Consider the following 55,169-nt stretch of genomic DNA (forward strand, 5'->3'; position numbering starts at 1 on the left):
GCGATGAGATCCAGGATTTCTCGCTCCCGGCCGGTGAGCTGCGGGAAGGCCAGTTCGGATACGCGCGATGAAGTAGCCGGGCGCATCGTGGCGAACCAGTCGATGAGGAGTTGGGCGATCGGCGGGCTGAAGATGGCCTCGCCCCGGTGGACGGCGGTGATCGCGCGTACGAGTTCATCGCGGTCAGCGTCCTTCAGCAGGTAGCCACGCATGCCGGCGCGCATGGCCGCGAACACCATGTCGTTGTCTTCGAACATGGTCAGGGCGAGAATTCGCAGGCCGGGCTGTTCAGCCAGAATCGTACGGGCCGCCTCGATCCCGTCGACACCGGGCATCTTCAGGTCCATGAGCACGACGTCGACGCGGAGGCGGCGTACGGCGTCGATCGCTTCGGAGCCGCTGGCGGCCTCACCGATAATCTCGATCTGGTCGCTCGAAGTGAGCACCAGCCGGATGCCTTCCCGATAGACGCGATGGTCGTCGACAATGAGCAGTCGGATCATGGCGCCTCGATCGGGATGGTGGCCAATACTTGGGTGCCTGCAGCTGAGCTGCTGATCTGACATGTGCCTCCGAGTTCGGCCGCGCGTTCTCGCATGGTCGCCAGGCCGACGCCATGAGGACGGCCGGCGGTCAGGCCGGTCCCATCGTCGGTCACCTGGATCTCCAGGACGGCGCCCCTGACGGAGAGGGTCACTTCACAGCATTCGGCCTTGGCGTGCCGCACCACGTTGGTCAGAGCCTCCAACGTGATCAAATAGGCGGCCACCTCCACTGCCGCCGGCAATCGCGAAGATTCTGTGAACGTGCTCAGGTGGATCACAGGGCCTCCGGCATGGCTCAACCGGGCTATCTGCTCAGCGAGGGCACGGGTCAAGCCGAGTTCGTCGAGGATCGGCGGGCGTAGCCCCCGGACCAGTCGCCGGATGTCGTCGGTCATCTGGCGGGTGTGTTCCTTGAGTTCCAGCAGCAGAGCGTCGGCTGCAGGCGGGTCAACGACGATCAGATGGCGGGCGGCATCCAGTCGATGGGTGAGGGTGGAGAGGTTTGGGCCGAACCCATCGTGAAGGTTCCTTCGGATCTGGCGGCGTTCTTCCTCCCGCGCGGTGACGAGCAGTGTCCGTGAGCGCTTCAAATCCAGAGTGAGGCGCTGTAGTCGGGCAGCGAGCAGCACGGCGTGGGCCGCGGCGCCCGCCTGTTGGGCGAGGAGTTGTAGAACCGCTTGGTCGGAGTGGGAGAACGTGTCCTGCCAGGAACGCGGGGCCACTCGCAGTTCGCCGACCCGCTCGTTGCCATGAATCAGCGCGAGTCGTACCAGCTCCACCCCTCCACTCTCACCGCGCTCGACGAGCCGAACGGGATCCTCGGGATCGCCGAGGACAACCGCCGCGTAAGGCAGCTTGAGAGAATCTCTGACCGTTTCCGTGAGAACGGGCAGGACCGTGTCCAGATCCAATTTCGTCTCCAGACGCTGGCCGAGCCGCCGGACAGCGACGTGCGGCTCATCGCGGTTGCCGTACAGCATGCGGTTGACGGCTTGCTGGACCTTCCGGCGCACGGGTTCGAAACAGACGGCGATGACGCCGGTGACTACGAGGGACAGCCTGATGTCGACGGTGCCCAGCAGAGCGACTCCGGCCAGACCTACGATCGTCACATAGATGCTCACCACGAGCAGAGTCAGCAACCCGTACACGAGCGTGCGGGCGATGATGGGGTCGATGTCCCAGATGCGGTACCGGAGCACGGCCGCGCCGATTGACAGAGGAACAAGCGCTAACGCCACGTGAGCCATCGACTTCAGCACAAAGGGCGGGTCTGCGGGGACGTCCTCCCCATAGATGATGAGTGCCGCGACGATCGTGAGGATCATCAAGGCGAGCATGACCACCAGGCCGAAGCTGACCCACTTGATCTGGTGACGTTCCCTGGCGGATGCGATGTGGCGGTAGCGATAGATCTGCGCATAGAGCACTGTCGCCAGGCTCGCCACGAAGATGGAGGCATCTAACCAGCCGTGGAAGGCCGGCAGTGTCCTATTGAGCACGAGGTCAACGCTTCCTACAAGAAACGCCCACTTCGTCCAGGAGGGCACGAACTTCCTGTCGGGGAACAGCAACAGGAATGCGCCGAACAGCACCCCGCCGAGGACGTCAACTGCTCGGGCGGGCACGGCCCACGGTGAACCTTGGCTTGCCAGCTCATCAGCATGAGAGAAGACCGTCCCCAAGCCGAAGGTCACCAGAGTGAGCGCAGTGAACCGGGCCATCCCGTCCTGCGGGCGACGCAAGAGAATCAGCGCGGCTGTTCCGGCCCAGAGCACGCCATGAGCGATCTCCAATCCGGTCAGGAGGGCCGAATGGCCCTTCGCGTACAGCGAGACGCTCGCGATGTAGATGACAACGTCGGCAAGGGCAACCGCGAGGAGCACCAGGAGACCGCCTGCTGATCGCGCCGCCTTCTCCATAGTCCTGCCTGTCTTCCAAGACCCGGAACTTCGTGGTCGACGTGCACTGTCGGCCCCCTATGCGCAGTATGAGCGCGGCACGCCTGCCGGACATGGGGCAGGTGTCCTGGCCCATCGGGAAGTTCCCGGGAACCGAGCCGCGGGACGTAGTCAGGACGCCAGCCTCACGCCCGCGGGATTCCGAACGGCGCACCCTGGCTGATGTCACGTTCATGTCCACGCGAAAGGGCAAGGTCATGCAGACCAACGACATCCAGCTCGTTCGGCTCTATACCAGCAAGGTGGCCGGCGGCGTGCAGGACGACACCCCCACCGAGTTGGGCGGCAGCCCGCAGTCGGAGTTCTACCTCAACATCCTCGCCGAAGCCGGCGACAACCTCGGCGACATCCATGCGGCCTACACTCTGTACCTGCGCGCGACCTCCCCTTCCGGCGGCAGCACGACCTTCACTCGCCAGGTGCTCGATGAAACCGTCATCGACGGTCAGTTCGGCTGGACCGATCTGAAGAACAACAACGGGTTCAGCAAGGACGCGCGGGTGCTGGTCAAAGCTTCCGACTTCACCAAGGGAGACGTCTACCAGTTCGTCGCCGTCATCAAAGCCGGCAACGGTCTCGTGTCCAAGACCACGAGCAACGAGTTCATCGCCTGACCTCGACCGGCTGGACCCCGCACTCAGCGGGGTCTGGCCGTGACTCGTCGCGGGGTAACGCCGCGTGCCACATCGAGTTCCGTGGTGTGAGCAGCTGCCGTCCTGCTGCTCACAGTGCTGTCCCCGATATTGGTGCCGATGGGGCAGTAAGGTGCGGTGAGCCCGAAGTCTCCCTGCAAGTGCGCGATGGGCGACCGTCGGCGGAGCTTGCGGCGCGTCTCCACGATCGAGAGCAGGGAAACGCGGATCGGCGGTTTCGCCCCCGCGGCGATGAGGGCGCCCCGCGCGGCGGCGAGGGAAACCTTATCCGGGCGGCCCGCAGGTCGATGATCTGTTCATCTCGCGCCAGCCTCGTTCGACTTCGAGGAACTGCTTGTAACCCACGGCGATGTCATCGGCTGGTTCGTTGTCTTTCCCCGGAATCGCGGTGAAACTCTTCATCATGCACCAGGCGAACCGTGATCATTCGCAGGTGGAACGTCGTCAGAAGGTGGTTGCCATGTCTCAACCGATGCCTGTCGCCAGATGGAGGCTGCGCCGCGGTGCGGACGGGCTGCGGATGTCCAGGCTTCGAGCCATGGGGACGGAGTCCTTCACCTGGGCGGATTTGATGCGTGCGCCCCTTGCCGCGGCGCAGGTACACGTCCTCTATTTCCCCTCCCGTTTCCAGTTACCCGTTGATGCTGTGGTTACCGAGACCTTGCGAATTTTCGGCGCGAACACCTCGACCAGAACGAGCGTGGATTTTTGGGATCCCACCGATGACAGTTTTGGTGAGGCCCTTGCTCTGTTCAACCTGCGGCACCCGCCCGCGCTCATCCTTACGACCGGGCTGCGCAACCTCGACGCCAGCGCCGGCGATCCCCAGGACTCTCTTTACTGCATCGGCTTCTCTGACAAGAACCTGCTCGGCGAACCGGCGAGCATCGCCGAGGCGGTGAACATCGCGCACGAGATCCTGATGAGGTGCGACCGCAAGGAGATCGCCGGTTACATCCGAGGCCGCCGCATGTCCGCCCTGCTGCGCGCGATTGGGCGCGGCGCCGACGTGGTCCTTGAAGAGTTCCTGCGGTTCCATCCCAAGCTGGGCCTGCCTGGCGGATTCTCCTTGGAGCTGGGATGAGTACGGAGCCGACGAAATTCGACCTGGCCACGCTGCTGTTCGACCACGGCGACGTGCCCGGCGCGCTGAGGCTGCTCGATGAGGTGCTGGCCGAGGCGGACGCGGACCAGGACCCGACCTCCCGATTCTTCGCCCTGGTACAGAAGTCCGGGTGGTCGCGGGAGATCGGCCGCATGACCGAGGCGGCCGAGTCGCTTGACGCTGCCGAGCGTGAGCTTTCGTCCTTGCCCCACGAGGGGCAGGAAATGCTGTTGGCCGCCCTGCTCCTTGAGCAGGGCATCGCGGCGCAGCGCACAGGCGACTTTGATCACGCGGATGCGCTGCTCGAGGAGTCCCGCCGACTGGTCAGCGGCACGGGTGCCGCCGATCTCCACGTGCCGGACGTGCTCGTCAATCAGGCGGCTGGTCACCTGGCGCTGGGTCGGCCGGAGCAGGCGAAGCGGTTGTTGCTGGCCGCCCTCGAAACAGACGAGCGGATCGGCAACGTCCGCGGCCGCGCTCATGAGCTCAACATGCTCGGTCTGGTCTCTCTCCAGCTCGGCGACCTCGACACCGCGCGGGCACACTTCGAGCAGTCCTGCAGCCTGGCGTCCGAGGCCGGCTACCTGCGGTTCGCTGCCGATGCCGCGAGCAATTTCGCGATAGTGCTGGATCTCCGCGGGGAGCATGACAAAGTCGTCAGAACGTTGCGCGAACTGGGCTCCTTCTGGGCGGACACGGGCGACGTGGCGAGCCACGCGTGCCTGATGGCCAACCGCGGGGCGCTGGCCGCCCGTCAAGGGGATGTCGTCACAGCCGAGGACCTCTTCATGAAGTCACGAGAGCTGCACCGGGAATCCGGTAACTGGGTCCACATGATTCAGGATCAGACGAACCTCAGCATGCTGGCCAACGTCCGGGGGGACCTCGAAGCCGCACTTGCCATCGCCGAGAACGCACTCGCGCAGGCCCGCGAGCATACGCTGGTCATCCACATGTGGCACCTGGAATATCTCATTGCCTCGCACAAGCTTGAGCTCCTCAAGCGGGATGGACATCCGGACGAATTACGCGCCCGCTGGAGCAGCGAGGCGACGGCCGGCCTGAACGCCGCCATCGACCTGATCGAGCTGCTGAGGGCCCACGCAGGACGCCCAGAGGAGCGGCAATGGCTGCTCGCCGACAAGGAGGTGGTCTACGAGACAGCCATAATGTTCGCCGCGGCCAGGGGACGTCCCGACGAGGCGTTCCTGCTCTGCGAACGGGCCAGATCGAGGTCGTTTCTGGAATCACTCGGGGTTCAGCGGCTGCGTCGCTATGATCCGGACAGTCCGAGCGGCGAAACCTACCAAAATCTGGTCGATCGCCTGCTGGACCCGGACACTCCCAGCGAACGCAAGCATGTCTTACTCGACAAGCTTCGCACCTTGCGCGCCCGCACCGTCGCGGAGCTACCCGACGTGGCCGTGATCACCGAGCCCGCCCTGCCGTCCATCGAGGAGATCTGCGCCGCCATCCCCGCCTACATTCGTGTCCTGGTTCATTTCGTGATCGGTCACAAGATCCTGGTGTTCCTCCTGGACCGCCAGGGACTTCACGACTGCACGATGGTCTCGGTCGGGGAACCTCTCGAGCAGATCGTCCGGCGCTTCAGACAGGAGATCGAGGACGACGACGCCGATCTGGAGGCGGGCAATCTCTTCTTCGGCGCGCTTTTCCGTCCCGCCATGCCGTTCCTGTCGGAAACCGCGAATCTCATCGTCGTTCCGCACAGTGAGCTGCACCACCTGCCTTACAGCGCGTTCTGGTTCCGTCCGGCGGGGCCGGACGCGCCGCCTCGCCAGTACCTGAAAAACCGGTTCCATCTCGCCGCCCTGCCATCCGCGAGCTGCCTGCCGACCGTGTTCAAGGACGCCGACGCAACGTACGGCCCAGCCATCGTCCTGGGAGACCCGTTGGGCGACCTGCCGGGAGCGGCGCGAGAGGCCGCGATCGTGGCGGACCTGCTGGGCGTGCCCGCGCTGCTCGGTGAGCACGCCAGACGCGAGGCGTTCCTGGGCGCCCAGCGCCCAGGCGTGCTGCACGTCGCCGCACACGGCACCTACAATCACGATGATCCGCTGTTGTCCGGTCTACGGCTGGCGGACGGCATGCTGACGGTCGAGAACCTTATCGAGCACGGCCCGGCGACGCTGCTGATGGTCCTCAGCGGCTGCGTGACGGGCCTGTCCGAACGTCGTCCGGGCGACGAACTGGTCGGGCTGGCCCAAGCAGCGCTACGCGGCGGCACCAGCGCCGTGGTGGCGACCCTCTGGGAAACCTCGGACGAGTCGGGCGTGCTCTTCTTCGAGCACTTCTACCAGGCCTTGGCCGTCGGCATCCCCGTGAGCGAGGCAATGGCCTGGGCGCGGCAGCAGGTTTCCGAGACGTTCGATGCCGCCGTCGACTGGGCCCCGTTCATGCTCATCGGCGATCCCACCACCCGCGTCATCAATGAGAGCGCGCTTTTGAAGCTGCGCGATCAGGCGCACGAGGCACACGAGCTGATGACTCGGGGCGAGTTCACGGAGGCAACGGCACGTTACGAGCAGATCCGAACCCGACAACTCTTCCTCGTCGGCGCCGACCACCCCGACACTCTCAACACCTCTGACCGTCTGGCGGGGGCCTACGCTGTCACGGGACGTCTGAATGAGGCTGTCGCCCTGTTCGAGGAGACCATGGCGGCCTGCGAGCGCGTGTTCGGCCCGAACGACGACACGACCGCTCACGTACGCGACAACCTGCGGCGAGCCCGCCGCGAGCGAGACCACTCGCAACTGGGAGGCGCCTCTCGCAACGCCGTCTGCCCGTGCGGTTCCGGCAAGAAATACAAACGCTGCCACGGCCGCCAATGACACGGCCAGGATGTACGTGTCCGTCGGCACGTATGAAGACGGGATGCACTCCAGTGCGCTCGCCTGGCCCCCGGCTCGCACGGGCCTGCTGACCCTGCAGCGCCAAGGCATGACACAGGTCCCCGCACGTCCTGACGTCTCAACGCCGGGATCGGGCGGATCCGAAACGGGCGGCGGCAGGCGAGTCAGTCGTCGAACTCGAAACCGTTCGCCTCGGCGGTCGCCACGAGACGCCGCGCGCGGTCGGCGTCCGTCGCGACGGTCGCCATCAGGGTGCCGAGTTCCTCCAGCGCGCCGCGGTCCTTTCCGTACGCGCAGAACATGCCGCCTTCGGGGTCGTACGAGAATCGGCCTTCCAGGGCGGGAGCCTCGGTGCCGACGAGCACCTGCGCGACGCCCTCCCAGAAGTATCCGTTCGGCTCATGGCCGAGATTTTCGATCACGTCGTCGACCCGCGTGGTTCCCGCCTCCAGCAACAGCGAGTACTTTCCCGGGGTCGGCTCGATCAGTCTCAATGGAAACACCGGTGCATGCTGCCACTGGTCGATCCCCAGCCGCAAGGGGCTCCAGGTCTCGCCGAAACCGCTGCCGTCGCGGCCGTGGAAGCCGACGGGCGAGGCTCCGTCCGGCTCGAAGAACACCGGGACGCCGAAGTCGTACAGCGAGGAGAATCGAGCTGACGTGCCTCAGCGAGCGGCTTCCTCAGCCATGGCGAGCAGCTCGTCCACCGCCTTCCGGTCGGGCAGTGAAGGGCTGGCGCCGGGCAGCGTGGTCGCCAGGGCTCCGGCGGCCATTCCCCGGCGGACGGCAGTGGCGGTGTCGAGGCCCGCCGCGAGGGCCGCGCCCAGGAAGCCGGTGAAGGCGTCGCCCGCGGCGGTGGTGTCCACGGGAGTGACGGGGTAGGCGGGGAAGTGCCGGGTGCGTTCCTGGGTAACCGACACGGCGCCCGCTGATCCGAGCGTGATGAGCGCGTGCCCTACGCCGCGCTCGAGGAACCAGGCGGCGGCCCGCTCGGCCGACTCGACGTCGACGACCTCCACGCCGGTCAGCGCACCGGCCTCGCTCTCGTTGGGGGTGACGATGGCGACGTGCGGCCAGACGCGGTCGGGCAGCGGCTGCGCGGGCGCGGGATCGAGCACCACGGTCAGGCCGGCCCGCGCACCCGTCTCGGCCGCGTGACAGGCGACCTCCACAGGGGTTTCGAGCTGGAGGAGAAGCACGCTTGCCTTGCCGCGTACGGCCCGGATGCTCTCGTCCACCATTTCGGCGGTGAGGTCCGCGTTGGCGAGAGGGGTCATGACGATGTCGTTCTCACCCGACGCGTCGACCCTGATGTGCGCGACGCCCGTACGGTTGCCGACGGAGCGTACCTCCGACAACGCCACGCCGTGGGAGCGCAGCGCCGACGAGACGATCCCGCCGAACGGGTCCGTGCCGACGCAGCCGACCAGCCAGGTGGGCGCTCCCGCACGGGCGGCGGCGACCGCCTGGTTCGCGCCCTTCCCGCCGAGGACCACGGCGACGTCGTCGCCGAGGACGGTCTCTCCCCGGCGCGGGAGGCGGCGAGTGAAGGCGGTGACATCCGCGGAGATGCTCCCGACGACGATGACACCGTGCGGTTCCATGACGTTTCTCCTGTTTCGAGCTGTCAATGCTGAGTCGCGGCGGTCGGACGCCGCGGGCGCGCGGGGGCGGCGGCGAGTGGTGAGCGGCCGGCACGTGCCGCCGGTCCCGTCCGGCCGACCGCCCCTGCCGCATGGCCGGCACTCAGGAGGCCCGGCCGAGCTCCTCGATCGCGCCGATCATGAGATCCCAGAACCGGTCGCGGTCCAGCCCGATCCCGACGTTCGCGTTGGGCTCCCAGTCCATCCGCCGGTGGAGGTCGGCCACGGTCGCTCCCCGGGTGTGCGGGCCGTCCAGCTCGATCCGCAGGCCCACCCGCTCGTACGTCAGGACCGTGGGGTCGATCAGGTACGCCACCGTGATCGGGTCGTGCAGCGGCGGCGCCGGGAATCCCCACGTCTCGTGGTAGGTGGACCCGAAGAACGTGAGCAGTTCGACGCAGACGCGGGCGAGCGGGGTGCCGAGCGCCTCGATCCTGGCGAGCACGTCGGCGGTCACCAGCGCCTGGTGGCTGACGTTGAGCCCGACCCAGGTCGTCGGCACGCCGCTGCCGAGCACCTCCGCCGCCGCCTCCGGATCGGCGTACACGTTGAACTCCGCGTACGGCGTGTGGTTGCCGCGATCCGTGGAGCCACCCATGATCACGATTTCCCTGATCCGCTCGCGGTCCTCGGGGTGACGGCGGAGTAGCGTGGCGATGTTCGTCAGCGGGCCGATGGCCACCACGGTCACCGGCTCCGCGGAGGCCGCCAGCGTGTCGTGGATGAGGTCCACGCCGTGGCGGGGGTCGAGCGGGACGCTCGGCTCCCCGAACGCCGGGCCGTCCAGGCCGCTCTCCCCGTGCACGTAGTCGCCGATCTCCAGCGGCGCCGCGAGGGGCCGGTCGCAGCCGGCGGCGACCGGAACGCCGGTGACGCCGGCCAGGCTCAGCATCCGCCGGGCGTTGAGCGCGGTCTTCTCCACCGTCTGGTTCCCCGCGACCGTCGCGACCGCGCGCAGGTCGATCGCCGGGTGGGCCACAGCGAGCAGGATGGCCATGGCGTCGTCGTGCCCGGGGTCGCAGTCGAGGATCACCGGGATCGGCATGTCAGATCTCCTTCGCCAGCCAGCGGACCGCCCGCGTGAACAGGGTGCGGTAGCCGTCCCAGGAGACGAACTCCTCCGGGCACCAGTGCGGCGCGATGTCGGAGGCCCAGGCGAGCGTGCGCCCGGCCCCGGCCTCCCGTACGGCGAGCAGGGGGTCGCCGCCGACGGTCGCCAGCAGCGTCGCGTCCTCCGGCAGCGCGAACCGGTTGTAACCGAGCAGGCCGGGCCACTCAGCGGGAAGTCCGGCCACGATGGGGTGGGCGTCGTCGGCGAGCAGGCCGGGCACGCCCTGCGGGGTCTCGACGCGGTCGTCGTAGCGGGAGATCCGGGCGGGGAGCACCCGTTCGACCGCCGTGCCGGCGAAGGCCGCCTTGGCCTCGAAGCCCTGGAAGCTCAGGTAGCCGCCGGCCATGGCGAGGCCGCCGCCCTGCTCCACCCAGTCGGCCAGCAGGTCGATCCGGTTGACGGTCTTCTCGCTGGACAGCCAGGTGGACGGGTGCAGCAGGATGCTGTTGGCCCCGATGTCGGAGAGCACGACCACGTCGTAGGCGGCCAGCGCCTCGGGCGTGCCGGGGAACAACGCGGGCACGTCGTGCGCGGGCAGGTGGTCGACCTCGATGCCGTCGGCGACCAGGACGTCCCGCAGCGGATCGATTCCGGTGTGGTAGGTGGTCGAGGTGAACGCGTCGAAGCCCTTGTAGTGGGTCGACACGCTCACCCAAGACTCACCGGCGACCAGCACGCGGGTCATGAAAATCGTCTCCTTCTCTCTCTGTGTGTGTGATCAGTGGCCGCGCGCGGCGGCGAGGAAGAGCTCGCGCGGGTTGCCCGCGAGCATCTGGGTGGTGTCGTCGGCGGTCAGCCCGTGCCGGTGCAGGCGCGGGACGAAGTGGGTGAGGATGTGGGCGTAGCCGGTGCCGCCGTAGCGGACGAGCATGGTCTTCAGGAACACGTCCTGGGAGAGCAGGACCCGGTGCCCGAGCCCGGCGCGGACCAGCCAGGCCACCGCGGCGGCGTTCTCCTCGTCGCACGGGGACTGGCCCTCGCCCGGATAGAGGTAGTCCATGCCGCACATGTCGTAGCCGAGGTAGGCGCCGCGCAGGGCGAGGGACACCTGGTAGTCGCGGTCCGCCCCGCTGGGGTTGAGGTGCGAGAGCACGGTGCCGGCGAGCAGGCCGCCCTCCTCGGCTATGACGTCGAGCACGCGGTGGCCGTGCCGCACCCAGCCGGGGAGGTGGACCGAGAGCGGCACGCCGGTTCGGGCCTGCGCCCGGGCCGCGCCGCGCAGCACCTTCTCCTCCTCGGCGGTGAAGTCCGGCGAGACGCCGATCTCGCCGATCACACCCGCGCGGACGCCCTCGCCGGCGCCTCCGCCGACGCCTTCGGTCAGGTCGCGCTCGATCTCGTCGGCGACGTCCGTCGCGGTCATCGAGCGGACCCGGGCCGGATGGGTCTTCTCCAGGTAGAAACCGCAGCCCATGACGATGTTCAGCCCGGTGGCGCGGGCGATCGCGACCAGCTCGGCGGGCGCCCGCCCGATCCCCTCGGGGGTCACCTCGAGCAGCGTGCGCCCGCCGTGCCCGGCGAACCTGCGCACCTCCTCGATCGCGGTCCCCGTGTCGTCCAGCGACACGTTGTCGCGGGAGAGGTACGGGTCGTGGCGAAGCCTGCCGAGGAACTCCGTCCGTACGGGCTCGCGGGCGATCAGCTCGCCCTCGGCGTCACCCTCGGGCGCGGGGTGCCAGGCGCGAGCGCCGTCGTTGCGCAGGTGCTCGTGGCAGAGCGTGATCCCGAGGTCGTCGGGGGAGACCGGGCCGAGCACGGTCGTCACGGCCGGAGTCCGGGCTGAGGACGTCATTTTCGTATCGCCCCGAACTTCGCCCACACTTTGCTGTTGGCGAAGATGGCCAGCAGCAGGATGGCGCCCTGGACGATCTGCACGTAGAACGGCGAGACGTGCAGCAGCACCAGGCCGTTGGCGATCACGCCGAGCGTGAGCGCGCCGAGGATCGTGCCGAGCATGCTCGCCCGGCCGCCGAAGAGGCTGGTGCCGCCGAGCACGACGGCCGTGATGACCTCCAGCTCGAAGCCGGACCCGGCGTTGGACGAGCCGGAGCTGAGGCGGGTGGCGATCAGCACGCCCGCGACCGCCGCCGCCACGCCGGTCAGCATGTAGACCGTCAGCCCGACCTTCCGCGTGTTCACGCCGGTGCGGCGCAGCGACTCGCCGTTGGAGCCGAGGCCGATGACGTAGCGGCCGAACGGCGTCCGGGTGAGGACGAGCCAGCCGACGAGCGCGACGACCACGGCGAGGATGGCCGGGACGGGCACCCCGGCGATGCGGCCCTGGCCGATCTGGACGATCCAGAGGTCTCCGCTGATGGGGGTCGAGTATCCCTCGGTGGCGCGCAGCGCCGTACCCCGCATGATGGACAACATCGCGAGTGTGACGATGAATGGTGGGATGTTCTGATAGGAGGAGAACCACCCGTTCACGAACCCGATCAGCGCGCCGAGCGCGAGGATCGCGATCAGGGCGACGGTGGGGCTCCACCCGTGCTGCAGCACGATCGCGAGCAGCGACCCGGACAGCGCGACCGTGGAGCCGACCGACAGGTCGATGCCGGCGGTGCTGATCACGAACGTCATCGCGGTCGCGACGATCAGCGTGGGGGCGATCTGCCGCAACAGGTTGAGCAGGTTGCCCGTCGTGGCGAACCGGTCGGCGGAGAACGCGAAGAAGATCAGTAGGGCCACCAGCACGACCGCGATCGCGATCGTCTGCGCGTGCCGGCCGATGTGGGCGTTGGCCCGGGCCGACCTGGTGGTGACGACCCGCTGGCTGGTTCCGGTCCCGGTGGCGGTCACCGTCGGCTCCCCTCCTTCTCTCCCTCGTCGTGGGCGACGATCTCGGACACGAGCCGTTCGAGGCTGGTGTTCCGGGCGTCCAGGTCGGCCCTGAGCGTGCCCTCGTACATGACGCACAGCCGGTCGCAGACCCGGAAGAGGTCCTGCAGGCGGTGCGTGATGAGGATCACCGAGACACCCTGGGCCGAGACGGTCTTGATCAGTTCGAGGACGGTCTCGACCTCGGCGACGGCGAGCGCCGCCGTCGGCTCGTCGAGGATGAGCAACTTGGGCCCGAACGTCACCGCACGGGCGATGGCGACCGCCTGCCGCTGGCCGCCGGACAGCCCGCCGACGGGGATGTCGGTCAGCGGGATCCGGATGTTCAGTGCGTCCAGGTGGCGCCGGGCGTCCGCGTGCATCTTGCGTACGTCGAGCATCAGCCCGCCGGCCTTACGCGGCTCCCTGCCGAGGAACAGGTTCCCGGCCACGTCGATGTCGTCGCAGAGCGCGAGGTCCTGGTAGACCATCTCGATGCCCAGCTCGCGGGCGTCCTTCGGGTTGGCGAAGGCGACCGGCCGGCCGTCGAAGACAATCTCGCCGGAGTCCGGCACGACGGCGCCGGCCAGCACCTTCATGAGGGTGGACTTGCCGGCCGCGTTGTCGCCGACGAGCCCCACCACCTCTCCGGGGCCGACGCGCAGCGTCACGCCGCGCAGCGCGTCGACCATTCCGTAGCGCTTGCGGATGTCGCGCATGACCACTCGGTCAACGCGACCCGGCTCTTGGTCCGTCATATGAGTTCCTTCGCCGCTCACTTGAAGGTGGCGCGGTACGGGTCGACGTTGTCCTTGGTCACGATCGTCACCGGCACGTCGATCTTCTTCTTGGCCTGGGCGCCGCCGACCAGGGCCTTGGCCTCCTTGACGGCCTCGTAGCCCTCGGTCTTCGGGTCCTGCTGGACCACGCCGGCGACGAACCCCTCGTCGATGCCGTTGATGGCCTCCTTGGTCAGGTCCCAGCCGAAGACCTTGACCCGGTCGGCCGCGTTCTGCGACTTCACGGCGGCGACCGTGCCGAGCAGGGCCGGCTCGCCCGTGGCGTACACGATGTTCATGTCGGAGCGGGAGGTGAGCAGGTTCTCCGCGGCCGTCATCGCGGTCTCCTGCTTGTTCTGCCCGTCGACGGTCTGCACGATCTTCGCGCCGGCGCCCTCGACGGTCTTGTTGAAGTCGTCCTTGCGGATGTTCTGGATGAAGGAGTTCAGCGCGCCCACCACGCCGATCTTCGGTGCGCTCACGCCCTGCGCCTGGGCCCACTTGTTGACGAAGTCGCCCGCCTGCTGGGCCGCCGCGGCGTTGTCCACGCCCACCTGGGTGTCCACGGCGGGCGAGTCGACGATCGCGTCCACGGCGACGACCTTCAGCCCGGCGTCCTTGGCGATCTTCACGGCGGGCTTGATGCCCTCGACGTCGATGGCGACCACGATGACCGCGTCGAACTGCTGCTGGACGAAGTTGTCGATGGCCTCGTTCTGCTTGGCCGCGTCGTCGTTGGCGTTGAAGATCGTGAGATCGACGTTCGCCTCCTTCGCCGCCTGCTGGGCGCCGGCGTTCATCTCGTTGAAGAAGATCGCCTGCTGGTTGATCTGGACGAGCCCGACCCGCGGCCGGTCCTCGCCGGAGCCCCCGGAAGAGCCGGAGTCGCCTGAACTGCCGCAGGCCGCCGACAGCAGCCCGGTGGCCAGGATCGTCGTCGCCGCTGTCAGGCGGATGAGCCTCGTGGATCGCGCCATGAGATGAGCCTTTCGGGGGGGCGGGAAGGAGTGAGATCGATTGGGTAATCGATTACCCGGTTTTCGGGCATGCTAGTAGGCCCAAAAAAGGCACGTCAAGGGTGCGATTTCCTCACAGAACCTCTATCGTTTCCTGTGATCCTGGCGGCGACACGCTCGGCAAGGTCGATTGTCGGTAAAGATCAAGGGAAATCGATTACACGATGGGCGTGACGATTCACGACGTGGCACGAGCGGCCGGCGTCTCCGTGGCCTCGGCCTCCCGTGCCCTCTCGGGGCGGCGCAGGGTCACGCCCGAGATCGCCGAGCGGGTGGCGCGCGCCGTCGCCGAACTCGGCTACCAGCCGAACGCGGTCGCCAAGGCGCTGCGCGACCAGACCACCGGCACCATCGGCATGGTCGTCCCTGGCATCGGCAACCCGTTCTTCACCACGATCGTCGAGGCCGTGGAGCGCGAGCTGCAGAACTCCGGCACCGACCTGCTGCTGTGCGCGTCCCAGTACAGCCCGCAGGTCGAGGCCAGGAGGCTGGAGACCCTGCTGGCCCGGCGCGTGGACGGACTGATCATCAGCCCGTGCGACATCGAGGCCAGCGTACCCGCGGTGCTGGACGCGGCCCGCCGGGTGCCGCTGGTGCAGGTCGACCGCTACATCGAGGGCGGCGGGGCCGACTGGGTGGGCGTGGACGACGAGGCCGGGGTCACCCTGGCGGCCGAGCACGTGATCGCGGGCGGGGCCCGCTCGGTGTCCTTCGCGGGCAGCCGGCCGGTGAGCTCCTCCGCCCGCTTGCGGCTCAGCGGGTTCGAACGTGCCGCGGCGCGGGCCGGCGTGGAGGTCCTGCCGCCGCTGCTGGGCGAGTTCACCCTCGAATGGGGCGTCGAGGCCGGGCGAAGGCTGCTCGACGCCGGCCGGCTGCCGGACGCGGTCGTCTGCGCGAACGACGAGATCGCCGTGGGCCTGGTGCGGTCGCTGCGGCTCGGCGGGGTGCGCGTCCCCGAGGACGTGGCCGTGGTGGGGTTCGACGACGTGGGACACGCGACGATGTGCGACCCGCCGCTCAGCACCGTGCGCCAGCCGGTGGAGGAGATGGCGGCGGAGGCCGTACGTCTGCTCGGCCAGGTCAAGGCGGGCGACCCCCGGCCCGCACAGCGCATCGCCATCGCTCCCAGGCTCGTCGTACGGCAGACCAGCCGACCGGTGACGGCCAGCGTCGCGGAGTGAGTGACGAGCGGTGCAAGTGACGAAAGGAGGCCGCGTGAACGAGGCGGTTGAGCTGGCGCGCGAGCTGATCAGGATCGACTCGGTGGGCGGGGGCGAGGCCGCGGTGGCCGGCCCGCTCGCGAGACGGCTGTCGGAGGCCGGTTTCGCGGTGCGTACGCACGAGCACGCGCCCGGCCGCACCGGACTGGTCGCCCGCTGGGGGACGGGCGAGCCGGTGACGCTGACCGGGCACCTCGACACGGTGCCTCTGGGCGGGCAGGCGTGGCGGCACGCGCCGCACGACGCGGAGATCGACGGCGATCGCCTGTACGGGCGCGGTTCGAGCGACATGAAGGCCGGCGTCGCCGCGCTGGTGGTAGCCGCCGAGCGGCACGTACGCCGCACCGGACCGAAGGTCGCCCTGGAGCTGATCTTCACCGTGGGCGAGGAGACCGGCTGCGAGGGCGCGATCGGCATGGTGGCCGAGGGTCTGGTGAGCAGGTCGCGTGCCCTGCTCGTGGCCGAGCCGACAGCCAACCGGGTGCTGCTCGGGCACAAGGGCGCGCTCTGGCTGGAGGCGACCACGCGAGGCACGACGGCGCACGGCTCGATGCCCCACCTGGGTGACAACGCGATCTACAAACTCGCCCGCGCGATCGGCGTCATCGAGAAGTTCGACCCCGGGGTGCCGGAACACCCCTGGCTCGGTCCGTCCACGGTGAACGTGGGAACCGCGCGCGGCGGGATCAACGTGAACTCCGTGCCCGACCTGGCCGCCGCGACCATCGACCTGCGCACCGTCGCCGGTCAGGACCACGGACGACTTCGCGAGCGGTTGCAGGCCGCGCTCGGCGGCGAGGCGACCCTCGGCGTGCTCGTGGACCTGCCCGCGATCTGGACGGACCCGGACGATCCCTTCGTCCGGGCCCTGGTCGAGGCGGGAGCGGGTGCGCCCGGCGATCGTCCGGCCGCCAGCTACTTCACCGACGCCTCGATCCTCACCGCCGCCTGTGGCGGGGCGCCCACGGTCGTGTGCGGCCCGGGTGAGCCCGAGCAGGCGCACGTCACCGACGAGTACTGCATGGTCCACCGCATCGAGGAAGCCGTCGAGATCTACACTGCCGCCCTCGCGCGGTTCACCTGATCGTGTGACGTCTCTTGGGGTAGGCGGGGTCGGGATGCCGGCCGCCGGCGAACACCCGATCCTGTACGGCGATCGCCGCGAGGTCGCAGGCCCAGCGGCGCCACCCGAGGCGCGGGTGTTGGACGCGTTTTGCGGATATTCGGCCATGCGATGACCGCCATCTGCCCCAGTTGAGGGCATTACCCGAGGTGAGGGGACGCGAGGAGGTGAGCGATGGTCCGGCTGGGCGATTTCCTGGCACGGTTCCGGCCCTCCGGCGTTCCCGGGGCAGCGGCCCCTTCAGGCGTACCCGCCGATTACGCGGCGGAGCAGGTGGACGAACTGGAGCCGGTGTTCGCGGCCCTCGCCGGCGTCCAGGCCGCATGCGCGGACAAGCGGGAACGCGCCGAGCGCCGTGCCGGAGAGGTGCACGCGCACGCCCGCGATCAGGCCGCGGCCATGGTGGCCTCCGCCCGCGCGGAGGCGGACGCGGAGCGCGCCAGGGCGGCCGCGCACGTCCGCGACCGGGACGAACAGGCGGTCGCGGAGCTCATGCGGGAGGCCGCGGCAGCCGCCGAGGAGGTCCGCAGGCGCTCGGCCGAGCGGATGCCGGAGATGGTGGCCCGGGTCACCGGCCTGGTCAGATCCTTGGCCGATGAGCCGTCATGACCGCTTCGTGGGTCGCGGGGGCGACACCGGCCAGGTCTCTCGCCCGGCGCAGGGCGGGGGCGGGCGGTGCGCGGCGCATCGCGGCATGCGGGTCCGTCCACGAGGCGGTGGCCCTGCTGGGCGAGACGCCGTACGGACATGACGTGCGGCGCGGGGAAAGTCTGGCGCAGGCCCAGTGGGGGGTGTACGCCACACTGCTGTGGCACCTGCGGGTGCTGGCCGGCTGGTTGCCCCGGCAGGGAGGGCAGCAGGTCCGCGTGCTGGCGCGCTGGTTCGAACTCGCCAACGTGGATGAGCTGATCTGCCGGCTCTCGGGAGGCGAGGCGGAGCCGGAGTTCGCCTTGGGCTCGCTGGGCACCGCATGGGAGCGGCTGCGGCTGTGTGGGTCCCTCCCCGACGTACGAGCGGTGCTGGCCGCTTCCCCGTGGGGGGATCCGGGTGGTTCCGGCGCTCGCGAGATCCAGGTGGGCATGCGCCTGGCCTGGGCGGAACGGGTCGTCGAGTCCGTTCCGCAGGCCAGGTCGTGGGCGTTGGGAGCGACCGCGCTGCTGCTCGCCCGTACGCGCCTGGCGGAGGGCGCCGAGCCGGCCGGGCAGGCGCGGGGGCGCTGCCGGACGCTCCTCGGGAGCGCCGCCCTGGAGGCGGCCTCGATCGGCGAGATGGCCGAGGTCCTGCCCGCGGCGGCCCGCTGGGTGCTGCGCGAGATCGAGCATCCGGATGAGCTGTGGCGGGGCGAGGAACACTGGTGGCAGCGTGTGGAAGAGGAAGGGCGCACTCTCCTGGCCGGTGGGGGATTCGCGGCGGGTCCGGTCCTCGGCTCCGTCGCCGTCCTGGCGGCGGACGCGCGGCGGGTGCGCGCCGCCCTGGAACTGGCCGCGCGGCCGTGACCGCGACGCGCTCACCTGAGCGGGTCCGCCGGGGGCCGGTGCCATGAGCTGGCGGGAGGCGCTGCGGCCGGTCCGTATGGAGCGGGTGGCGATCGTCGCCGCCGTGCGCTCGCTGGACGACGTGCTGCGGATCGTGGGGCGGGCGGGGGTCGTGGAGCTGTCCACGCCGCCTGACGCGCCCCTGGGGGAGGTCTCGAAGAGCGCCGTCGTACGCGGTGAGGTGGCGGCCCTCGCCGGCTGGACGCCCGCCAAGGTCGTCTCCGAACTCGCGGCCCAGGTGGCGCCCGAGGGCGGGGCCGTGGTGCCGCTCGCCCGCCCCCGCGACAAGGAGGCCCCGTCCCTGCTGCGCTCCGAAGGTCTGCACGGCAACCTGGCCCCGCTCGTCGACACCTACGGGACGACGCCGTACGCCGACCTCGATCCGACACCTCTGGCCGTCGGCGCGTACGTGCTGATGTTCGGCATGATGTTCGGCGACGTGGGCCACGGCCTGCTGCTGGTGGTCGCGGCGGCCGGGTTGTATCGCAAGCGCCCGCGCTGGTTGTCCCGTTTTCACCGCGCGTGGCCGTTCGCCCTCGGCGCGGGTCTGGCGAGCATGGTCTTCGGCCTGCTCTACGGCGATTTCTTCGGGCCCACGGGCGTCGTCCCGGTGCTCTGGCTCCGGCCGCTGGCCGACCCGATCAGCCTCCTCGGCGCCGCGCTCGCCGGCGGCGCGCTGCTGCTCGCGCTCTCCTACCTGCTGGGTGTGGTGAACCGGTGGAGGGAGGGCGGCTGGCCTGCCACCCTCTACTCCCCGGCAGGGGTCGCGGGCGCGGCCCTGTTCTTCGGGCTGGGGCTCGCGTTGCTCGGGTGGTACGCGAAGCTCGGCTGGCCGGCCGTTCTCGGCGGCGTGATCGCGGCCTTCGGCGTGGTCCTGGCCTTCACCGGGTTCTACGCCGAAGCGGGAGGCGGCGTGAGCGGGACCGCCCAAGGGGTGGTCCGGCTTCTCGACACGGTCGTCCGGCTGGGCGCCAATGTCGCCTCCTTCGCCCGGCTCGCCGCCTTCGGCCTCACCCACGCCGCCATCGGAGCGATCGTCTGGAGCGCCACCACCGGGCTGTGGGCCGCCGTTCCCCTCGTCGCGGTGGCGGTGTTCCTGCTGGGGAACGTGCTGGCTCTGGCCCTCGAAGGGCTGGTGGCAGGTGTCCAGGCGCTGCGCCTGGAGTACTACGAGCTGTTCTCCAAGGTCTTCCAGGCCGAGGGGCGGCCGTTCCGCCCCTGGCATCTGCCGGCGGCGCCCAAGGAGGAGGCGACCTCATGTCCGTGTGGCTGAAACGGGGGTTGCACGCGCTCAACGCGGCCATCGCGCTCGCCGCGGTCGTCCTGGCGGTCTCCGCCGTGACGGCGGGTTCCGCTCAGGGGACGGCGACGGCCGAGGCCGCGGCAGGCAACGGGGCGGCCCTGCTCGGTGCGGCGATCGCGGTCGCAGGCTCGGCGATCGGCGCGGGCATCGCCGTCGCCTACACGGGAGCCGCGGCGCTCGCCGCGATGAGCGAGCGGCCCGAACTGTTCGGGCGGGCCATCGTCATCGTCGGCCTCGCGGAAGGGATCGCCATCTACGGGCTCGTCATCGGCATCATTCTCATCGGACGGGCCTGACCGGCCATGGCGACCGTCGCGGTGATCGGTGAGACCGCCCGCGTGACGGGCTTCCGGCTCGCCGGAGCGGTCGTCCGTCCTGCCGACACCCGGGTGGCCGCCCGCGCGGCATGGGACTCCCTCGGTGACGACGTGGCCGTGGTGTTCCTCACCCCGGAAGCGGCCGAGGCCGTCGGCGAGAGCGCGGGCGAGAGACTGACGGTGGTGATGCCGCCGTGACGACCATGCGGGACGCGCTGGCTCCACTGGCCGAGGCGCTTTCCAGGCAGGCCGAGATCGACGCCCGGGCGATCGCCGCCAGGGCTGAGGACGAGGCCGCCGAACTGGTCGCCGCCGCCCGGCGGGACGCTCGGGCCGTCCTCGACGGCGCCCGGTCGGAGGGAGCGGCCCAGGCCGCGGCGGACGCGGTCACCAGCCGGGTCGAGGCCGAGCGCCGCGCCCGCCGCATGGAGCTCGCCGCCCAGCGGGAAGCCCTGGACGAGTTGTGCGCACGGTCTGCCGCCGCGGTCGGAGCACTGCGCGACGACCCCTGCTACCCGAGGCTGCTCGACCGGCTGGGCGACCTGGCGCGCGCCTCCGGCGGAGCCGACCTGGTCGTCGAGGTGCAGCCCGACGGCGGCCTGCTGGCGAAGGGGCGGGGGCGGCGCGTCGACTGCACGCTCGGCTGGCTGGCCGTACGTGCCGTGGACGCGCTCGGAGGGGAGGTGCGGCGGCTGTGGGCACCGTGACCCGGGTCAACGGGCCCTTGGTCGAGGTCCGGGACCTCGCCGGTGCGGCCATGTTCGAGCTGGTCCTGCTCGGGCCGTACAGGCTGCCGGGCGAGATCGTCAGGCTGAGCGGCAGCCACGCCACGGTGCAGGCGTACGAGTACACCGGCGGGCTGGCGCCGGGCGACCCCGCCGACCGTGGCGGAGCCCCCCTCTCGGCCCTGCTGGGCCCCCACCTGCTCGGCGGGGTGTACGACGGTCTGCTCCGGCCGCTCACCGGCGCGGGCACCTGGCTGGACCCGGCCGTGTCCTCGTCCGCGGCCGTCGCCCGCTCGTGGCAATTCACGCCGCTGGTCGGCCAGGGCGGGCGGGCGGCGCCGGGCACGGCCATCGGGCGCGTCGAGGACGCGGGCTCGCTGCCCTATCTGGTGCTGTCGCCAGGAGGCGAGGTCTCCGCGATCAGCCGTCCTGGCCGATACCCGCACGACGCCGCGGTCGCGGTCGTCGGCGGAACCGAGGTCCGGCTGACCCGCAGCCGGCAGGTGCGTCAGGCGCTGCCCTACGCGTCGCGGCTGGACGAGGCGGTGCCGCTCGTCACGGGGCAGCGGACCATAGACCTGCTCCTGCCCGTGTGCCTCGGGGGCACCGCGGCCGTGCCCGGCGGGTTCGGCACGGGCAAGACCGTGCTCCTGCAGCAGATCGCGAAGTGGTGCGACGCCGATGTGGTGATCTACGTCGGCTGCGGTGAGCGCGGCAACGAGATGGCGGACGTCGTGGCCGAGCTCGCCGAGCTGCCGGACCCTCGTACAGGAGGGCGGCTCATCGAGCGGACCGTCGTGATCGCCAACACCTCCAACATGCCGATGATGGCGCGCGAGACCAGCATCTACACCGGAGTCACGGTCGCCGAGCACTTCCGCGACATGGGCTACGCCGCGGTGGTCATCGCGGACTCGACCTCCCGCTGGGCCGAGGCGCTGCGGGAGTTCGCCTCCCGCAGCGGAACCCTCCCCGCCGAGGAGGGTTACCCGGCCGACCTGGCCTCTGCTCTCGCCGCGTTCTACGAGCGAGCCGGACGGGTCGTCACCCTGGGCGGCGACACGGGGTCGGTGACGATCATCGGGGCCGTCTCGCCCCCGGGCGGGGATCTGACCGAACCCGTCACGACGCAGACCGAGCGGTTCGTCCGGACGTTGTGGGCCCTGGACCGCGACCTGGCCTACGCGCGGCACTATCCGGCGATCTCCTGGCGCGAATCCTTCTCCCGCGACGCCGGCGCCCTGACGCGACACGATCCCGAGAACGCCTCCCGCCGCGCGCGCGTGGGACGCCTGCTGGCGGAGGCCGACCGGTTGACCACGCTGGCCGAACTGGTCGGGGCGGGCGCTCTGCCCGCCCGCGAGCGCATCGGCCTGCTGGCCGGGCGGTTGCTGCGAGAGGGGTTCCTGCGGCAGAGCTCGCTGAGCGTGCGGGACGCGTACTGCCGGGCGTCCCGGACCGCACTCATCGCCGACGCGCTGCTGGCGGTCGTGGAGCGCTGCCAGGACCTGGTCGAGCACGATGTTCCCGCCGCCGCGGTCGAAGATCGCGATTTCTCCCCCGTCCTGCGGGCCAAGGAAGCGCCGGAGGGAGAGATCGCGGCACGGCGCGACGCCGTGCTGAACGATCTGGAGACGCTGCGGTGAGCACGTGGGCCCCGGTCGAGTACACCGGCGTGGCGGAACTGCGCGGGCCGCTCGTCATCGTCAGGGGAGTCCGGAACGTCGGCTGGGACGAGTACGCCACGATCATCCTCGAGTCCGGCGAGCGAAGGCACGGCCTCGTCCTCGATGTCGATCGCGATCTCGCCGTGGTCCAGGTCCTCGAAGGCACCGGAGGGCTGGGGGCGGAGACGACCCGGGTCACCTTCGCGGGAAGCCCGCTGCGCGTGCCGGTCGGAGCCGGGTGGCAGGGCCGCGTCTGCAACGGGCGTGGCCGGCCGCTGGACGGCGGCCCGCCGATCCTCGGCGACGACAGCGCCCCGGTGGCCGGCTTCCCGATGAATCCCACCGTACGGCAGCCCCCCACAGAACCCGTGATCACCGGCGTCTCCGCCATCGACGCGCTGACCACCTTGGTCCGCGGCCAGAAACTGGCCGTCTTCGCCGAAGGCGGCCTGCCCCATCTGGAACTCGCCGCCCAGGTGGCCGCCCAGGCTCACACCGGCGGCGAGCCGTTCAGCGTCATCTTCGCGGCCATGGGTCTGACCCATGGCGACGCGGCGACCGTACGCGACATCCTCGAGAGGCGCTCGTCGGCCGCGGAGCTGACGCTGCTGCTCAACCTCGCCGGCGACCCCGTGATCGAACGGCTGCTCACACCCCGGATAGCGCTGACGGTGGCCGAGCATCTGGCGTTCGTCCTGCGGCGTCATGTCCTCGTCGTGCTGGCCGACATGACGAGCTACTGCGAGGCCCTGCGCGAGGTCTCCGCCGCTCGTGGGGAGATTCCGGCCCGCCGGGCGTACCCCGGCTACCTCTACAGCGACCTGGCCTCCATCTACGAGCGGTGTGGCCGTATCCGGGGACGGCCCGGCTCCGTCACCGTGCTGCCGGTGCTGAGCATGCCCGGCGGAGACATCACGCATCCCGTCCCCGATCTCACCGGGTACATCACCGAGGGCCAGATCCTGCTGAGCCGCGAGGTCCCCTCGTACCCGCACATCGACCCGCTGTCGTCCCTGTCCCGCATGATGCGCGCGGGAGCCGGCGAGGGACGGACCCGGCCGGAGCATCTGGACCTGGCCGCGCAGATTCTGGCGGGCCTGTCCCGGGCCCGCCAGGCCGGCGAACTCGCCGACCTGGTGGGAGAGAGCGCGCTTACCCGGACCGACCGCCGCTACCTGGCCATGGCGCAGGCCTTCCTGGTCGGCCTGCTGGCCCAGAGGCCGGACGAGGCCCGCACGCTGGCGGACACGTTCGACCGGGCCTGGCAGGTGGTTTCCGTGCTGCCGCGCAGCGAACTGTCGATGCTCGGCGAGCAGGCGCTGGAAGCGGGCTACCGGGGACAGGAATGAAACTGAGGATCCCACCTGGTCGTGGCGGACGTATCTGGCTCCGCCGCCGGCTGGCCGCCGTCCGCCACGGACTCGACGTGCTCGACAGGAAGCTGCGTCTCCTCCGACGGGAACAGGACCGGCTCGCCCGGAACGCGGAACGGACCAAGGCGGAGTGGTTCACCGCCTGCCGGGCCGCCGACGAATGGCTCCTGCGCTTGACCCGGCTCGGCGGCCAGCGGGCCGTACGCCTGGCGGCCGGCGACCGCACCGCCGACGTACGTGTGCACTGGGCGGACGTCCTCGGAACGAGCTATCCGGACCGGGTCGCCTGCACGCTGCCCGACCTCGACGCGGAGGCTCTCCTGCCGATCACCACGGCTCTCGTTCCCGCCAGGCACGCCTACCGCGCCGCCCTGCGCGCCGGGCTGGAGCACGCGATCGCCGCGGAGGCCGCGCGGATCGTGTCGGCCGACATCGCCACGACGAAACGCAGGATCCGCGCACTCGAAGATCGTCTGCTTCCCGGTCTGGAGGAGGCACTAGCCGCCGTCGAGCTGTCGCTGGACGAGATGGAGCGAGCCGACGCCGACCGCGTGCGCCGTGTCATCGGCACCAGGCCGGAGCCACCGGACGGGTGAACCGGACCCGGCTCGCGGAGGCGCGGTGCCCTCGCGTTCGACGGCGGCGACGTGGGCCTCGATCCCGGCGTCCACGAGAAACCAGGCGAAGCTCGGGTCGTCGCCGGGCCGCTGCCCGCAGAGGCCGACCTCGCACCCATGGGCGTGCACGGGCCTTCCGGATGCCGCGCATGAACTGCTGCCGAGGTCTGGAGCGCCCTGCTGCAGCTCACGGCACACCTCTTGATCGACGGCCGCTCGGGGCCTCCTGCTCGCGGCCGGCATCGCCGGGGCCTACGAGAGGTAGGCCCCGGCTCCCTGGGACGCTATCCCGCCGGCTCGACGACGGTGACCACGTGATTGGTGCTCGTTCCCTTGATGGTCGAGTTCCCGACCAGCGTGACGGTGTAGGTGTGCTTCCCAGCCGTGGCCGGCGTGTCGGTGAAGGCGAACGTCCCGTCGGTGGCGGGGGCCAGTTTCTCGGATTTGGTGGTGACGGTGCCGTCCGGCGCGACGGCCCTGCGGCTGACGGTGACCGTCGTGCGCGGGTAGACGACGCCCTCGGCGGCAAAGGTGCCTCTGAACTCCAGCAGCTCGCCGACGGCGCCCGTCGCGGGCCCGGTCACGATGAGCGCCGGTTCGTACTTGGCCACCGTGACGGTCGCCGTCGCGTAGGCCCCGTAGTACCAGGAGTTGCCCGGCCAGGACAGGCGATACCTGAACGCCCCGAGGCCCGGTGGGGTGTCGGTGAACTCGTAGGTCCCGTCCGCCGCTGTGGTGACCTCCCGGAAGGGCCGGTCGGTGCCGTCGGGGAGCCAGCTGTACAGGTGCAGCGTCTGTACGCCGGGGGTCGCCCCGGTGCTGAGCGTGAGCCGTCCGCTGATGGTCAGCGGCTTGAGCGCGTTCGCCTCGGCGGGCGCCGTCAGGGTCAGGCGCGAGGAGTGGTAGGGCGCGGACGGCAGCCGCCAGAGGTGCATGCGCCCGGTGCCGGGCTCCTTCAGCACCGCGAACGTGTAGATGCCGTAGAAGCCGATGCTGCCCGGCACCAGCGACTTTCCCTGGTGGCCGGCCGTGTAGATCACCTCTCTCGTGGTCGCGTCGTAGACCACGAGCTCCGCCGCGTCACCCGCGGCGGAGTTCCAGCCGCCCACGACGTAGTAGCCGTTCTCGCTGGCCGCGACGGTGGCGGCCAGGTCGTGCCCGGCCGGCCCCTTCTCGTCGTAGGCGTGGGCCCGGTCGAAGGTCGTGGTGTCCCAGGCGTCGAAGCGGTGGGCGCCGGACGGCACCGGCAGCACCGCCGACCCTTGGTAGGCAAGGGCCAGGTCCTCCAGGGGTGGCAGCCCGTCCGCGTCGCCGATGATCTCGCCGAGCGGGTTGCCCGGGTCGCGGTTGACGTCGTACAGCCTGACGTTGGCGGGGCTGACTCCCGGCTCCGACACGGCGAGGAAGGCGCCGGCGACCGCGACCAGCGGAGGCCGGGTCGTGGCCGGCCCGACCTTGACGAGGATGGGGGTCGCCCGCACGTCCACCGCGACGACCCCTCCCTCACCAGCCCCGCCGCAGCCGTAGCCGATCCACAGCCGGTTGTGGGACTGCGCCATCGTGGACGGGCACGGATACGCGGACAGATCGATGCGCCGGGTGACGGTGACCGTGGCGGTGTCGATCTCGATCACCTCATGCGTACCGCTCAGCGTCGCGTACACCTTCCTGGCGCCGTCCGGCGTGGACAGGGCGGTGACTCCGGACAGGCCGCCGATCGTGGTGACGGCCTCGCCGTCGAGGTCCGTGACCACGATCCGGTCGTCGGCGGCGACGAAGACCTTGCCGTGGCCGGCCACCAGGTCCCCGCCCTTGCCCGCGACCCCGAGGTCGGCGACGAGGTCGGCGGCCGCGGCGGCGGGGGCTGGGGCGGCGAGCAGGCTCGCCGCCAGGAGCAGGGACCCGGCTGAGGCGACTAATCGGCCGATGCGTTCAGAGGCTGATGGACGCACATGCACTCCGTTCCAAAAGACGATCTTCGTTCTTCGAACGTATATTCGCATGTTGCGACGCCGCCGTGAAGGGCCAGTCGCGATGCCGTGTGGTCAAGGCCGGTGGTTGTCTCGGGTTGTCAAGCGTTCTCGCTGGTCAGCTGCTTGAAGGCCTGCCAGCACGTAAGGCGGCCCCGCCGCCGATCCGGCTGCACGACCTACGACACTGCGCGGCCACGGGCGCCGACACGAAGATGGTGTCCACGATGCTGCGTCACAGTTCGACCAATTCGCCGGAGAACGCGTACACGACGGTCCTGCCGGAGCTGGCGCACGCGGCTGCCGAGGCGAGCGTCGCGATCGTCCGAGGGCGGTCTCCCAAGAGGGCACCGGCGACCCTGCGGATTCCGGGGGAGAGGTGAATCCCCTGGCCAGAAGGGTGAAGAGTGGTAGGGCGCCCGGGGCTCGAACCCGGAACCTACGGATTAAAAGTCCGCAGCTCTGCCAATTGAGCTAACGCCCCAGCAACAGCAAGGGTACAGAGACTACAGCCCCGCCCGCGACGCCGGACAGCACCGGTCAAACCCTCACCTGTAGGCGGCCAGGCCGGTGAGCGCCTCGCCCAGCACCAGCGTGTGGATCTCTTGCGTACCCTCGTACGTCAGCACACTCTCCAGGTTGTTCATGTGCCTGATCACAGGGTACTCCAGCGTGATCCCGTTGCCGCCCAGGATTGAGCGGGCCTGGCGGGCGATGTCGAGGGCGGCCCGTACGTTCGCCAGCTTGCCGAAGCTGATCTGCCGGGGCTGGAGGGCGCCGGCGTCCTTGAGTTCGCCGAGGTGGAGGGCGGTGAGCTGGGCCTGGGCGAGGCCGACGTACATCCAGGCGAGTTTCTCCTGGGTGAGCTGGAACGCCCCGATCGGCTTGTCGAACTGGACGCGCGTCTTGGCGTACTCGACGGCGGACTCCAGGCAGGCGCGGGCGGCGCCGACGACGCCCCACACGATGCCGAAGCGGGCCTCGGACAGGCACGAGAGCGGTCCCTTGAGCCCGGTGACGCCCGGCAGGGCGGCGGAGGCGGGCAGGCGCACGTCGTCGAAGTACAGGGACGAGGTGACGGACGCCCTCAGGGACATCTTCTTGTGGATCTCAGGGGCGGAGAAGCCGGGCGTGGACGTCGGGACGACGAACCCGCGTACGCCTTCGTCCGTCTGCGCCCAGACGACCGCGACGTCGGCGATGGACCCGTTGGTGATCCACATCTTGGAGCCGTTGAGTATCCAGTCCGAGCCGTCCTTCTTCGCGTACGTCCGCATGTTGGCCGGATCGGACCCGTGGTCCGGCTCGGTGAGCCCGAAGCAGCCGATCGCCTCACCGGCGGACATCCGGGGCAGCCACTCCTCTTTCTGCTCGTCGGAGCCGTACCGCCAGATGGGGAACATCGCCAGCGATCCTTGGACGGACACGAACGAACGCAGCCCCGAGTCGCCCGCCTCCAGCTCCCGGCAGGCCACGCCGTAGGAGACGGCGTCGGTGCCGGCGCAGCCGTACCCCTGTAGGTGCATGCCGAGCAGCCCGAGCGCGCCGAGCTCCGGCGCGAGCTCGCGCGCGGGGAAGGTGGCCTCCTCGAACCAGTCGCCCACGTGCGGCAGCACCCGGTCGGCTACGAACGACCTGACCGTGTCGCGGATGAGCCGCTGGTCGGCATCGAGCCGCTCGTCGAGCCTGAGCAGGTCGTCCATGGCGGTCGTCCCTTCCTCGGTGGGCCTCATGCGGGCATAGGGGGCTACCAGGGTTCTACCAGGGACAAACCTGATGTGCTAACACCACCCCCACGGGCAGTCTTGAGACATGAGCGAATACCACGACTACGGCAGCGAATCGCCCCAGAACCAGAGCCAGAGCACCCACGTCAAGAAGCTCCACAGGACGGACCGGGGCAGGATCGTCGCCGGTGTCTGCTCCGGCATCGGCGAGTACGTGGGCGTCGACCCCAACCTCATCAGGATCGCCCTGGCGGTCGTGACGCTGTTCGGCGGCCTCGGCGTCGGCATCTACGCGATCGGCTGGCTCCTCATCCCGGACGAGAAGAGCGACACCTCCGTCCTCCAGCACATCGTCGAAAAGCAGCAGAGCCGCAACCGCGGCACGACCGACTGGACCGGCGAGCACAAGCCGCCGCAGTCGTGATCAGGCGGCGGCCTCGGCGGACAGACGGGCGGCCCGGTCGCCCCGGGACTCGGTCCACAGCAGGGCCAGTACGGCCGCGCAGATCACCCCGGCGACGCCGGACAGCGCGATCACCGGTTCTGGACCGAGTCTCTCCGCCGCGTACCCGCCGATGAGGATCCCCGCTCCCTGGACGGCCATGAGCCCGGAGTGCACGATCCCGAACGCCTGAGCGCGACGTTCGGCGGGCACGGCCTGGACGAAGGCGGCATTGGCCGCGAGCTGGTAGGCGCCGCCGATCCCCGACAGGACCCACGCCGCGAGCACGACGACCAGCGGGGGGCGCAGCGCGGTCACGATCAGGGGCGCGCAGCTCAGCAGCGCCAGCCATCCCATGAGCCGCAACCGCCGCACGGGCGTGACGAACCTGCTGAACAGGAACGCGCCGATCACCGTACCGGCGGGCATGGCGGCCATCAGCAGCCCGGTGATGACCGGCGCCGACAGCGGGCCGTCCGCGGCCAGCCGGGTCGCGTAGGGCGCCGCGATGCCTTCGGGCAGCACGTAGAAGCCGCACAACCAGGCGAACAGCACGAGCGTACGCAGGTCTCGCGTACCGAGGACGAGCCGGGCGCCGGCCCTGGTCATCGTCCACATGGACGGCTTGGAGCCGTCGTCGAGGCATGGGGCAGGGCGGCGGCGTACGGCGGAGGCCAGGATCAGCGCCGATCCGAGGAACGTCGCGGCGTCGAGGGCGAGCGCCCGGTAGGGCCCCACGGTGGCGATCACCGCTCCGCCCGCGGCGAAGCCGAGCATCTGGGCGGCCTGGTTGGTCATGTTCTGGAGGGCGGAGCCGATGACGTACATGTCGCCGTCGAGCACCTCGGGCAGCAGCGCCGCCCGCGCGGCCGAGAACGGCGCGCTCAGCAGCACGACCAGGAACACCAGCGCGCACAACGCCCAGAACGGCATGAACGGCAGCGCCATGGCCGCCACCAGCGCGAACCGGATGAGGTCGCACGCCAGCATCACCCCACGCCGGGCGAACCGGTCGGCCAGCCCGGCCAGCAGCGGCCCGCCGACGATCGAGGGCAGGTAGGTGAGGGCGTAGACCGCGGCCGTGGCCAGCGCGGACTGGGTGCGGTGGTAGACCAGCACCGCCAGCGCCACCTGCGCGAGCTGGTCGCCGAGGAGCGAGAGGCCCTGCGCGTACCACAGGGCCCGGAACTCCCTGATGGCGACGACTTCCCGATAAGTGGCTCGTTGTCCTTCCGTGCCGGCCTCGCCCCGTCGATGACGTCCTGGCGGCCGCCGCGCCCGCATGGCCCCCATTGGACTCCGCTGTGCCTGACTCTCGATGCGCTCTCGATGCTCGCTTTGCGTGCTCGCTACGTCACCTAAGGTGCCTGATCATCATGGCAAGCCGCAACCCAAAGAAGCCAACCAAAAGCAAAGGGTTACCAGCCCAGCTCGTGCAGCCGCTCGTCGGAGATGCCGAAGTGGTGGCCGATCTCATGGACGACGGTGATGCGTACTTCGTCGACGACCTCTTCTTCTGTCTGGCAAATCTCACATATCGGGTTGCGGTAGATCTCGATCGTGTCGGGCAAGACACCTGAGTACCAGTCGCCACGTTCGGTGAGGGGGACACCGGTGTACAGGCCGAGCAGGTGGGGCTCCGGCGGATCATCGACGACGACCACGACGACGTTGCTCATCGCGGACGCGAGGTCGCCGGGGATCGTGTCCAAAGCCTCGGCCACGAGCTCCTCGAACTTCTCCCGCGACACCTCAATCACGATTGCCATTCTGCCCCGCCCGTCAGGTAGGCATGAAACGGCATGAAGTTCGTTCACATCGCAAACGTTGTCATCCGCTCACGAGCCGCCCGCATGGCCGGCGTCCTCGTCGTGGCCGCGATCGGGGCGTGGCTGGGCATCTTCCTCAGCGGCTCCGTACGCGCCGAGGTCGGCCCCGTCGAGACCGCGATGTCCCTCCGGCCGGCGTGGCACGGCGAGACCGTGGTGGACGCGAGCCCCCTGGGGACGCTCACGTTCCGCACCCACGACGCCCCCCTGCGCCTGCGCATCACGCTGGAGAACATCGACCAGGAACGTGCCAAGGCCTTCATCGAGGACCCGCGCCTCGCCGACCGGCTGCCCCAGGTGATCGAGGAGGACATCCTGGACGGCGTACGGGCGCTCGCCGTCCGCTCGCTGCTCTGTGCGGGCGCGGGGGCGCTGGCGGCGGCCCTGCTGGTCTTCAGGCGCCCGCGCGTGGCCCTCACGGGCCTTCTGGCGGCCTCCGTGGCCCTCGCCGGGACCGGAGTGCTCGCCGTCGTGACCTTCCGCCCCAACTCGCTCGTGGAGCCGCGCTACTCGGGCCTGGTCGCCGCCGCGCCGTCGCTGGTGGGCAGCGCGGAGTCGATCGTGACGCGGTTCGAGTCGTACCGGTCGCAGCTCACCAAACTCGTCACGAACGTCTCGAAGCTCTACGACACGGTCTCGACCCTCCCGCTGTACGACGCCGACCCGAAGTCCATCCGGGTGCTGCACGTCTCCGACATCCACATCAACCCCATCGCCTGGAACGTCATCCGCTCGCTCAAGGACCAGTTCAAGATCGACCTGATCGTGGACACCGGGGACATCTCAGACCACGGCACCAAGGCCGAGAACAAGTTCGTGGACGAGGTCGGCCGGCTCGGCATCCCGTACGTGTACGTCAGGGGCAACCACGACTCCATGGCCACCCAGAAGGCCGTCGAACGGCAGAAGAACGCGATCGTCCTCGACGACCAGGCGCGCAAGGTCGGCGGCCTGACCATCTATGGCCTCGGCGACCCCCGCTTCACCCCGGACAAGTCGGTCAGCGTGGACTCCGACCCGGACGCGCTCAAGCAGTTCGGCCGCGCACACCTGGGCAAGGTCGGCAAGGCGGACCTGATCGCCGTACACGACCCGGTCATCGGCGAGGGCTTCTCGGGCGCCGCTCCGATGATCCTCGCCGGTCACACCCACGAACGGCGTACCACGATGCTCCCGACCGGCACCCGCCTGCTGACGCAGGGCTCCACCGGCGGCGCCGGCCTCCGCGCCCTCGAACACGCCCAGCCCACCCCCGTCCAGGCGTCGGTCCTGTACTTCGACAAGGAGACCCGCCGCCTCCGGGCCTGGGACGATGTCACCCTGGGCGGACTGGGGGAGCAGTCCGTGTACATCCAGCGTCACGTGGAGCCCAACCCACAACGTATGATTTCTCCGGAGCCCACGAACGCCCCGTCGCCAACGGGAACGATCACCGGCTCCGCGTCACCCGACGCCGGACCGCCACTTTGGCAACAGGGGCCATCGTCCCCTATGCTTCAGAGGTCTCCGACGGAAGGCGACAGGGAAACCTAACGGCCCCCATCGTCTAGCGGCCTAGGACACCGCCCTTTCAAGGCGGCGGCACGGGTTCGAATCCCGTTGGGGGCACGCGAGCGTCTGGCGCACGAGCAAAACGGCCGGTCTAAGACCACCGAAGAGCTGGTAAGCTAGGCGAGCGCAAACAGCAAGAAACGCCGAAAGGCAAGCAAGGTCCTGTAGAGCAGTTTGGAGTGCTCGCCACCCTGTCAAGGTGGAGGTCGCGGGTTCAAGTCCCGTCAGGACCGCTCTGGGTCAGGTAGCTCAGTTGGTACGAGCGTCCGCCTGAAAAGCGGAAGGTCGGCAGTTCGACCCTGCCCCTGACCACCAGTCTTGAACAGCAAAAAGCCCCGAAGCGATCTTCGCTCCGGGGCTCATTTGTGTTCGCTGACGGCAACCCTGACGGCAACGTCAGCTGGTGACAACCTCCTCGTGCGCGTGCGCGAACCGCAGCTTGGAAAGAATCACTTCAGCAAGGATCTGGTTGGGCTCCATCTTGTCCAAGATGACAAGAGTCTCCCCCAGGGCCGAGCCTCTACGGACGAGGTAGACCATCCGCTTGGCGTCCAAGTTGTCTAGCTGACTGGGCCAGATGAGTATCTGGTCCTCCAGCAATGCAGCCTGGATCTTCTCCATGAGTGGACGACTGTTCCGTCTCCGCCCGAGGAATTCCGAATGATCCGCAATGTAGGCATCTCGGAGCTCTCCGAGCGACGCTGCGCCGACCCCATGAGAAGTGATCGTCAATGCCATTTCTCGAAATCCCATACCTACTACTCCAAACAGTAGCCATACGCTTACGTTAGGTATGTATCCGGTCGAGGCAGTCTCTACACTCGGACGCCCGAGTTGACATGCTCTTGAAACAACTAGAGTTGCCCAGAGTCACCATGGGCACCTCTTCTCGTCCTCTGGTCTTCCCTACGCCAGGGCCTCTCCCAGTTTCCTAAGAGCCTTGCGCTTCTCGTCCAGTGAGGCGTGCGCGTAGATCGTCATGGTGACCTCGATGTCGCTGTGGCCGACGATCTCCCGGACGATGTGCGGTGGGACGCCGAGGTCCAGGAGGAGGCTCACACAGGTGTGCCTCATGTCGTGAAGTCGCATCTCAGCGAGGCCGGCGGCCTTGCGGACGGCTCCCCAGCTTCGGCGGAGATTGTCGGGCTCCATCGGCGTTCCGCGCCGGGACGGGAAGACGAGCCCGTGATCCTCCCAGTCAGGCCAGGCGTCTGACCGCTCGGCGAGCTGCCGCCGGCGGTGTCCCTTGAGAGCGTCGACGCAGATCTCGGGCAGCGGGATCGTACGCTCGGAGTTCTCCGTCTTGGGACGGACGAACCGGAGCTCGCCTCCGACGCGTTGGAGAGTCTGGACCACCTCCAATGTGCCCGCGTCGAGGTCGACGTCCTCCCATCGAAGGCCGAGCAGTTCCCCGCGCCGCAGGCCGAGGCAGAGCGCCAGGACGTACAGCGCGTGGAACCGATCCTCGCGAGATACCCTCAGAACGCGTCGCGCCTGCCCGGCCGTGAGACCACGGTTGACCTTGTATGAGGGCACGGAGACCGTGACGAGCTTCGAGACGTTTCGCGGAATGATCTCCTCGCGTACAGCCCGTTCGAGTGCGTTCCGGAGAACCGCGTGGATGGACTGGATCATCCGCGTGGACAGATACGACTCGCAGCATTTCGGGGCCTTGAGAGCGCAGCACGCGGGCCGCTCGCGGGAGGTATCCCATCCGTGCTTGCAGCACTGGCATTCCTTACGAACCCGGTTGATGAAGACCCGGACATCCTGAGCGGCCAGCTTGCCGAGACGCTTCTTGCCCAGGCCGGGGATGAGGTGGAGGCGGACGACGCCCTCATAGCCCTGGTAGGTCTTGGGCCGCCGCTCCTCCTTGACGATGTGCTGGAGCCAGTAGGTAAGGAACTCGGCCAGCGTCCAGCTTTCCGAGGCGACGGGGATGCCCTGGTCAGCTTGTGCGATCAGCTTGGTGAGCTTCTTGCGAGCTTCCTCGTGGGTCCGGCCATACGCGCGGACGCGCTTGTATGTGCCAGCCGTCGTGAGGACGAAGGCGGCCCCTTCCCAACGGCCGTCCTTCCGCTGATAGATCGTCCCTTCGCCGTTCGAGCGTTTACGGGAACGGCGATTGGTCCGGCGTCGGGGTTCCTCGTCAGGGGTGTCGAGCATGGTCTTGGTCATCAGGCCACCTCTGCCAGGGTCTTGATGCACTCGGTCAGGGCTTCGGCCTCGATGAGGCGGCGGCGGCCGACCTTGAAGCTGCGGAGCTGGTTGGAGCGGATCAGGGCGTAGAGGGTCCACCGGCTGACGCGGAGCCGCTCGGCGGCCTCGTCGACGGTGAACACGAGGTCATTCATGGGCGGCCTCCGAGCGGAGCGAATCTGCGAGCGGTGTGCCGGTGATGGCGGCGGCGAGGAGCTGGTCACCGGCGGAGAGTCCTTGTCCGGCGTACTGCCAGTGGGCGACGACCAAGACGGTGTCCTCGTCGAAGAGGGGGAGCCGTCCCGTGGTGATCTTTTCGGCGCGCATGTGTTCTTCGCGGGCGGCACGGAGTTCGCCGAGAGTGGTGGAGTAGCGGCGGCTCTTGGTGGAGAAGTGACCGCGGAAGCCGAGCATGTGGGCCCATTGGACGAGCCGCAGGTCGGCCAGGGCCGGGTTCTCGCCGAGACGCATGCAGGCAGCGATCAGCCGGCGGGCGTGGTCGCGGACGGGCAGTGCTTCTAGGTTGTCGAGAGGTTGGATGCGGCGGTCGAGGGTGCCGACGCATTCGGCGGCCTTGGTGGCGTACTTGGCGATGTAAGCGGCGACGGCCTGTTCGGTGAGGTCGCCGTCCATGGTGATGGGGCGGACGTCGAGTTGTGTGCCCCAGCGGAACGTTCGAGCCAGCGGCTTGATCTCGGCGGTGACAGCTGCCGCTGCATGCTGGACGGCTTGGGCCAGGGCGTCGACTGTCGCCCAGGCCGGCGGTGGCGAGCCGGGACCGTCGGGTCCGTCGAGGCGGATGACGGCGTGGAAGTGGACGACGCCACGACGCTGGTATTCGGCGACCTTGGCGAAGGCGATGCTGACGTGTTCGCGCAGGGCCTTGACGGTCAGGCCGTTGAGGCGGGCGAAGCGGCGGCGCAGGGCGAGGGTGAAGCGGCGCCAGAGTTCGGGGCTGATGGCGTTGAACAGGACCGAGCCGTCGTAGTCGTAGCAGTCGGGGCACAGCGGTTCGCCGAGGCGCGGATCGTCGGCGCCGTGCCGTTCGGTGCAGGACATGACCAGTCCGTGCGGGCAGGTCTCGGCGTCGCGGCGGGCGTGGCAGGGCAGGACCTTGCCGTTCTTCTCCCGCCGCGCGTGTACGGCTCCGAAGGACGGCGCGGTGAGGGTCACGAACAGGCACGGGTGCGCCGAGACCGTTTCCGGGACGCCCTTGCCGCCGACGAGGCCGGCGCGGACGAGCTGGTAGGTGTCGGCGCGGTAGACCTCGGCGCAGGCCGGGCAGCGGGAGGCGCGGCGGGTCTTGCACGGGACGCGCAGAACGCCGTTCGGCTCCTGGTTGGTGCTGTAGCGGTGCAGGAGGTGGCCGGTGGCCTGGTCGTAGTGTTCGACCTTGCCGCGCAGGTGGATCGGCTGACGGCAGCCGCCGGTGCGCTTGATCTGGGAGGCCCAGCGGTCGTAGTTCGGGTCGTGGAGTCGGGAGATCATCCCGGCTATGGCGTGTGGGTGGTGCAAGATGGATCCGTCCTGTCCGGATGCGTTCTGGAGTGGGATGGCCCCTCACCTGGCGCGGAACTTGGCGGTTGTGTGGCCAGGTGAGGGGATCTCGGCTATGCGCCGTGGTTGTCGATGCCGGTGCCGTCGCAGTCGCGGCAGGTGCCGCCGTTACCGTTGAGGCCCGTTCCGTTGCAGGTGCAGCAACGGCCGTAGGCGAGTGGGACGGCGGCGAGGATGTCGGGCCAGTCGGTCCAGGGATCTTCGGTCGTCATGGTCGGTGGTCCTTGCGCGGGGTGATGGTGACGTAGAGGCGGTAGTTCCGCGGCCGGCTCCGGTCGGGGAAGGCCCGCGACATGCTGGTGACGGTGAAGATCTGGCGCAGGTGGATCATGCCGAGGGTGAGTTCGGCGCGGTTGCCTTCGAGGCGGATGCGCATGGTCAGCGCTCCTGGGTGCTGTCGATCTGGACGCAGCCGCGGTAGCTGTCGTCGGCGGCGTGGCGGGCGCGGGCGGCGGCGAGGATGGCGATGAACTCGTAGCGGACCGGTCCGAAGCCGATGCCGGTCATGTAGTGGTCATAGGGCAGGTGGTGGGAGTCGATCTCCGTGCCGAGCAGTGCGGCGACCCGGTCGACCTCGGCGCGCATGTCGTCGTCGGAGCCGCGGGTGGGGAAGGCGCGGATGGTGACGGGTGCTATCGAGGTCGGTATCTGAGGGTGGGTCTTGAGGAAGCCCGCCATGGCGATGAGGCCGGCGATGAGGGCGTCTCGGTCGTTGTTCATGGTGGTGCGCCTTTCAGATGGTTTCCGGGACGGTGTGCAAGGTGTGGAACAGGTCGGAGGCGAGTTGGCTGGACACGCCGAGGCGGGCGCGGAGAACGTCGGCGGTGATCGGCCTGCCGTGCCGGGTGTGGTGTTCGTCGGCGACGCGGCGCGCGTAGTCGACGAGTGCCGGGGACGGTCCGGGGCGCTCGTCCTGGCGGTCCTGGGCGGGGACGAGAGCGGGACGGTCTGTGACCGCGACGGCTACGGGTGCGTCGGGACGCGGCGGGGGCGCGGGGACGTCCTCCGGAGACGTCCCGAAGACGTCTGGAGACGAGTCGGGACGGGGAGCGGACGTCCGGTGTTCGAGCATGGAGACGGCGACGAGGAAGGCGGCTGCCGGGGTGGCTGCGGTGATCCAGCCCCAGACGGTCGGGTCGGCTTGTTGCAGGTTGGCGGCCAGGGACAGGATGATTCCTCCGGTCAGGACGAGGACGGGCCAGGAGATCAGGCCGCGTCGTACGCGGGCGGTTCTCTTGTCGCGTTGACGTTCGCGGGCGGCCATGACACAGGTGAGGTCGATGCAGACGGCGATCGCCCAGGCCATCCAGCCGGACTGTCCGTGGTCCCTGGCGGTGTCGCGGATGTGGGTGAAGGACCCGGCTCCGGCGATGAGGGCCAGGACGAGGACGGGGCCGGTGTCCAGCAGCCAACGGGCGAGGCGTCGCATCGGTTTCAGGCCTCTCTTGGGTCAGGGATGGAGCTGAGGAACTCCGCGAGATCGGTGTCGCTCACGCGGGCGGAGTGGCCGGCGACGACGTCGGCCCAGGCCGGTGAGCGGTCGGCGTAGGTCGCGGCGGCGAGTTCGGCGGCTTGTTCGCTGACGTAGTAGGAGCGGGCGCGGTACCACTGGCCGTCCTGCGAGGCGACAATGGCGACGCCGGGCGTCTCGGCGGGGATGGCGCGAGCCGAGGCCAAGGCGGCCGGGTCGAGGTCGCCGAGCGTCATGGTGGCGGTCTCAGGGTCGTTGACGCGGTGGCAGATCCGTCCGGAGCACTGGGCACGCAGAGCGGTGACGCCAGGGCCGAGGTCGGAGCCGATGCGCTGGCCGCAGCAGAACAGGTAGATGCCGAACGCCCGACCGAGCTGGGCGACCCGCAGCAGGGCCGTCGAGGTCTTGGCGATCTCGTCTTTCTCGCTCTTGTCGGCCATCAGGTACAGCTCGGCCAGTTCGTCGACCAGGACGACGACGGGCACGGGCCGTTGATCGTCGGTCAGTTGCCAGATGTTGCGGGCGCCGGCCTCCCGGCACTGGGCCATTCGGCCGGTCATCAGACTGACGAGGTCGTCCAGCAGGGCGACGCATTCAGCTCGTGTGGTGCCCAGCGCCGACAGGCGAGGGCTGTACGGGGTGAACTCCACGCCACCCTTCAGGTCGAAGCCGACCAGGGCGACCGGTTGCGGAGCCAGCCCTTGGACCAGGGCGTTGGCGAGGTTGGACTTGCCGGATTGGGTCGCTCCGGCGTTGAGCCAGTGTGGGACGGTCCTGAAGTCGATGGTCCAGGGGCCACCGGTCTCCAGACGGCCCACGGTGACCTTGAGCAGTTCGGGCGAGGTGGGCAGGGTCTCGACCCGGACGAGCGGGTCGCGAACGGTGGCGGCCAGAACGACCCGTCCCGGCCGAGGGGAGGAGACGCGGATCGCGTGCACGCCCCAGGAGTGGGCGAGCCGTTCGGCGGCGTCGGCGTAATCGGCGGGGATCTGGCCTTCCAGGGTGTGCAAGGTGACGCGCCAGCCGTAGCGGGTGGGCTTTGGCAGCCACATGAAGGGCTTGGTGTCCACGGCGATGCGCTGCCACTTGCGCCGCACCCGGACGACGCCGGTCGAGGCGACCAGGCCGGGAACGGTGGTGAACCAGAAGCGCTGCCGCTTCTTGGTCAGCCCGCAGCCGAGGGCGACCTTGCGCCAGCTCGCCCGTACGCTGATCGCGACCAGCGGGAAGGCGGCCACGAGCCAGAACGACGGGTAGTGCCAGCGGCGCCAGGCCCAGAGCCCGGCCGCCGAAGCGGCCAGGACTCCGAGCGCGAGGAGCGTGGTGTCAGACACGGAGCGGCTCCGTGTCCACCGGCAGGAGGGCGGCGGCGCGGTAGGAGATGCCCCAGCGGCCGGCGATCTCCCAGACGTAGCCGACCAGGCCGGTCGGGTTGACCTGCTGACCGGCGGCGATCGGGGGTTCCCCGGAGGTGCCGATCTTGACGAGTTCGATCCGGCCGAACTCGTCTTCCACCGAGACGGTGATCTCGTAGACGGTGTTGCCGTTCTTGTCGGTCTTGATCTCGCCGGTGTCCTTGTTGACCAGACGCGGCTTCGGGGCCTTCACGCAGGTGATGACGAGCTTGGAGGTGTCGACGGGGATCGGGATGGTACGCACGGGAGCTGGTCTCCTTCAGAGTGACTGTGCTAGCTACAAAGATACCTAGGTATCTAGTTCTGTAAACCGAGATAGCTGAATCGCTTCGACATTCCTTACAGGTTGCCCAGAGACCTAGGCATCTAGAACGTCTACAGTTGAGTCATGGCAACCGCTGACCGGCGCCGGCCGTACCTGAGGATTGCCGAGGACATTCGGCGCGACATCGCCTCAGGCCGGTATGCAGTGGGGGAGCAGCTCCCCGTGGCGCGCGAGCTGTCCGAGAAGTACAGCGTGGCCATGATGACCATTGGCAACGCCCTGGCCGTACTTCGCGACGAAGGACTCATCGAGACTCGCCAGGGGGCGGGCAGCTTCGTCACCCGCACCCCCGACGACGGCGAGGACGTCCCCGCCTCCGGTGAGCACAGCGAGGAGTTCCGCATCCTCTCCGAGCAACTGCGCGAGATCCGCCAGCACATGAACAAGCTGACGGTCAGGCTGGACGAGCTAGACGCTCGGACTCGCCCTGATCAAGCCGAGAAGAGATCCTGATCGCCCGCCGTTGAAGATCGGCCAGATCGACCGTGATCTCCGCCAGCTCGCGAAGCAAGATCTGTCGTTCAGTCTCGCTGAGACCCACGTACCACCCCATTGTCTAGGCAGGACGCCGAAGCGCCCCCGGGTTACCTGTTGGGTGGGGAGCTATTGCGCGGATAGCCCTCCGTTTGTCGTGCTCAGAGCAGCCGCATCACCTTGGCGAGGTTGAGGATCTCGCGCTGACGATGCAGCTTGCCGCTGTCTCGCAGGTCGCGCACGATGTTGCGGACCAACGGACGGTTCCGGACGTGCTGAGGCGCGATCCGGTCGGCACGGAGCAGAGCGTCTGCGGCTTCGTTGTCCTTTCTGTTCATGTGGTAGCCCGCCGCGGTGCAGGTCCAGTAGTGAGCCTGGCGTTCGGATGAGGCGATCTCGGCGATCTCGACGTGTTCGGCCCGAGTGATGACCTCCCGCGGCCGGCCCAGCTCCATGCTGACCTCGACGGCGTGAATCGTGGTGTTGACCCGGTTGAACTGGGTCTGGAACGCGTTGCCGTCGCGTGGCAGGACCTCAGCGACGCGGCGAGCCTCCTCCAGATGGCTCTCCGCCTCTCTCTGATCCCACAGCCGGGAGTACGCCACGGCGGCTCGTAGGTGCAGGGCGCCCCACATCGCCTTGATCGTGTCGTCTCCGCTCACGTACGGCTCGATCTGGTCCAACGCCGACAGGGCCGCGTCCTTGGCAGGGGCGAGCTGCGCCTCGTGCAGCCACACCCCACACAGGTCCCAGCTTGCCGCCGCGATCAGATCGGGTGAGCCGACGTGCTGTGCGGCGACGAGTTCGCGCTGTACCGCCGTCCAGCCGAGATCATGATGTCCGAGCAGGTTCGACGACACCCGCGCCATGTGGCAGGCCCGCAGCATCAGCGCCTCGGCCCGGTCGCGATCGGCTGTGGAGTCGTTGACGATCGCGATCAGGTCGGTGAGGATCCTGGGAAGCACCTCACCGAGAGCGGTGAACTTGGCGTCCTGACGAAGCTGCTCGGCCAGGCGGACGTTCGCCTCCAACTCCTGCAACGTCCGTGGCTCCCCGTGCGCCGGCAGCCCGATCCCACTAGGCAGCGACGCCTGCTGAAGCGCGAGCCGAAGCGCCGGAACAGCCGCGTGCCCGGAGTCGAGCTCCGTCGTCTCGTGCCGGTACGGCTGGCCGGTCAGCTCGGCGACCTCCACCCCGAGCACATCGGCGAGCTGGCCCACCACGCTCATTCGGTCCAGCGGCATCCGGCCGTTCTCCACCTTCGACAGCCAGGAGACAGATCGGCCGACCTTCTCGGCGAGGGTTGCCTGATCCCAGCCCTTGCGGTGACGAGCCCGCGCGATCCGCTGGCCCTGCGTCACGTACTCTGTTGCCACGTCGCCGCCCCTCCTTCTCGTCGTCGCTTGCTTCGACGATAAGACGGGTGACCTGCGTCACTGGCAGAAAAACTGCCAGTCGGCGGGCATGCGAAACCGCAGGTCAGCCTTCGACCTGCGGAAACGATCGTCACTAACAGGTTTCAAAAAGTGACGCTACGTGTGCACGGCTTGCCGGATCCGAGTGTCGTTACCTCGCTTCTCCGTTCATGAGCTGTCGCCAGAGTGCCATGGCGTCGACCACCCGCATCCGCGGGCTCTCCATGATGCTCGGGGAGGGGGCGGACCGGTCGTAGCGCCGGACGAAGCTCTGCCCGCCGGCCATGCAGTGCTCGAAGACCAGCGACCGGCATTCGCAGGTGTAGGCCACGACCCGAACCCGAGTCTGTCGCCGCTCGACCGGGAGCCACCTCACTGACATCGCATGAGATCGAGGTGGGGCGGGATGTATACCGTGGAAGTCTCCGAAGTCTGCCATCGGGCTCACCGTCCTTCGCGGCGCGCGATCGCCAGCGCGAAGCTGGCGGATGTCGCGGTCGATGAACAGGCGTTGGCGAGCGAGGAGCTGTCTCTAGTCGCACGGCGTGTCCTTGCCGACCAGCAGACCGGAGCGCCCGAACGGAGCCCCACCCGGAGGGGTCCTGAACACTCGCTCACCAACGCCATAGCCGCAACTTATCTGAGCCTGTCTTAGCCTGTCTATAGCATTCTTAGCAATGCCTGTTCTATGCCGTTAGGTGTAGGGATACCTAGAGTCGTCCCGTGATCGAATGGGACCCGCGGCTCTACAAGTGGGAGCAGATAGCCAACGTCGTGGCCGAGCGCATCGGCGACGGTACCTACCCGCCCCTCACTCTCATCTCTGAGGTGAAGCTGCAGGAGGAGTTCGACGTTGCACGAGTGACCGTCCGCAAGGCGATGGAAGCGCTCAGGGAACGAGAGCTGATCACCACGAAGCCAGGCAAGGGCTCCATCGTGTCCCCACAGTAGTCATGCTCGTTCCCTGAACCGCCGTACCCCGGATGGCACTTGCGGGGGTCATCTGGCCACGACAAGCCGCCAGCGTCAAGCATCAACCGAAACTCTTCTCAGGCCCCGCAACACCAGGTCGGCTGGGATGTTTCACGGCCCGATGAGAACTTTCTCTACGGTTTCAAGGGCAGCCCGCCTGCGGCGGCCTGCCGCGCGTCGGGCGGTCGCTGGCCGCGCTACGGCTCTCCGGCCGGTCGCGGCCAGCGCCGCCACGCGCTGACCCAATGATCATGGACGCCGCCCGCAAGGCGGAGCAGCCCAGACACGGTAACTCAGTGGCGTAGGAAACGAGGAGCGGTCCTAAACGGTGCCTTGGCCCTGATTGCGCGGGAAGACATGAGCCGAGTGGACAAGCCTTAACACATTCGGCATATCCAATCCAGTATTCCGAGGCCTGCACGATGTGGAATAACATTTGAGGAAGACGTGAGCGAGCAGAAAGTGGCACACCACACCTTGTGTGCGGTGCTCTTGAATCCACCCGTGGGGACTCCCGTCCAAACCCCAACTTATAAAAACTTAGTCTCTGCGCTATCCGTAATTGGGTGCGACCTCCTGGAGGTTGTCAACCTATTGGACATTCCTTCCAAGGGACTGGATGCACTAGGGGATGCCCGTGTCGAAGTAGCCGACATTATGAGGTCACGAGAAGCCATTGAGGCCTCAATGGGTCGTGCACACGAGCTTCTATTCGCATGGGGAACGAGCGTAGTACGCGGTAGGTATGCAAATATCCTGGCTGAACAAATAGCATGGGTCCATCGACTCGCACACAATAGCGATATCCGCGAGGTTTGGATGCTGGCCGGCGATCCACGCCACCCGTCACGTTGGCGACAGTACGTTGGCCCGCAAAAAGGCCGCATCAGTGGTAACACGTTCGAGGAGAGGTTAGCAAAAGCGCTGGTGCGATATCCGCTCACTTCGACGGCGAGCTACTCTCTTCGGCCAGCCAGTACAGCGCTCTCAACCAACGAGTCTTAGGAAATGGACTCGTGGTACAAAATGGGTGCTCGGCCCCATCTCGGCGCACAGTGTTACTCATAGTCTGTGGACGATTAGGGCAAGATCGACAATTCTTCGGTGCATGACTATCGACAGCGAAGCGTCGGAGAGCCGCAAGAGATCGCTTTTGATTCCATCTGGCGATATTCGCGATATCGTGGAGCTGGGGACACAACTCCAACGCGAGGCGTCCGGATATAATATCCATAACGTTTTCGACGATGGCGGATATAAAGAGCTGCTCCTTCTTAAGCTATTTGGCCTCCATAAGCTAGGTCGGACGGGCGATGATGCCGCCGATGATGACGGAAATCAGTACGAGATAAAGACCGTAGCGCGGGTTAGTTCGAGCGGAAAGCGAAAGACGAGCCTTTCCGTTACCACCGAGCATACACTGACGATTGAGAACCTTCGGCGCTATCGATCTGTTCGACTCTGGATCGTAGCCGTATTCAATCAATCTCATCCTGAAGCAATCTATGAAATCACGCCGCAAGCATTGGAGCGGTATTTCAGCGATTGGGAACAGAAGCTCATACGGCAGGCGGAAAACCGAGTAGACGGTGGCGCCCCGTCGCATCTGAACAACCCCAAGATTCCACTGAATTTCATCAGGCAAAATGGAGTTCGAGTGTGGCCCGAAGGCGAATTGCCTATGCCGGATTACGTTAAGCAAGGGCTTTTCGAGACTGAAGATTTGCCGTAGCAGCGCGTAACCGTCAAACAGTAGACAGTATGGCCGGGAGCATCGGTGATGGCATATATCGTCATCGCCGATGTTGCGTCGCCCGTTGGAGTCCCCGGCAGACGTCCTCCGTAGGACGCCTGCTAAAGCACCTAGATGAGCTCTTGAGACAGTTCCCCACGCCTCTTTTGCGCGGCATCGGGGTTGTCTGAATCTGCTGTCTTCTTTGAGCTCGATTCAGTATCTCCCTCAGCTCTGCTCGAAGAGGCGAGCCGGCGAGACTCCCAGAGCTTTAGCGATGGCAAGGATGTTGTCGATTCCCAGGTTCCGCTGGCCACGCTCTACGCTGGACATGTAAGTTCGGTGGATGCCAGCGAGATCGGCAAGCTGCTCCTGTGAGAGCCCCCCGGCCTCCCGGAGCTCGCGTACACGGTTGCCGAACGCCACCCGCTGGGGATGGAACTTCGCCTGCCCCTGCTCGGTCACGAAGATCGACGGTAGGGCGATGTAGACGATGAGGCTACAGACTATGAGTAACATTGAGGGCATGACGGAGGAGCTCAACGTAGGCAGGAGCGATCCTGCCTACATGGCACATGCCTACCTGACCAAGGTCCCTGTTCCTGCGATCATCCCCTTTATTGAGGCTCATGCGTTGCCAGGCCAGACCGTTCTCGACCCCTTTGCAGGCTCTGGAATGACGGGCGTTGCAGCCGCTATGACAGGGCGGTCTGCACGTCTCTATGACATCAGTGTCCTAGGGCAGCATATAGGGAGCAATTACGTAAACCTGGTAGACGGTCACCTCCTGGCTAAATATGCGACAGAAGTAGTCGAAAGCTCCAAGAATCAGCTGGGGGATATCTACGCGATTCAGTGTCTTCGGTGTTCAAGGCAGGGTAATCTCGTCAAAACGGTCTGGACCATCATGGTTCAGTGCGGCTCGTGCGGAGTGTCGGTCAATTATTACCGCGCAATGGAAGCGGCAAATTGGGTGAAGCCGGAAATGGTATGCCCGAGCTGCTCGGCCTCTGTCAGTAGCCGGAACCGGCGAGTGGGAGAGGAGCCAGTCCTCGACTATATCGACTGCCGATGCCGGTCGACTCAGATTGAGCAGGCATCTCAGCGACCCGTACTTGGAATTGACATCGAGAGCCTGCCCTATCCGCGTGTTGAGATCACGCCTGATCGTCAAATGTACAAAGCGTCCGCGCTGGGCAAGAGCGGCCTAACCACAGTCGCATCCTTTTACTCTGAGCGTAACCTCGCAGTTCTAACGACACTACGAGAGGAGATAAGCAGGGTTGCCGACGACCAGATTGGTCGGAAGCTCTTTTTTGCGTTTACCGCTTGCCTCACGCGCGCATCAAAGAGATACCAATGGTCGCGCCAGCGCCCACTAAATGCTGCAAACGCGAACTACTACGTCGCGCCTGTATTTTACGAATGGAATGTGTACGAACTCTTTCTTCGGAAGGTGACAGCCGTAGCTCGATCCGACGAGTGGATCTCAGGCATTCGCAAGAAGTATGTAGCAGGGGCCGAAGTTCGGCCAGATGTGACATATGAAATCAGCAGCGCCGAGAATATCCCCCTTCCAGACAATAGCGTAGACTATGTCTTTACGGATCCGCCCTTTGGATCAAACCTTTTCTACGCCGATATGGCGCTCTTTCAAGAGGCATGGCTGGATGGCTTCTCTGACGTGGAGAAGGAGGCTGTAGTCGATCGCAGTCGCGACGGAAAACGTTCGGCCGGTCGATACGAGGATCTCATCACGTCAGCACTCTCCGAGTGCCGCCGAGTCGTAAGACCGGGTGGCAGCATTAGCGTGGTCTTCGGCAATTCCTCTGGACGAATGTGGGCGCTCGTTCAGCGATCAATTCGCAATGCTGGACTAGCGATCGTTCCTGAATCCCTTACGATTCTCAACAAGGGTCAGCGTTCCGTGAAGGGCCTTGCGTCGGGTTTTGAACACGTTGCCACGCTTGATCTCATTATCACCATGGTGGCAGCAGAGGGCGACCCGGCGCCACTGACCCATATTCCCGACGGTGAGATCGCTCGCGCTGTCCGCCAGCTTGCTAACAGCAACCAGGGGACTACGCCTAGCCATCTTTATCTAGAGATGCTGCGAACAGCGATCCGTAATGGCTGGATGCTCGACGAGCTGGATCTCAGCGTAATCACCGAAACCCTCACTCAGGATGGCTGGACAATCCAGCCTAAAACCGGCTGCCTTAAACGCGGGGATGCAAAGGATAGTTTCACAGACCTCTCATCCATGCCTGCATCGTCAGCGGACGATTCTTCTGAGAGATTTGTGGCAAATCCGCTCTTCTCCTGAGCGGGAGCGCAACCGTGAGGGGCGGAGCTGCACGCACACGATGTGCGGCTCTTGCTGCCGCGTCGCTTCCGTTGCTCGTGCATGGCGACCCTGCGCTGTGGCTCGGATACCGCAGAATGACGTGGTTACTGTCATGCTCGAAACAGCTTTCTGATCCGATACAACCGTCTGACGACGTCTCCACATCGGTCCTCGACCTCTTCACGATGATGGACATGGGGAAGTCTCAGAAAGCGGGCGAGGGGGAGTCCCAGAAGCGGCGTCAGCCAGCCAAGTCCGAGCAGGCCAATCCTGACCCTGCGCAGCCGAGCGCCGAAGAGCTCAGGATCCGACGGAGGTTGGGAGAGATCGCTTCCCAGCGAGCTGCGGCCGAGAAGCTGGGACGGAAGCTTAAGGTCACGCAGGAGGAGCGAGAGCTGCGAGCCGGGCAGGGCAAGTTCATGCGGATCAGGGCCAAGACGCCCGGCACTCCTGAGTACCGCAACCGCCAGCATCAGCGCGAGGCCGCCCAGACTGATGAGGCGATTTGGAACACTGCCCACGACCCGGAGACCTTCAACTCCGACGATTGGTGATCCATCATGGGCTGAGGGACCGCGCGGAGCCCGTCCGGCCAAGGGCCGGCTGGCGTGGATCGTCCTGGACACAAGTTCGTACTCGTATTGAAGTGTTCGGCTGAGGCCATGACGATCGCTGACTTCGGTACTCGCCGTCCGGATCGGGGCGATCGGCTGCCGCGGACCGACTTCGTCGGTCCTTGCCATCGGGCACCGTGGGATCCGTGACGGCAACGCTGACGGCAACGTCGGCCACCAAGCTCACACGCAGGGCACCACGGACGGTCGGCTGACTCCTGGTAGCAGTTGGGAAGCAGGGCGATTGCTACACCTGAAAAGCGGAAGGTCGGCAGTTCGACCCTGCCCCTGACCACCAGCCTTGAACAGCAAGAATGCCCCGAACAGATCATCGTTCGGGGCATTCTGATGTCTGGCGACAGCAATGTTCCCGCCGAGCCGTGGCGAGCGCCGCACCGGTGTAACCGCCCCGGCAGTTACGGCAGCCACGGCCAGGCAGGTCACCAGCTGCGATCGCCGCCGTCCCGCCTCGGCATTCCGCATGATCTCCTGGGCCACGGGACCGCAGTCAGCCTGATTCTTCCCCCGTCAGCCCTCGTACGACCACGGGCTCCGTGTGGCTGCCGACCTGGATCTGATCAGGCGCCCTCGCCGGGACGGACCAGCCCGGACTCGTAGCCCAGGACTACGGCGTGCACCCGGTCACGGAGGCCGAGCTTGGCGAGTATGCGGGTGATGTGCGTCCGGACGGTCGCAGCGGAGATCACCAGCCGGTCGGCGACCTCCTGGTTGTCGAGACCCCGTGCCATCAGCGTGAACACCTCGAGCTCGCGCGCCGTCAGCCGGGAGAACGCGGCCGGCGGGCGGCCCGGCGGCGGCGTGGCGAGGAAGCGTTCGATCAGCCTCCGGGTGATGGCCGGTGCGAGCAGCGCCTCGTCACGGACGACGGTCCGGCAGGCATGGACGAGGTCGGGAGGGTCCACGTCCTTGAGCAGAAACCCGCTCGCGCCGGCGCGCAACGCGTCGTGGACGAGGGCATCGTCGTCGAAGGTGGTGAGCACCAGGACCTTGGCCGTGGCGCCGGCCCTCGCCAGCTCACGCGTCGCGCCGATCCCGTCGAGCACAGGCATCCGGATGTCCATGAGGACGAGGTCCGGCCGGAGCTCGCGGGCGGCGGCGACCGCCTGCCGCCCGTCGGCGGCCTCGCCCACGACTTCGAGATCTTCCTCGGTCTCGAGGATGAGCCGGAAACCGGTACGCACGAGCGACTGGTCGTCGGCCAGCAGGATCCGGATCATGCCACGCTCACAGCTCTCACCAGGGGTAGCCGTGCCTGGACGCGGAAGCCTCCGCCCGGCCGGGGCTCGGCCTCGAGGTCGCCCCCGCACAGCCGGGCCCGCTCCGCCATCCCGATCAGGCCGTAGCCGGCCCGCTCGGGCGGGTTCACCCGCGACGCGGGCCGGACCGCGCCGTCGTTCTCGACCGTGACACGCACGGCATCCTCGTCCACCACCACGAGGGCACGGGTGGGTGCGCCCGTGGCGTGGCGCATGACGTTCGTGAGGGACTCCTGGACGATCCGGTAGGCGGCCAGGTCGACCGCCGGTGGCAGCCCGCCGACCGAACCTCTGACCGTCAGCTCAACCGGCACGCCGGCGGCACGCATGTCGTCGGCTAGGTCGCCGAGCCGGGCCAGGGAGGGACGGGGCCCGGCCGCGGGAACGCCGTCGAGGCCCAGCAGGAACCGCAGCTCGGCGAGCGCGGACTTGGCGGTGGCGCGCACCGAGGCGACCATCGAGCGGGCCTTGTCCGGATCGGACTCCATGATGCGCTCGACCGCGCCGAGCTGGACCACCACCACGCTGACAGCGTGTGCGAGCACGTCGTGCATCTCCCTGGCGATGCGGGAGCGCTCCGCGTCCCTCGCCTCACGGGCCCGTTCCTCCCGCTCGTGCTCCAGCTCGCGGGCCAGGCGTCGCAGCTCGGTGATGCGCAGCTGCCGGTCCCGGATGGTGCGGCCCGCGAGCCAGGGCGCGAGCGTGATCAGACCGGTGAACGCGAAGTCGGCCACTGTCTGTGACGCGGCGAACGGGATCGCGCCCCACACCAGGGCCAGAGCCGCGACCAGGCCGACGAGCGCCCTGCGGAGCGGGGCGTGGACGGCGACCGAGTAGACGGTGAGGATGAGCGCGATCACGGGCGCGTAGCCCTGGCTCGTGACGTCCGCGCCCAGGCCCTCCCCGACGAAGAGGGCCGACCATCCGATCAGTACGGCCGGCAGGGGCCATCGGCGACGCAACGCGACGGGCGCCGTCATGGCGACCGAGATGATCAGCGCTGTCGCGGCGCCGTCCCCGGCCATCACCTGCCCGGCACCGAGCGCGACGAGGACGGCGGCCACCGCGGAGTCCACGAGCCGCGGCCGGGCCCTCAGCAGCTGTGCCAGGGCCCCGGCGCCGTCCTCGGTCATGGCACGAACCATAGCCGCGCGCTGCCCGTACGGCATCGCCCCGGGGAGGTAGCCGCGTACGAGCAGGCTCGTACGCGGTTCGGCGTGACCTCCGACGATTCCGCCGCCGTCCGTCCCTAGCCTCGGCGGCACCAATCACTGCTCTCCCGGAGGTCCACATGTCACGCCGAAGTACCGCCGTCGCACTGCTCACCGCCGCCGTCGCGGGCCTGGCCGGCACGATCCTCCTGCCGGCGTCCGCCGACGCCACCGCTCAGCTCGCCCTGATCGAGGCGGAGCCCGCCCGCTGGACGGGTGCGAACGTGCTGCTCGTCATCTCGTTCCTGTGTTTCGCCGGTGGCCTGTTCGCGCTCACGGGGCTCTTCCGTGACCAGGGCTCGCGGCTCGGCGTCGCCGGGGCGGTCCTCGCGGCGCTGGGGTGGGCGCTCCACATCGGTCCCGTCGCCTACGTGATGGCCCAGTACGCGCTCGCCCACCACCAGGACCGGGCAGGTGCGGCCGAGATCGCCGCGGCGATGTTCGAGGCACCGCCCTTCGTCGTGCTCATCGTCCCGGTGCTGCTGACGACCGTCGCGGGCACCCTCGTCCTCGCCGTCGCCCTCTGGCGGACGCGGCTGGCGCCGTGGTGGGCGGCGGTGACGCTGGTGGTGGCCCTGGCCGCCGACTTCACGGCGCCGGACGCCGTGTCCGGGATCATGATGTTCGCTCTGATGGGTGTCGCGTTGGCCCCGCTGTCCGTACGGCTGTTCGCGCTGGAGACGACCGCCGGGGCCCGGGTGGCCGCGCAGGCCTGACTCGGCCGGCCACGGGGTGGCCCAGCGCTTTTAGTGATCTTGTAGCGGTTCGCCAGGCCTTCCCCTACCCTTGGCCGGAACCGCAGATGATCATCAAAAGTCGAAAGGACGTACGATGAAGAAGGCAGGCTTCAAGGCACTGGCCGCCGCCTCGGGCGCCGCACTCCTGCTGGTTTCCGGAGCGGGCAGCGTGAACGCGCAGACCGCACTGGCGTCGAGCTGCATGGTGAAGGTCGACAGTGGCAGGACCATAACCGGGAACCCCTGGGTCAAGGTGAAGAACAACTGCGCCTGGAACTACAACGTCAAGGTCGTGTGGAAGTACGGGCCCGACAGCACCTGCAAGCTGCTCCGGCAGGGCGAGACGCGGAGAAGCGAGTCGACCCCCACCGCGGTTTACGAGGCCACGAATATCTGCTGACGCTACGTAAAGCATGAGGCCGTAAGAACACCGGCGAGCGTAAGTCCTTCGTTCTCACGGCCGAGCGGCCGGGGATATGTGTGAAGGGCTTCACGCTCGCTGTACCGGTCGCGGTAAAGGCCGACCCTGACCAGGTGAACCTCATTGCGGGGCTGGGGCTTTCGGGGGTCGCCCGGCTCGGGGTGAGTGCAGCGCGCCAAACAGAGAGCACCGCTCTTGACAGTGAGCGACTCTCGCGCCATGCTTGTTCTTGAGCGAGAGCAGTGCTCTCGGAACTCTCTGCTGAGGAGCCGGCATGTCCCGCTACATCGAACCGACCCGCATGGACCACCTGTTCAACCGCATGGTTGCCCGGTTGACCCGGCTCGGGATCAGCCTCTTGGGCTCCCGGATCCTGTACGTACGCGGCCGGACCAGCGGCGAATGGCGCACCACGCCGGTCAACATGCTGACCCTGAACGGCTCCCGCTACCTGGTCGCACCCCGAGGCGTCACCCAGTGGGTCCGCAACCTGCGTGCCGCCGGGAACGGCGAGCTGCACGTGGGCCGCCGCGTCGAGACGTTCACCGCCACCGAACTGTCCGACGACGAGAAGCCGGCCATTCTCCGGGCGTATCTGAAGCGCTGGGGTTGGGAGGTCGGCCGGTTCTTCGAGGGACTCAACGCGAACGCGTCCGAGGAAGAGGTGCAGGCGGTCGCTCCGGGCTTCCCTGTCTTCCGGATCAGCTAGGGAGACTCGATGGCTGAGGTCAGGGCACGCGGCGATGCTGCGGGGCGAGGAGCCGGAGCCTACGAGGCACCTCCATAGCGAGAAGTGGCACTACTAGGAAAAGCGAAGAAGCGCTTCAGCACGACTCTGCGCTTCACCCGTCATGATGACGATCCGCCTCTGCGGTCCGTCATCAGGAGTCGCAGCCGTCGGCCGTACTACGATCATGCGTGCGATTACACCGTCTGGCGGCTTCCGCCTACTTCGCCGTCGCCCTCGGGTCGGTCGGCCTCAGCCTGGTGATCGGGTCCGCGACGCCTGCGTGGCTGGTCACCATGTGGTATCCGCCCGGCGAGGCCGTCGAGGGGGTGCCGCTGCTGCCGGTGCTGGGCGGGTTGCTGCTGCTCGGGCTGGTGAACGCGTGGATGTTCTGGGAGGTCCTGCGTAGGCCCGCGCCGGCGGGCATGCCCATGGGCAGGGCGGCCGTGTGGTTGCGGGTGCTGCTGTACGCGAACGTGGTGTGGCTGCTGATCCCCTCGTACCTGCCGGACCTGGTCGAGACGGTCATCAGCCTGGCGCTCTGGGTGCCCGCGCTCGTGCTGCTCACGGTGGTGGTCACCGGCTCGGGGCGGTTCTTCCGGCTGGCGCTGCTCCTGTTCGGGCTGGCGGAGCCGGCCAGAGCGGTCATGGACGCGCTCGCCGACGACGCGCAGCCCCTGATCTTCGTGACTCCGGCCTACCGGGTGAGCATCATGGTCACGGGACTGGCCGCGTTCGTCATGATGGTGATGGTTCTGCTCGCGCAGCGGCGCGACGGGCGTTGGAGCCGGGGGACGCTGCTCGTCGGGGTGGGGACGTTCGCGAGCGCGTTCCTGGTGGAACTGGTGGACGCTCTGACGAAGAGCGGCACGATCGAGTCGATCGCCGAGGCGATGGACGTCCTCTACCTCGTCTGGCTGGCGCGTACGGCCCGCGAGCTCAACCGTGAGCCTCAGCGGGCGGCGCCGCTGCGTGTGCCCACGGCGGTCACGGCCGTGGGCGCCGTGGCCCTGCTGATGGTCGTCGGGCCCGAGTACGCGCCACGGCTCACCTACACCTGGCGCGGCGAGCAAGGCTTGGACTGCCGGTTGAGCTGGGCGCCGCCGCGGGTCGCGGACATCCCCGTTCACGAGCGTGAGCGGGCCTATCTGTGCAGCGTGAGCAAGTCCGACCGGGAGGTCTCCGACCAGGAGCTGATCGGCAAGGGGAAGGCCGCGTGCGCCAGGTTCGCGGGCGGGCAGCCGGTCAGGGCGCGGCCCGCGCTGCTCGCGCTGCTCTGCCCGGAGGTGATCGGGCGGAGACATCCGGAGCTGCTGTTGTCGTCCGCGCAGGTGGAGCGGCAGCGGGCGGAGGAGAGGAGCCGGGTGCGCGAGCAGTTGAGGCGCGAGGCGCGCGAGGAGGACGCCCGGTGCCGCGATCCGTGGCCGGCGCTGCGCACCCGGTTCCAGGCGACGGCGTCGTACTACGACTGGGACGGCCGGCCCTACGGCATCCACGACGCGGAGGCGGACACCTCGCGGGACGCCGAGAGGATCTGGGACGCCTACTCGACCGAGTCGTTGGCGGTCAGCGGCCAGCTCGCCCTGGTCTTCACGCCCGCCCAGGACTGGGCGACCTGCGTCACGGCGAAGGCGCTGCGCTCGGCCCCGCCGCCGCTGAGACGCCGAGGCTGGGACAAGGTGGTCGAGGCGGACATCGTCAGCGGATCGGGCCGCCTGGTGATGCAGACGCTCTCGGCGAGCAGGGTGCGCTTTCCCGATCTCGCGCGTGGCGGCCCCGGTCGTTACCGGCTGCGGCTGTACACGCGGCAGGGCGTGGACCTCATCCTCGTCTATCCGGCCCGGCGGTGAGCGCTCCGGTATCCACCGTTCGGTGGATTTTTCGGTCAGCAGGGTGCGGGGGAGATCGTGGCCGCGCGGTCGATTCGGAGGTGGGGCCGGTAACAGCATGCTTTGAGTCATGGCAGTCATCGAAGTCACCGACCTGCGCAAGAGCTACGCGGGGCTGAAGGTTCTGGACGGGGTGTCGTTCTCCGTGGAGGAGGGCGAGATCTTCGGGGTGCTGGGGCCGAACGGCGCCGGCAAGACGACCGCGGTGGAGTGCGTCGAAGGGCTGCGGCGGCCCGACAGCGGGACGGTACGGGTCCTCGGCCTGGACCCGGTCCGTGACGCGCGGCGCATGCGTGAGCAGATCGGGGTGCAGCTCCAGCAGACCCAGTTGCCGGAGAACCTGAAGGTGTGGGAGGCCCTCGACCTGTACGCCTCCTTCTACGCCGACCCGCGCGACTGGCGGGCGCTGCTGGAGGAGTGGGGGCTGGCCGAGAAGCGGAACGCCCGGTTCGGGAAGTTGTCCGGCGGGCAGAAGCAGCGGCTGTTCATCGCGCTCGCGCTGGTCGGCAAGCCGCGGGTGGCGTTCCTGGACGAGCTGACCACCGGCCTGGACCCGCAGGCCCGCCGGGCCACCTGGGAGCTGATCAAGCAGGTACGCGCGAGCGGCGTCACCGTCGTGCTGGTCAGCCACTTCATGGACGAGGTCGAGGAGCTGTGCGACCGGGTGGCGGTGCTGGACCGCGGCCGGATCGTGGCGCTGGACACGCCGTCGGGGCTGCTGGAGGGCGAGCACCGGATGCGCTTCACGCTGAAGGCGGGCGAGGCGCCGGACCTGACCGGGCTGCCGGGGGTGACGGGGGTGTCCCGTACGGGGGAGCGGGTGGTCGTCACGGGCCACGGCGACTTCGCGACGGCGGTCACCGCGCACCTGGCCCGGCACCAGGTGCTGGTCAGCGATCTGCGGATCGACAAGCGCACGCTGGACGACGCGTTCGCCGCGTTGACCGGCCGGCCCTTCGACGACAACTGACGAACACCTAGGACGGACGCGATCATGTTGAAGCTCACCTTCGTCGAGACCAAGTTGCTCGCCCGCGATCCGGGCGCTGTGTTCTCGCTGCTCATCCCGCTGTTCATCCTGGTGGTGTTCGGCAGCTCGATCGAGCCGGGCGACCGGGTGCTGCTGCCGATGGCGCTGGCCATCGCGGTGGGGCTCGTGGGGTTGTACATGGTGCCGACCACGCTGGCCACCTACCGGGAGCGGGGCATCCTGCGGCGGATGTCGGCGACGCCGGTGCGGCCGGGCCGGCTGCTGGTGGTGCAGTTGCTGCTGCAGCTCGTGCTCGCGGTGACGGCCTGCGGGCTGCTGCTGGCCGTCGCGGGGACCGTGCTCGGCGCGCACCTGCCGGACCAGGCGCTGTCGGTCGTGCTGACGTTCCTGCTGGGGACGGCGAGCATGTTCGCGGTCGGGCTGCTCATCGCCGCCCTGGCGCCGAACGGCAGGGCCGCGAACGGGATCGGGGTGCTGCTGTACTTCCCGATGGCGTACCTCGCCGGTCTCATGCAGCCCGCTGATCAGATGCCGGATATGGTGGCTCTTGTTGGGGAGTACACCCCGATGGGCGCGTTCGGGCAGTGTCTGCGGGACGTCTGGGCGGGTGGCGCTCCCGACCCCCTGCTGCTGGCGGTGATGGCGGCCTACGCCCTGGTCGTCAGCGCGGTGGCGGCCAGGTTCTTCCGCTGGGAGTGAGGTATGACCAGCCGACTCGACCGGTGGGAGCGCGTGCTGGAGCGCCAGCTCGCGGCGGCGCCGTACGTGCTGCTGGCGGTCTCCGTGGTGCTCGCCCTGGCCGGCGGCGACGGGACGGTGTCGTGGGTCACGCTCGGGCTGGCGGCGTCGGCCGCCGGGTGGGTCTGGCTGGTGCCGCGCGGCCCGGTGTACGTGGCGGGGCTCGTCCTGCTGATCGGCGTGCTGAGCACCCAGAGCCTGTGGTTCGCGAGCTTCTTCGGCTTCGTCGGCTATCTGCACTCCTGGCGCTACCTGAACGGGATGTGGCGCCTCGCCGGTGTGACGGGGGTGGCGGCGTTCAGCGTCGCCGCCTACAGCGGCGGGCTGCCCGAGCCCACGCCGTTCGGGATCCTCACGTACGTGTTCTTCACCGGGGTCATCGTGGCCGGGGTCGCGCTGTTCAGCTTCGTCGGCCAGATCACCGACGAGCGCAGCGCGGAGCGCAAGCGCATGGTGGCCCAGCTCGAGGAGGCCATGCGGGAGAACGCGGGCCTGCACGCGCAGCTCCTCGTCCAGGCCCGCGAGGCCGGCGTGCTCGACGAGCGCCGGCGCATGGCCGCCGAGATCCACGACACCCTCGCCCAAGGGCTGACCGGCATCATCACCCAGCTCCAGGCGGCCGGGCAGGCCGACGACTGGCACCGGAACGTCGATCTGGCGCTGCGGCTGGCCCGCGAAAGCCTGGCCGAGGCCCGGCGGTCGGTGCACGCGATGGGGCCGGGCCCGCTGGAGTCGGCGCCGCTGCCGGA

58 protein-coding genes and 4 tRNA genes (2 of these 62 only partly in view) are annotated in these 55,169 nt (G+C 68.3%); 32 read left to right on the forward strand and 30 right to left on the reverse strand.

Translation table 11 applies throughout. The features are described 5' to 3' along the window. Positions 1-503, reverse strand: partial view of a response regulator transcription factor gene (locus BMW85_RS15190; protein ID WP_143082291.1) — the 5' portion only. 163 nt of this gene lie to the left of the window's left edge; 503 of the gene's 666 nt are visible here — the first part of the coding sequence; it begins with the start codon at positions 501-503; its stop codon lies off the left edge, out of view. Then, entirely contained in the window at positions 500-2,467 is a 1,968-nt protein-coding gene (locus BMW85_RS15195; protein ID WP_091081688.1) for a sensor histidine kinase, read from the reverse strand. Before BMW85_RS15195 ends, BMW85_RS15190 begins: the two co-directional genes overlap by 4 nt. A 68-nt stretch (positions 2,468-2,535) precedes the next feature. Between BMW85_RS15195 and BMW85_RS15200 the strand changes: the two genes are divergently transcribed. From BMW85_RS15200 to BMW85_RS15210, 3 genes are all read left to right on the forward strand, one after another. Further along, positions 2,536-3,120, forward strand: a complete 585-nt coding sequence (locus BMW85_RS15200; RefSeq protein ID WP_143082292.1) for a hypothetical protein — start codon at positions 2,536-2,538, stop codon at positions 3,118-3,120. Positions 3,121-3,547: 427 nt separating this feature from the next. Further along, complete coding sequence (locus tag BMW85_RS15205; RefSeq protein ID WP_091081691.1) at positions 3,548-4,243, forward strand: hypothetical protein; 696 nt, start codon at positions 3,548-3,550, stop codon at positions 4,241-4,243. After that, the gene (locus tag BMW85_RS15210) at positions 4,240-7,119 is read left to right on the forward strand and encodes a CHAT domain-containing protein (protein WP_091081693.1); all 2,880 of its coding nucleotides are present in this window, start codon (positions 4,240-4,242) and stop codon (positions 7,117-7,119) included. Before BMW85_RS15205 ends, BMW85_RS15210 begins: the two co-directional genes overlap by 4 nt. 185 nt (positions 7,120-7,304) lie before the next feature. On the opposite strand, the gene BMW85_RS15215 is transcribed toward BMW85_RS15210, so the two are convergent. From BMW85_RS15215 to BMW85_RS15250, 8 genes are all read right to left on the reverse strand, one after another. Then, positions 7,305-7,760: an Imm51 family immunity protein gene (locus BMW85_RS15215; protein WP_245774801.1), complete on the reverse strand. Its 456-nt coding sequence runs from the start codon at positions 7,758-7,760 to the stop codon at positions 7,305-7,307. 45 nt (positions 7,761-7,805) lie between these two features. Continuing rightward, positions 7,806-8,744, reverse strand: a complete 939-nt coding sequence (locus BMW85_RS15220) for a ribokinase (protein WP_091081695.1) — start codon at positions 8,742-8,744, stop codon at positions 7,806-7,808. Positions 8,745-8,886: 142 nt separating this feature from the next. Beyond that, positions 8,887-9,828, reverse strand: a complete 942-nt coding sequence (locus BMW85_RS15225) for a nucleoside hydrolase (protein WP_091081697.1) — start codon at positions 9,826-9,828, stop codon at positions 8,887-8,889. A 1-nt stretch (position 9,829) separates the two neighbouring features. Next, complete coding sequence (locus BMW85_RS15230; RefSeq protein ID WP_091081698.1) at positions 9,830-10,579, reverse strand: glutamine amidotransferase; 750 nt, start codon at positions 10,577-10,579, stop codon at positions 9,830-9,832. A gap of 33 nt (positions 10,580-10,612) precedes the next feature. Next, a complete protein-coding gene (locus BMW85_RS15235) occupies positions 10,613-11,659 on the reverse strand; it encodes a phosphotriesterase family protein (RefSeq protein ID WP_218155788.1) in 1,047 nt (348 codons plus the stop codon). A 23-nt stretch (positions 11,660-11,682) separates the two neighbouring features. Further along, positions 11,683-12,696 carry an ABC transporter permease gene (locus tag BMW85_RS15240; RefSeq protein ID WP_091081701.1) on the reverse strand — a complete coding sequence of 338 codons (1,014 nt, stop codon included), beginning with the start codon at positions 12,694-12,696 and terminating at the stop codon, positions 11,683-11,685. Continuing rightward, positions 12,693-13,433 (reverse strand): ATP-binding cassette domain-containing protein, encoded by a 741-nt coding sequence (locus BMW85_RS15245; protein WP_177240692.1) that lies wholly within the window; start codon positions 13,431-13,433, stop codon positions 12,693-12,695. Before BMW85_RS15245 ends, BMW85_RS15240 begins: the two co-directional genes overlap by 4 nt. A gap of 56 nt (positions 13,434-13,489) precedes the next feature. Next, positions 13,490-14,470 carry a substrate-binding domain-containing protein gene (locus BMW85_RS15250; protein WP_091081704.1) on the reverse strand — a complete coding sequence of 327 codons (981 nt, stop codon included), beginning with the start codon at positions 14,468-14,470 and terminating at the stop codon, positions 13,490-13,492. Between the two features lie 203 nt (positions 14,471-14,673). Between BMW85_RS15250 and BMW85_RS15255 the strand changes: the two genes are divergently transcribed. The 11 genes from BMW85_RS15255 (at position 14,674) to BMW85_RS15310 (ending at position 24,368) form a co-directional block, all read left to right on the forward strand. Then, complete coding sequence (locus tag BMW85_RS15255; RefSeq protein ID WP_091081705.1) at positions 14,674-15,690, forward strand: LacI family DNA-binding transcriptional regulator; 1,017 nt, start codon at positions 14,674-14,676, stop codon at positions 15,688-15,690. Between the two features lie 34 nt (positions 15,691-15,724). Continuing rightward, complete coding sequence (locus BMW85_RS15260) at positions 15,725-16,813, forward strand: M20 family metallopeptidase (protein WP_091081707.1); 1,089 nt, start codon at positions 15,725-15,727, stop codon at positions 16,811-16,813. Positions 16,814-17,026: 213 nt separating this feature from the next. Further along, a complete protein-coding gene (locus BMW85_RS15270; RefSeq protein WP_091081710.1) occupies positions 17,027-17,461 on the forward strand; it encodes a hypothetical protein in 435 nt (144 codons plus the stop codon). After that, positions 17,458-18,348 (forward strand): hypothetical protein, encoded by an 891-nt coding sequence (locus tag BMW85_RS15275; protein WP_091081712.1) that lies wholly within the window; start codon positions 17,458-17,460, stop codon positions 18,346-18,348. Before BMW85_RS15270 ends, BMW85_RS15275 begins: the two co-directional genes overlap by 4 nt. A gap of 43 nt (positions 18,349-18,391) precedes the next feature. Further along, positions 18,392-19,660 carry a V-type ATPase 116kDa subunit family protein gene (locus tag BMW85_RS15280; protein WP_218155789.1) on the forward strand — a complete coding sequence of 423 codons (1,269 nt, stop codon included), beginning with the start codon at positions 18,392-18,394 and terminating at the stop codon, positions 19,658-19,660. Then, entirely contained in the window at positions 19,645-19,986 is a 342-nt protein-coding gene (locus BMW85_RS15285) for an ATP synthase subunit C (RefSeq protein WP_091081715.1), read from the forward strand. The genes BMW85_RS15280 and BMW85_RS15285 overlap by 16 nt, the downstream gene beginning before the upstream one ends. 6 nt (positions 19,987-19,992) lie before the next feature. Continuing rightward, positions 19,993-20,205, forward strand: a complete 213-nt coding sequence (locus BMW85_RS15290) for a V-type ATP synthase subunit F (RefSeq protein WP_091081717.1) — start codon at positions 19,993-19,995, stop codon at positions 20,203-20,205. A 5-nt stretch (positions 20,206-20,210) separates the two neighbouring features. Further along, entirely contained in the window at positions 20,211-20,714 is a 504-nt protein-coding gene (locus BMW85_RS15295; RefSeq protein ID WP_245774821.1) for a V-type ATP synthase subunit E family protein, read from the forward strand. Continuing rightward, positions 20,702-22,378 (forward strand): V-type ATP synthase subunit A, encoded by a 1,677-nt coding sequence (locus BMW85_RS15300; protein ID WP_177240693.1) that lies wholly within the window; start codon positions 20,702-20,704, stop codon positions 22,376-22,378. The genes BMW85_RS15295 and BMW85_RS15300 overlap by 13 nt, the downstream gene beginning before the upstream one ends. Beyond that, entirely contained in the window at positions 22,375-23,748 is a 1,374-nt protein-coding gene (locus tag BMW85_RS15305) for a V-type ATP synthase subunit B (protein ID WP_091081720.1), read from the forward strand. Before BMW85_RS15300 ends, BMW85_RS15305 begins: the two co-directional genes overlap by 4 nt. Next, positions 23,745-24,368 carry a V-type ATP synthase subunit D gene (locus BMW85_RS15310; RefSeq protein WP_091081722.1) on the forward strand — a complete coding sequence of 208 codons (624 nt, stop codon included), beginning with the start codon at positions 23,745-23,747 and terminating at the stop codon, positions 24,366-24,368. Before BMW85_RS15305 ends, BMW85_RS15310 begins: the two co-directional genes overlap by 4 nt. Before the next feature lie 305 nt (positions 24,369-24,673). Here the strand turns inward: BMW85_RS15310 and BMW85_RS15315 are convergent, their stop codons facing one another. From BMW85_RS15315 to BMW85_RS15330, 3 genes are all read right to left on the reverse strand, one after another. Further along, positions 24,674-26,341 (reverse strand): YncE family protein, encoded by a 1,668-nt coding sequence (locus BMW85_RS15315; protein ID WP_143082295.1) that lies wholly within the window; start codon positions 26,339-26,341, stop codon positions 24,674-24,676. Positions 26,342-26,767: 426 nt separating this feature from the next. After that, positions 26,768-26,843, reverse strand: a tRNA-Lys gene (locus tag BMW85_RS15325). 64 nt (positions 26,844-26,907) lie between these two features. After that, positions 26,908-28,062 (reverse strand): acyl-CoA dehydrogenase family protein, encoded by a 1,155-nt coding sequence (locus tag BMW85_RS15330; protein WP_091081725.1) that lies wholly within the window; start codon positions 28,060-28,062, stop codon positions 26,908-26,910. Between the two features lie 109 nt (positions 28,063-28,171). On the opposite strand from BMW85_RS15330, the gene BMW85_RS15335 reads away from it, so the two are divergent. Beyond that, positions 28,172-28,510: a PspC domain-containing protein gene (locus tag BMW85_RS15335; protein WP_091081727.1), complete on the forward strand. Its 339-nt coding sequence runs from the start codon at positions 28,172-28,174 to the stop codon at positions 28,508-28,510. Here the strand turns inward: BMW85_RS15335 and BMW85_RS15340 are convergent, their stop codons facing one another. Continuing rightward, positions 28,511-29,812 carry an MFS transporter gene (locus tag BMW85_RS15340; protein ID WP_342743412.1) on the reverse strand — a complete coding sequence of 434 codons (1,302 nt, stop codon included), beginning with the start codon at positions 29,810-29,812 and terminating at the stop codon, positions 28,511-28,513. A gap of 134 nt (positions 29,813-29,946) precedes the next feature. Beyond that, entirely contained in the window at positions 29,947-30,297 is a 351-nt protein-coding gene (locus BMW85_RS15345; protein WP_393186587.1) for a metallopeptidase family protein, read from the reverse strand. 84 nt (positions 30,298-30,381) lie between these two features. Here BMW85_RS15345 and BMW85_RS15350 point away from each other — a divergent pair, with 84 nt between their 5' ends. The 4 genes from BMW85_RS15350 to BMW85_RS15365 all read left to right on the forward strand — a co-directional run bounded on the left by BMW85_RS15350 (position 30,382) and on the right by BMW85_RS15365 (position 32,223). Then, the gene (locus BMW85_RS15350; RefSeq protein ID WP_091081730.1) at positions 30,382-31,890 is read left to right on the forward strand and encodes a metallophosphoesterase family protein; all 1,509 of its coding nucleotides are present in this window, start codon (positions 30,382-30,384) and stop codon (positions 31,888-31,890) included. Positions 31,891-31,892: 2 nt separating this feature from the next. After that, a tRNA-Glu gene (locus tag BMW85_RS15355) sits at positions 31,893-31,965 on the forward strand. Positions 31,966-32,066: 101 nt separating this feature from the next. Beyond that, a tRNA-Asp gene (locus BMW85_RS15360) sits at positions 32,067-32,141 on the forward strand. A 5-nt stretch (positions 32,142-32,146) separates the two neighbouring features. Then, positions 32,147-32,223, forward strand: a tRNA-Phe gene (locus BMW85_RS15365). Between the two features lie 81 nt (positions 32,224-32,304). On the opposite strand, the gene BMW85_RS15370 is transcribed toward BMW85_RS15365, so the two are convergent. From BMW85_RS15370 to BMW85_RS15405, 10 genes are all read right to left on the reverse strand, one after another. After that, on the reverse strand, positions 32,305-32,529 hold the full coding sequence (locus tag BMW85_RS15370) for a hypothetical protein (RefSeq protein WP_091081731.1): 225 nt from the start codon (positions 32,527-32,529) through the stop codon (positions 32,305-32,307). 285 nt (positions 32,530-32,814) lie between these two features. Continuing rightward, positions 32,815-34,086 carry a site-specific integrase gene (locus tag BMW85_RS15375; RefSeq protein ID WP_091081733.1) on the reverse strand — a complete coding sequence of 424 codons (1,272 nt, stop codon included), beginning with the start codon at positions 34,084-34,086 and terminating at the stop codon, positions 32,815-32,817. Continuing rightward, positions 34,086-34,262, reverse strand: coding sequence for an excisionase family DNA-binding protein (locus BMW85_RS15380; protein ID WP_091081734.1), 177 nt, complete (start codon positions 34,260-34,262; stop codon positions 34,086-34,088). The genes BMW85_RS15375 and BMW85_RS15380 overlap by 1 nt, the downstream gene beginning before the upstream one ends. Further along, the gene (locus BMW85_RS15385) at positions 34,255-35,595 is read right to left on the reverse strand and encodes a replication initiator (RefSeq protein ID WP_091081736.1); all 1,341 of its coding nucleotides are present in this window, start codon (positions 35,593-35,595) and stop codon (positions 34,255-34,257) included. The genes BMW85_RS15380 and BMW85_RS15385 overlap by 8 nt, the downstream gene beginning before the upstream one ends. A 122-nt stretch (positions 35,596-35,717) precedes the next feature. Beyond that, positions 35,718-35,876, reverse strand: a complete 159-nt coding sequence (locus tag BMW85_RS49580; RefSeq protein ID WP_177240694.1) for a hypothetical protein — start codon at positions 35,874-35,876, stop codon at positions 35,718-35,720. Further along, positions 35,873-36,040, reverse strand: a complete 168-nt coding sequence (locus tag BMW85_RS49585; RefSeq protein ID WP_177240695.1) for a hypothetical protein — start codon at positions 36,038-36,040, stop codon at positions 35,873-35,875. Before BMW85_RS49585 ends, BMW85_RS49580 begins: the two co-directional genes overlap by 4 nt. Positions 36,041-36,042: 2 nt before the next feature. Next, positions 36,043-36,384 (reverse strand): hypothetical protein, encoded by a 342-nt coding sequence (locus BMW85_RS15390; RefSeq protein WP_091081737.1) that lies wholly within the window; start codon positions 36,382-36,384, stop codon positions 36,043-36,045. 13 nt (positions 36,385-36,397) lie between these two features. Then, positions 36,398-37,093, reverse strand: a complete 696-nt coding sequence (locus tag BMW85_RS15395) for a DUF2637 domain-containing protein (RefSeq protein WP_091081739.1) — start codon at positions 37,091-37,093, stop codon at positions 36,398-36,400. Between the two features lie 5 nt (positions 37,094-37,098). After that, entirely contained in the window at positions 37,099-38,469 is a 1,371-nt protein-coding gene (locus BMW85_RS15400) for an FtsK/SpoIIIE domain-containing protein (protein WP_091081740.1), read from the reverse strand. Continuing rightward, complete coding sequence (locus tag BMW85_RS15405) at positions 38,462-38,794, reverse strand: SCO3933 family regulatory protein (protein ID WP_091081742.1); 333 nt, start codon at positions 38,792-38,794, stop codon at positions 38,462-38,464. Before BMW85_RS15405 ends, BMW85_RS15400 begins: the two co-directional genes overlap by 8 nt. Positions 38,795-38,938: 144 nt before the next feature. On the opposite strand from BMW85_RS15405, the gene BMW85_RS15410 reads away from it, so the two are divergent. Next, positions 38,939-39,328, forward strand: a complete 390-nt coding sequence (locus BMW85_RS15410; protein WP_091081743.1) for a GntR family transcriptional regulator — start codon at positions 38,939-38,941, stop codon at positions 39,326-39,328. A 182-nt stretch (positions 39,329-39,510) separates the two neighbouring features. On the opposite strand, the gene BMW85_RS15415 is transcribed toward BMW85_RS15410, so the two are convergent. After that, positions 39,511-40,725 (reverse strand): helix-turn-helix domain-containing protein, encoded by a 1,215-nt coding sequence (locus tag BMW85_RS15415; protein ID WP_091081745.1) that lies wholly within the window; start codon positions 40,723-40,725, stop codon positions 39,511-39,513. Positions 40,726-40,915: 190 nt separating this feature from the next. Further along, the gene (locus tag BMW85_RS15420; RefSeq protein ID WP_143082296.1) at positions 40,916-41,095 is read right to left on the reverse strand and encodes a hypothetical protein; all 180 of its coding nucleotides are present in this window, start codon (positions 41,093-41,095) and stop codon (positions 40,916-40,918) included. A gap of 392 nt (positions 41,096-41,487) precedes the next feature. Between BMW85_RS15420 and BMW85_RS15425 the strand changes: the two genes are divergently transcribed. The 3 genes from BMW85_RS15425 (at position 41,488) to BMW85_RS48455 (ending at position 43,468) form a co-directional block, all read left to right on the forward strand. Beyond that, on the forward strand, positions 41,488-41,715 hold the full coding sequence (locus BMW85_RS15425; protein WP_091081748.1) for a GntR family transcriptional regulator: 228 nt from the start codon (positions 41,488-41,490) through the stop codon (positions 41,713-41,715). Positions 41,716-42,198: 483 nt separating this feature from the next. Further along, on the forward strand, positions 42,199-42,741 hold the full coding sequence (locus tag BMW85_RS52540; protein WP_425434337.1) for a DUF1643 domain-containing protein: 543 nt from the start codon (positions 42,199-42,201) through the stop codon (positions 42,739-42,741). A 103-nt stretch (positions 42,742-42,844) separates the two neighbouring features. Further along, positions 42,845-43,468, forward strand: coding sequence for a PDDEXK family nuclease (locus tag BMW85_RS48455; RefSeq protein WP_143082297.1), 624 nt, complete (start codon positions 42,845-42,847; stop codon positions 43,466-43,468). A gap of 228 nt (positions 43,469-43,696) precedes the next feature. On the opposite strand, the gene BMW85_RS15435 is transcribed toward BMW85_RS48455, so the two are convergent. After that, complete coding sequence (locus BMW85_RS15435; RefSeq protein ID WP_218155790.1) at positions 43,697-43,987, reverse strand: helix-turn-helix domain-containing protein; 291 nt, start codon at positions 43,985-43,987, stop codon at positions 43,697-43,699. 7 nt (positions 43,988-43,994) lie between these two features. On the opposite strand from BMW85_RS15435, the gene BMW85_RS15440 reads away from it, so the two are divergent. Both BMW85_RS15440 and BMW85_RS15445 read left to right on the forward strand, forming a co-directional pair. Further along, positions 43,995-45,794 carry a DNA methyltransferase gene (locus tag BMW85_RS15440; RefSeq protein ID WP_218155791.1) on the forward strand — a complete coding sequence of 600 codons (1,800 nt, stop codon included), beginning with the start codon at positions 43,995-43,997 and terminating at the stop codon, positions 45,792-45,794. A 116-nt stretch (positions 45,795-45,910) separates the two neighbouring features. Further along, complete coding sequence (locus tag BMW85_RS15445; protein ID WP_091081753.1) at positions 45,911-46,369, forward strand: hypothetical protein; 459 nt, start codon at positions 45,911-45,913, stop codon at positions 46,367-46,369. A gap of 638 nt (positions 46,370-47,007) precedes the next feature. Here the strand turns inward: BMW85_RS15445 and BMW85_RS15450 are convergent. Next, positions 47,008-47,667, reverse strand: coding sequence for a response regulator (locus BMW85_RS15450; RefSeq protein ID WP_091081754.1), 660 nt, complete (start codon positions 47,665-47,667; stop codon positions 47,008-47,010). Next, the gene (locus BMW85_RS15455; protein WP_143082298.1) at positions 47,664-48,839 is read right to left on the reverse strand and encodes a sensor histidine kinase; all 1,176 of its coding nucleotides are present in this window, start codon (positions 48,837-48,839) and stop codon (positions 47,664-47,666) included. The genes BMW85_RS15450 and BMW85_RS15455 overlap by 4 nt, the downstream gene beginning before the upstream one ends. Before the next feature lie 158 nt (positions 48,840-48,997). On the opposite strand from BMW85_RS15455, the gene BMW85_RS15460 reads away from it, so the two are divergent. From BMW85_RS15460 to BMW85_RS15490, 7 genes are all read left to right on the forward strand, one after another. Then, on the forward strand, positions 48,998-49,633 hold the full coding sequence (locus tag BMW85_RS15460) for a hypothetical protein (RefSeq protein WP_091081757.1): 636 nt from the start codon (positions 48,998-49,000) through the stop codon (positions 49,631-49,633). A 115-nt stretch (positions 49,634-49,748) separates the two neighbouring features. Next, positions 49,749-50,054, forward strand: a complete 306-nt coding sequence (locus BMW85_RS15465; RefSeq protein WP_091081759.1) for an alpha-amylase inhibitor — start codon at positions 49,749-49,751, stop codon at positions 50,052-50,054. Between the two features lie 295 nt (positions 50,055-50,349). Further along, positions 50,350-50,784 carry a nitroreductase family deazaflavin-dependent oxidoreductase gene (locus BMW85_RS15470; RefSeq protein WP_091081760.1) on the forward strand — a complete coding sequence of 145 codons (435 nt, stop codon included), beginning with the start codon at positions 50,350-50,352 and terminating at the stop codon, positions 50,782-50,784. Positions 50,785-50,993: 209 nt separating this feature from the next. Then, positions 50,994-52,652: a hypothetical protein gene (locus BMW85_RS15475; protein ID WP_091081762.1), complete on the forward strand. Its 1,659-nt coding sequence runs from the start codon at positions 50,994-50,996 to the stop codon at positions 52,650-52,652. A 109-nt stretch (positions 52,653-52,761) separates the two neighbouring features. Next, entirely contained in the window at positions 52,762-53,661 is a 900-nt protein-coding gene (locus BMW85_RS15480) for an ABC transporter ATP-binding protein (RefSeq protein ID WP_091081763.1), read from the forward strand. 24 nt (positions 53,662-53,685) lie between these two features. Continuing rightward, positions 53,686-54,381 carry an ABC transporter permease gene (locus BMW85_RS15485; protein WP_091081765.1) on the forward strand — a complete coding sequence of 232 codons (696 nt, stop codon included), beginning with the start codon at positions 53,686-53,688 and terminating at the stop codon, positions 54,379-54,381. Positions 54,382-54,384: 3 nt separating this feature from the next. Further along, positions 54,385-55,169, forward strand: the 5' portion of a protein-coding gene (locus BMW85_RS15490) for a sensor histidine kinase (RefSeq protein ID WP_091081767.1). It continues 373 nt past the right edge of the window; only the first 785 of its 1,158 coding nucleotides appear in the window; it begins with the start codon at positions 54,385-54,387; the stop codon falls past the right edge of the window.

The sequence above is a fragment of the Nonomuraea wenchangensis genome, assembly GCF_900111685.1.
GTDB classification, from domain to species: Bacteria; Actinomycetota; Actinomycetes; order Streptosporangiales; family Streptosporangiaceae; genus Nonomuraea; species Nonomuraea wenchangensis.

Excerpts from the sequence above, each read along its gene's own strand:
- BMW85_RS48455 (WP_143082297.1), top strand. The coding sequence starts at position 42,845 with ATGACTATCGACAGCGAAGCGTCGGAGAGCCGCAAGAGATCGCTTTTG.
- BMW85_RS15485 (WP_091081765.1), top strand. The coding sequence starts at position 53,686 with ATGTTGAAGCTCACCTTCGTCGAGACCAAGTTGCTCGCCCGCGATCCG.
- BMW85_RS15245 (WP_177240692.1), bottom strand. The coding sequence starts at position 13,433 with ATGCGCGACATCCGCAAGCGCTACGGAATGGTCGACGCGCTGCGCGGC.
- BMW85_RS49585 (WP_177240695.1), bottom strand. The coding sequence starts at position 36,040 with ATGCGCATCCGCCTCGAAGGCAACCGCGCCGAACTCACCCTCGGCATG.
- BMW85_RS15200 (WP_143082292.1), top strand. The coding sequence starts at position 2,536 with ATGAGCGCGGCACGCCTGCCGGACATGGGGCAGGTGTCCTGGCCCATC.
- BMW85_RS15335 (WP_091081727.1), top strand. The coding sequence starts at position 28,172 with ATGAGCGAATACCACGACTACGGCAGCGAATCGCCCCAGAACCAGAGC.
- BMW85_RS15395 (WP_091081739.1), bottom strand. The coding sequence starts at position 37,093 with ATGCGACGCCTCGCCCGTTGGCTGCTGGACACCGGCCCCGTCCTCGTC.
- BMW85_RS15460 (WP_091081757.1), top strand. The coding sequence starts at position 48,998 with ATGTCACGCCGAAGTACCGCCGTCGCACTGCTCACCGCCGCCGTCGCG.
- BMW85_RS15450 (WP_091081754.1), bottom strand. The coding sequence starts at position 47,667 with ATGATCCGGATCCTGCTGGCCGACGACCAGTCGCTCGTGCGTACCGGT.
- BMW85_RS15210 (WP_091081693.1), top strand. The coding sequence starts at position 4,240 with ATGAGTACGGAGCCGACGAAATTCGACCTGGCCACGCTGCTGTTCGAC.
- BMW85_RS15225 (WP_091081697.1), bottom strand. The coding sequence starts at position 9,828 with ATGCCGATCCCGGTGATCCTCGACTGCGACCCCGGGCACGACGACGCC.
- BMW85_RS15440 (WP_218155791.1), top strand. The coding sequence starts at position 43,995 with ATGACGGAGGAGCTCAACGTAGGCAGGAGCGATCCTGCCTACATGGCA.
- BMW85_RS15285 (WP_091081715.1), top strand. The coding sequence starts at position 19,645 with ATGTCCGTGTGGCTGAAACGGGGGTTGCACGCGCTCAACGCGGCCATC.
- BMW85_RS15255 (WP_091081705.1), top strand. The coding sequence starts at position 14,674 with ATGGGCGTGACGATTCACGACGTGGCACGAGCGGCCGGCGTCTCCGTG.
- BMW85_RS15340 (WP_342743412.1), bottom strand. The coding sequence starts at position 29,812 with ATGCGGGCGCGGCGGCCGCCAGGACGTCATCGACGGGGCGAGGCCGGC.
- BMW85_RS15345 (WP_393186587.1), bottom strand. The coding sequence starts at position 30,297 with ATGGCAATCGTGATTGAGGTGTCGCGGGAGAAGTTCGAGGAGCTCGTG.
- BMW85_RS15195 (WP_091081688.1), bottom strand. The coding sequence starts at position 2,467 with ATGGAGAAGGCGGCGCGATCAGCAGGCGGTCTCCTGGTGCTCCTCGCG.
- BMW85_RS15230 (WP_091081698.1), bottom strand. The coding sequence starts at position 10,579 with ATGACCCGCGTGCTGGTCGCCGGTGAGTCTTGGGTGAGCGTGTCGACC.
- BMW85_RS15455 (WP_143082298.1), bottom strand. The coding sequence starts at position 48,839 with ATGACCGAGGACGGCGCCGGGGCCCTGGCACAGCTGCTGAGGGCCCGG.
- BMW85_RS15370 (WP_091081731.1), bottom strand. The coding sequence starts at position 32,529 with ATGGAGAAGATCCAGGCTGCATTGCTGGAGGACCAGATACTCATCTGG.
- BMW85_RS15295 (WP_245774821.1), top strand. The coding sequence starts at position 20,211 with ATGCGGGACGCGCTGGCTCCACTGGCCGAGGCGCTTTCCAGGCAGGCC.
- BMW85_RS15220 (WP_091081695.1), bottom strand. The coding sequence starts at position 8,744 with ATGGAACCGCACGGTGTCATCGTCGTCGGGAGCATCTCCGCGGATGTC.
- BMW85_RS15275 (WP_091081712.1), top strand. The coding sequence starts at position 17,458 with ATGACCGCTTCGTGGGTCGCGGGGGCGACACCGGCCAGGTCTCTCGCC.
- BMW85_RS49580 (WP_177240694.1), bottom strand. The coding sequence starts at position 35,876 with ATGACGACCGAAGATCCCTGGACCGACTGGCCCGACATCCTCGCCGCC.
- BMW85_RS15350 (WP_091081730.1), top strand. The coding sequence starts at position 30,382 with ATGGCCGGCGTCCTCGTCGTGGCCGCGATCGGGGCGTGGCTGGGCATC.
- BMW85_RS15470 (WP_091081760.1), top strand. The coding sequence starts at position 50,350 with ATGTCCCGCTACATCGAACCGACCCGCATGGACCACCTGTTCAACCGC.
- BMW85_RS15465 (WP_091081759.1), top strand. The coding sequence starts at position 49,749 with ATGAAGAAGGCAGGCTTCAAGGCACTGGCCGCCGCCTCGGGCGCCGCA.
- BMW85_RS15385 (WP_091081736.1), bottom strand. The coding sequence starts at position 35,595 with ATGATCTCCCGACTCCACGACCCGAACTACGACCGCTGGGCCTCCCAG.
- BMW85_RS15380 (WP_091081734.1), bottom strand. The coding sequence starts at position 34,262 with ATGAATGACCTCGTGTTCACCGTCGACGAGGCCGCCGAGCGGCTCCGC.
- BMW85_RS15445 (WP_091081753.1), top strand. The coding sequence starts at position 45,911 with ATGACGTGGTTACTGTCATGCTCGAAACAGCTTTCTGATCCGATACAA.
- BMW85_RS15250 (WP_091081704.1), bottom strand. The coding sequence starts at position 14,470 with ATGGCGCGATCCACGAGGCTCATCCGCCTGACAGCGGCGACGACGATC.
- BMW85_RS15280 (WP_218155789.1), top strand. The coding sequence starts at position 18,392 with ATGAGCTGGCGGGAGGCGCTGCGGCCGGTCCGTATGGAGCGGGTGGCG.
- BMW85_RS15410 (WP_091081743.1), top strand. The coding sequence starts at position 38,939 with ATGGCAACCGCTGACCGGCGCCGGCCGTACCTGAGGATTGCCGAGGAC.
- BMW85_RS15480 (WP_091081763.1), top strand. The coding sequence starts at position 52,762 with ATGGCAGTCATCGAAGTCACCGACCTGCGCAAGAGCTACGCGGGGCTG.
- BMW85_RS15330 (WP_091081725.1), bottom strand. The coding sequence starts at position 28,062 with ATGGACGACCTGCTCAGGCTCGACGAGCGGCTCGATGCCGACCAGCGG.
- BMW85_RS15290 (WP_091081717.1), top strand. The coding sequence starts at position 19,993 with ATGGCGACCGTCGCGGTGATCGGTGAGACCGCCCGCGTGACGGGCTTC.
- BMW85_RS15310 (WP_091081722.1), top strand. The coding sequence starts at position 23,745 with ATGAAACTGAGGATCCCACCTGGTCGTGGCGGACGTATCTGGCTCCGC.
- BMW85_RS15375 (WP_091081733.1), bottom strand. The coding sequence starts at position 34,086 with ATGACCAAGACCATGCTCGACACCCCTGACGAGGAACCCCGACGCCGG.
- BMW85_RS15390 (WP_091081737.1), bottom strand. The coding sequence starts at position 36,384 with ATGAACAACGACCGAGACGCCCTCATCGCCGGCCTCATCGCCATGGCG.
- BMW85_RS15435 (WP_218155790.1), bottom strand. The coding sequence starts at position 43,987 with ATGTTACTCATAGTCTGTAGCCTCATCGTCTACATCGCCCTACCGTCG.
- BMW85_RS15270 (WP_091081710.1), top strand. The coding sequence starts at position 17,027 with ATGGTCCGGCTGGGCGATTTCCTGGCACGGTTCCGGCCCTCCGGCGTT.